Genomic DNA, 52,021 nt, shown 5'->3' with positions numbered 1-52,021 from the left:
GGTCGGCGGGATGACACGGACACCGGACCCACAACCCAACGAAAGATCCAGGCGGGGTTGTCCATCCTGCTGATCTGCCCGTCCGGCGAGGACGCAGTTGATCTCTGGAACCCGCCACAACGCGAAGCGCCGGCGGACCGCACAACGTGGTCCACCGGCGCGAGCACCCCGCAAGGGGTTCAGTCGTCCAGAGCGGTCAGCACCCACGGACCGTCGTCCGTGATGGCCACCGAGTGCTCCCAGTGCGCGGCCCGCGACCCGTCGGTCGTCACGACCGTCCAGTCGTCGTCCAGCTCGGCCGTGTGCTTGGTCCCGAGGGTGAGCATGGGCTCGATCGCGATCGCCATCCCGACCTTGAGGCGAGGGCCCTTCCCGGGCTTGCCCAGGTTCGGCAGGAACGGCTCCATGTGCATCTTCGTGCCGATGCCGTGGCCGCCGTACCCCTCCACGATCCCGTACTCGATGCCGTGCTCCTCACCGGCCCGGATGGTGGCGGACTGGATCGCGAACGAGATGTCGCCCAGCCGGCCGCCGGGCACGGCCGCCTCGATGCCGGCCAGCATGGACGCGCGCGTCGCCTCGGACAGCTTCAGCTCCGCGTCGGTGACCGACCCGACCGGCACGGTGATCGCCGAGTCGCCGTGCCACCCGTCCAGGATGGCGCCGCAGTCGATCGAGATCAGGTCGCCCTCGGCCAGGACCTGGGTCCGGCTCGGGATGCCGTGGACCACCTGCTCGTTCACGGACGCGCAGATCGACGCCGGGTAGCCGTGGTAGCCCTTGAACGACGGGATCGCGCCCGCGTCGCGGATGGTCTGCTCCGCCAGCTCGTCCAGCTCGCCGGTGCTGACCCCGGGCTTGGTGTGCGAGGCCAGCAGCGCCAGCGTGCGCGCGACGACCAGCCCGGCGGCCCTCATGGCCTCGAGCTGGCCGCGGCTCTTGATCTCGATCATGCGATCCCGACCGGGGACGAACCGACGCAGCGCATCGACGAGTCCACCGCTCACTTCAGGTCGCGCAGCGCGCGGAGGGCGCGCTCGCTGATCTCGTCGACCTCGCCGACGGCGTCGATGGGCACGACGATGCCGGCGTAGTAGTCGAGCAGCGGAGCGGTCTCGGTGCGGTAGACCTGCTGCCGGTGCCGGATCACGTCTTCCTTGTCGTCCGTGCGCCCCCGGGCGAGCAGGCGCTCGACCACGACGTCCTCGTCGATCCGGAACTCCAGCACCGCGTCCAGCTTCTGCCCCTCGGCGGCGAGCATCCCGCCCAGGACGTCCGCCTGGGCGGTGTTGCGCGGGAAGCCGTCGAGCAGGAAGCCGTTGGCGGCGTCCGGCTCGGCGAGCCGGACGCGCACCATCTCGTTGGTGACCTCGTCCGGCACCAACTCACCCGAGTCCAGGTACTCCTGGACCTCCTTGCCCAGATCGGTCTGCTCGCTGATGTGGGCGCGGAACAGGTCCCCGGTGGAGATGTGCGGCACCCCGAGCTCGCGGCTGAGCGTTTTGGCCTGGGTGCCCTTGCCCGCACCGGGCGGGCCGACGAGAACGAGTCGCACTAGCGGAGGAACCCTTCGTAGTTGCGCTGCATGAGCTGGCTCTCGATCTGCTTCACGGTGTCGAGACCGACACCGACCATGATCAGCACCGCCGTGCCGCCGAACGGGAAGTTCTGGTTCTGGCCCTGACCGGTGAGGTCGAGGAACAGGTTCGGCAGGATGGCGACGATGCCCAGGTAGAGCGAGCCCGGCAGCGTGATCCGCCCCAAGACGAAGCGGAGGTACTCGGCGGTGGGTCGACCCGGTCGGATACCCGGGATGAACCCACCGAACTTCTTCATCTCGTCGGCGCGCTCGTCCGGGTTGAACGTGATGCCGACGTAGAAGTACGTGAAGAAGACGATGAGCAGGAAGTAGAGCGAGATGTGGATCGGGCTCGACTGGCTCACCAGGTGCGTCTGGACGAAGGTCTGCCACCAGCCCGGCGCGGAGCCGTCGTTGGAGGCGGTCAGCCTGGAGATCAGGTCCGGCAGGTAGAGCAGCGACGAGGCGAAGATGACCGGGATGACACCGGCCTGGTTCACCTTCAGCGGCAGGTAGGTCGAGGTGCCGCCGTACATCCGGCGACCGATCATGCGCTTCGCGTACTGGACCGGGATGCGGCGCTGGGCCTGCTCCACGTAGATGACGCTCGCGATGATCAGCAGGGCCGCGCAGCAGACCAGGAAGAAGGTCAGGCCGCCGCGGTCGAAGATGATCTTGCCTTCGATCGGGATGCGGGCCGCGATGCCGGTGAAGATCAGCAGCGACATGCCGTTGCCGATCCCCTTCTCGGTGATGATCTCACCGAGCCACATGATCACGCTGGTGCCGGCGGTCATCACGACCACGAGGACGACCAGGTTGAAGATGCTCTCGTCGGGGATGACGGGCACGGAGCAGTTCTGGAACAGCTGGTCGCGCACGGCCAGGGCGATGATGCCCGTGGACTGCAGGACGGCGAGCGCGATGGTCAGGTAGCGGGTGTACTGGGTCAGCTTGCCCTGACCCGCCTGCCCTTCCTTCTTCAGCTGCTCGAACCGCGGGATGACCACGGTGAGCAGCTGGATGATGATGCTCGCCGTGATGTACGGCATGATGCCGAGCGCGAAGATCGACAAGTTCAGCAGGGCGCCACCGCTGAACAGGTTGATCAGCGAGTAGATCCCCTGCTGGTCCACCTGCTCGACGCATTGTTTGACGTTCTTGAAGGAGACGCCCGGCGCGGGCATGGTGGCGCCCAACCGGTACACCACGACGATCCCCAGGGTGAAGAGGATCTTCTTGCGTAGGTCCGGCGTCGCGAGAGCCGAGCGGAATGCGCCGAGCACGCGAACCTCCATCAGCGTTGCCGCCCCGCGGGGGTCGGCATCCTGCGGTGCCGACTTTGTGCCGGCACAGTCTTGCGGACATGCCGTCGACCATCGCCGACGGTGGCGGAAGCGACGGGTAGCCGCGACCGACCCGGAGGGCATCCGGGTTCAGCCCGCGACTTTAACAGTCGCGTGGCCGATTGCCGTAGCCAGTCGTCCCTCACACTTCGTACCCGATCGACTACGGCCGCCGGCAAGCCCCCGAATGGATCAAGTTCGACCGGTGGCCAGCACGCCCGCCATCCCGAGCAGGACGACCGCCGTGCCCTTGTCCAGGCGCTGCTTCGCGCGCCGGGTCAGCCCCGCCTTCCGGATGCCCGCGCCGAGCGCCACGTAGGCCGTGCCGGCCAACGCCTCCGCCGCCAGGTACACCGCGCCGAGCAGGGCGAGCTGCGCCGGGATCGGGCCGCGGGCGGGGTCGACGAACTGCGGCACGAACGCCGTGAAGATCAGCAACGCCTTGGGGTTGGTGATCGCCACCAGGAACTCCTTGCGCAGCGGGGTGCCCTTCCTGGCAGGCGTTTCGGCGCCGTCCTTGGTCATCAGGATGCGCACGGCGAGGTAGACGAGGTAGGCCGCGCCGGCCCACTTGACGACCGTGAGGGCGACCTGGCTCGCGGCCAGGACCGGCCCGAGCCCGACGACCACCGCGCCGACCATCAGGGAGAAGGCCGCAAGGCGGCCCAGGAGCGCCGTGGCGGCCCGCAACGGGCCGTGGTGCACCCCGTGGTGCATCCCGAGGAGGTTGTTGGCGCCCGGGGTCAGTGCGACCAGGACCGAGGCGCCGAAGAAGACCGCGAGCCACATGCGGGCACGCTAACCCGGCCCGCCAACCGGTTTTACGCCCTGCGCGAACGACCGTCTCATCGGCCCGCCCTGCCGGCGGGACACCCCCGGCAGCGCCGGCAACCGTCAAAAACCGATCGGCCGAAAAAGTATCGGCCGCCGGCAGGGACCGGACAAAAACGACGGACCTCGCGCCGCCCGCCGGACGGGCGTCACCGCCGCGCACGCGAACGGCCCCGGAGCGGGAGGCTCCGGGGCCGTTCGGCAGTGCTGCGGCGCGGACGTGCCGCGCGTCAGAGCACGGTGGTGGTGCCACCGGCGGCGGCGATCTTCTCGACCGCGCTGCCGGAGAACTTGTTCGCCACGACGTCGAGCTTGACGCCGTCCAGGTCACCGTCGCCGAGGACCTTGACGAGCTGGTTCTTGCGCACCAGGCCCACGTGGACGAGCGCGTCCACGTCCACCCGACCGCCGTCCGGGAACAACCGGGCGAGGTCGCCCACGTTCACGACCTGGTACTCGGTCCGGAACGGGTTGCGGAAGCCCTTCAGCTTCGGCAGGCGCATGTGCAGCGGCATCTGGCCACCCTCGAAGCGCGGCGAGACGTTCTTCCGCGCTCCGGTGCCCTTCGTGCCGCGACCGGCGGTCTTGCCCTTGGAGCCCTCACCGCGACCGACACGGGTCTTCGCGGTCTTGGCGCCGGGGGCCGGGCGCAGGTCATGGATCTTGATGGTCACGACTGGACCTCCTCGACGACCACCAGGTGGCGCACGGCGTGGATGAGCCCGCGCACCTGCGGCGTGTCCTCGCGGACCACCGACTGGCGGATCTTGCGCAACCCCAGGGTCCGGAGGGACTCACGGTGGTTGTGCTTGGTACCGATGCTGCTCTTGACCTGGGTCACCTTGAGCTGTGCCATGGTCACACCGCCCCTGCACGGGCACGGAGCATGCCGGCGGGGGCCACGTCCTCCAGGGGCAGACCGCGGCGGGCGGCCACCTCCTCCGGACGCTGCAGGCCCTTCAGCGCCGCCACGGTGGCGTGCACGATGTTGATGGCGTTGTCGGAGCCCAGCGACTTGCTCAGCACGTCGTGGACGCCGGCGCACTCCAGCACCGCGCGGACCGCGCCACCGGCGATGACACCGGTACCGGCCGACGCCGGGCGCAGCAGCACGACACCGGCCGCCTTCTCGCCCTGCACCGGGTGAGGGATCGTGCCCGCGATGCGGGGGACGCGGAAGAAGTTCTTCTTCGCCTCCTCCACACCCTTGGCGATCGCCGCCGGAACTTCCTTGGCCTTGCCGTAGCCGACACCGACCATGCCGTCACCGTCGCCGACCACGACCAGCGCGGTGAAGCTGAAGCGACGACCACCCTTCACGACCTTGGAGACGCGGTTGATCGCAACCACGCGCTCCAGGTGCGGGGTCTTCTCCTGGGCCGCGCCGCCGCGGCCGCCGTCACGACGGTCGCGACGCTCTCCGCGCTCGCCCCCGCCGCCTTCGCGACGCGTGCGTCCTGGCATCAGGCGTCCCTCTCAATCCGGTTCATGTACATGTCAGAACTCCAGCCCCGCCTCACGGGCGGCATCGGCCAGAGCGGCGATGCGACCGTGGTAGGCGTTGCCGCCGCGGTCGAAGACCACCTTCGTGATCCCGGCGTCCTTCGCGCGGGCGGCGGCCAGCTGGCCGACCTTCGCCGCACGGGCCTTCTTGTCGCCGTCGATCGCCCGGACGTCCGCCTCCACCGAGGAGGCCGCCGCCAGGGTGTGGCCGGCGAGGTCGTCGATGATCTGCACGGTGATGTGCTTCGACGACCGGTGCACCACCAGGCGGGGGCGCTCCGCCGTGCCGCTGACCTTCTTGCGGAGGCGGAAGTGACGGCGGGTCTTGGCGATGCGGCGAGTGGTCGAGATGTCCTTGCCCACCGGCTTCCGCCCCGAAGAAACGGACTTCGTTGCAGTCTCGCTCATGTCACTTACCCGTCTTTCCGACCTTGCGGCGGATCTTCTCGCCCGCGTACCGCACGCCCTTGCCCTTGTACGGGTCGGGCTTGCGGAGCTTGCGGATGTTGGCGGCGACCTCGCCCACGAGCTGCTTGTCGATGCCGGCCACGGAGAACCGGGTCGGGGTCTCCACCGCGAAGGTGATGCCCTCGGGGGCCTCGACCTTCACCGGGTGGCTGTAGCCCAGCGCGAACTCCAGGTCGGAGCCCTTGAGCGCCACGCGGTAACCGACGCCGTGGATCTCCATCTTCTTCTCGTAGCCCTGCGTGACGCCGACGACCATGTTCTGCACCAGGGTGCGCGACAGGCCGTGCAGCGAGCGGCTGCGGCGCTCGTCGTTCGGGCGCTTCACCTCGAGCGTGCCGTCCTCGGCCTTCTCGATGATGATCGGCTCGGCGATGGTCAGCGACAGGGTGCCCTTCGGGCCCTTCACGCTCACAGCCCGGCCGTCGATGTTCACGTCGACCCCGGCGGGGACGGTGATCGGCAGCTTTCCGATGCGCGACATTGCCTAGTCCCCCTTCCTCACCAGACGTAGGCGAGGACTTCTCCGCCCACGCCCGACTTGTTGGCCTGGCGGTCGGTCATCAGACCGCCAGAGGTCGAAATGATCGCGACGCCCAGACCGCCCAGCACCTTCGGCAGGTTGGTCGACTTGGCGTACACGCGCAGACCGGGCTTCGACACGCGGCGGAGGCCGGCGATGCTGCGCTCCCGGTTCGGGCCGTACTTCAGCTCGATAACCAGGTTCTTGGCCACGTCGCCCTGCTCGTCGCGGTAGCTCGCGATGTAGCCCTCGCGCTTGAGGATCTCGGCGATGTTGGCCTTCAACTTCGAGTGCGGCATCACGACCTTGTCGTGGTAAGCCGAGTTCGCGTTCCGCAGACGCGTCAACATGTCTGCGATCGGGTCGGTCATCGTCATGGTGACCTGGTCAACCTTTCTCGCTGCGGTTCCCCAGCCAGGGTCCGAGCCGGCCGTGCGGCCGGCTGGTCGTGGACGGGCCTACAGCGAAGTGATGGGTCTAGAAAAACCTGCCGCCGAGCCGGGCTTACCAGCTGGACTTGTTCACACCGGGCAGCTCGCCCCGGTGCGCCATCTCGCGGAGGCAGATCCGGCACAGGCCGAACTTGCGGAACACCGAGTGCGGGCGACCGCAACGCTGGCAGCGGGTGTAGCCCCGCACCTTGAACTTCGGCTTGGCCGCGGCCTTGTTGATCAGCGCCTTCTTGGCCATGATCAGTTCTCCTTGTTGCAACGCTCGGCGGCGGACACCAGGCTCACTGCTCCCGGAACGGGAAGCCCAGGAGCTTCAGCAGCGCCCGACCCTCTTCGTCGTTGGTCGCGGTGGTGACCACGGTGATGTCCATGCCGCGAGGACGGTCGATCGCGTCCGGGTCGATCTCGTGGAACATCGACTGCTCGTTGAGGCCGAACGTGTAGTTCCCGTTGCCGTCGAACTGCTTGCCGGAGAGGCCGCGGAAGTCGCGGATGCGCGGCAGCGCGATCGTCAACAGGCGGTCCAGGAACTCCCACATGCGGTCGCCGCGCAGCGTGACCCGCGCGCCGATCGGCATGCCCTCGCGCAGCTTGAACTGCGCGATGGACTTGCGCGCCCGCCGCACCTCGGGCCGCTGGCCCGTGATGACCGACAGGTCCTTCACCGCACCCTCGATCAGCTTGCCGTCGCGGGCGGCGTCGCCGACGCCCATGTTCACGACGACCTTCACCACGCCCGGGATCTGCATGACGTTGGCGTACTCGAACTGCTCGCGCAGCGAGGGGACGATCTCCTCGCGGTAGCGGGCCTTCAGCCGCGGAACGGTCTTCTCAACGGTGGTCATCAGATGTCCTTCCCGTTACGACGGGAAATGCGGACCCGCTTGCCCTCGTCGTTCGTCCGGTAGCCCACGCGGGTCGGCTTGCCGTCGGAGTCGACCACCATCACGTTGGACACGTGGATGGGGGCTTCCTGCGTCACGATGCCGCCCGACTGCGCGCCGCGCTCGGTCTGCGAGATCCGGGTGTGCTTCTTGATGCGGTTGACGCCCTCGACCAGGACGCGGTTCTCGGCGGGGTAGGCCATGATGACCTTGCCGCGAGCGCCCTTGTCCTTGCCGGCGATAACCACGACGGTGTCGCCCTTCTTCACCTTCATGGTCAGAGCACCTCCGGCGCCAACGAGATGATCTTCATGAACTTCTTGTCGCGCAGCTCACGACCGACCGGGCCGAAGATGCGGGTGCCCCGCGGCTCGTTGTCGTTCTTGATGAGCACCGCGGCGTTCTCGTCGAACCGGATGTACGAGCCGTCCGGACGGCGCTTCTCCTTGACGGTGCGGACGATGACCGCCTTGACGACGTCGCCCTTCTTCACGCCGGCGCCCGGGATGGCCTGCTTCACCGTTGCGACGATGATGTCCCCGATGCCCGCGTAGCGGCGGCCCGAGCCACCGAGAACACGGATGCAGAGGATTTCCTTCGCACCGGTGTTGTCGGCGACGCGCAGCCGCGACTCCTGCTGGATCACTTACCTGCTCCTTGACCATTCCTGGCCCGCCAGATTTCCGACCTGACGGGCTCGGTCGAACGCGCTGTGCCCGTTCTCCGTGGGCTTACTTGGCCTTCTCGAGGATCTCGACGAGGCGCCAGCGCTTGGTGGCCGACAGCGGCCGCGTCTCCATGAGCAGCACACGGTCGCCGATGCCGGCGGTGTTCTGCTCGTCGTGCGCCTTCACCTTGGTGGTGGAGCGCATGACCTTCGAGTACCGGCGGTGCTTCTTGCGGTCCTCGACCGCCACCACGATCGTCTTGTCCATCTTGTCGGACACGACGTAGCCCTCGCGGACCTTGCGGTCGTTGCGACCCTCGGTAGTCACTTCGTTGTTCTCGCTCATGCCGCACCCTCACCAGTGGAAACCGCGTCGGGAGAGGCCGAGAGGCCCAGCTCCCGCTCCCGCATCACGGTGTAGATCCGGGCGATCTCGTGCCGGACCGTGCGCAGGCGGCGGTTGTTGTCGAGCTGCCCGGTGGCCATCTGGAAGCGGAGGTTGAACAGCTCCTCCTTCGCCTCCCTCAGGCGCAGCACGAGCTCTTCCTCGGTGAGCTCACGCAGCTCGGAAGCGGTGGTACCCGCTGCCATCAGAACTCACCACCCTCACGCGTAACGATGCGGCACTTCATCGGGAGCTTGTGGATCGCGCGGCGGAGCGCCTCGCGGGCCACGGCCTCGTTCGGGAAGCTCATCTCGAAGAGCACCCGACCCGGCTTGATGTTGGCCACCCACCACTCCGGCGAGCCCTTGCCGGAACCCATGCGGGTCTCGGCGGGCTTCTTGGTCAGCGGGCGGTCCGGGAAGATGTTGATCCACACCTTGCCACCGCGGCGGATGTGCCGCGTGATGGCGATACGAGCCGACTCGATCTGCCGGTTGGTCACGTAGGCGGGCTCCAGGGCCTGGATGCCGTACTCGCCGAAGGTGACCCTCGTGCCGCCCTTGGCAGCACCGGACCGTCCGGGGTGGTGCTGCTTGCGGTGCTTAACCCTGCGCGGGATGAGCACGACTCAGCCCTCCGTCTTCTCATCGGTCGCGGTCGGCGCGGCGGTCTGGTCGCCCGCGGCGGCCCGGCCGGCCTCGGTGCTCGTCGCGGTGGTGCCGCTCGCACCCGAGCGACGCGCCCGGTTCGGGCGGTCGGCGCGGTCGCGGCGCGGCGCGCGGTCGGCCGCCGGGGCGGCGTCGCGCTCGCGCTTGGCGCTGATGCCACCGACCACGTCGCCCTTGTAGATCCACACCTTCACGCCGATCCGGCCGAACGTGGTGCGGGCCTCGAAGAAGCCGTAGTCGATGTCGGCGCGCAGCGTGTGCAGCGGCACGCGGCCATCGCGGTAGTGCTCGGAGCGGGACATCTCGGCGCCGCCGAGACGGCCGCCGCACTGCACGCGGATGCCCTTGACCTGCGGCGAGCGCATGGCCGACTGGATGGCCTTGCGCATCGCGCGGCGGAAGGCGACGCGGTTGGACAGCTGCTCGGCCACGCCCTGCGCGACGAGCTGCGCGTCCGACTCGGGGCTCTTCACCTCGAGGATGTTGAGCTGCACCTGCTTCTTGGTGAGCTTCTCCAGCTCACCGCGGATGCGGTCGGCCTCGGCGCCGCGGCGGCCGATGACGATGCCCGGCCGGGCGGTGTGGATGTCGACGCGGACCCGGTCCCGGGTGCGCTCGATCTCCACCTTCGAGATGCCGGCCCGCTCCATGCCGCGCGAGAGCAGCTTGCGGATCTTGACGTCCTCGGCCACGTACTCGGCGTACTGCTTGTCGGCGTACCAGCGGGACTTCCAGTCCGTGGTGATACCAAGTCGGAAGCCGTGCGGGTTGATCTTCTGGCCCACTACCGAGCCCCCTTCCTGTCAGCGCCGGCCTTCGCGCTGGTCTGCTTCGGACGGCTCTCCACCTCGACGGTGATGTGGCTCGTCCGCTTGCGGATCCGGTAGGCGCGGCCCTGGGCGCGCGGGCGGAACCGCTTGAGGGTCGGACCCTCGTCCACGTAGACCTTCGACACCCACAGGGTGTCGGGGTCGAGGGACAGGTTGTTCTCGGCGTTGGCCACGGCGCTCTGCAGCACCTTCCGGACCGGCTCAGATGCAGCCTGCGGCGCGAACTGGAGCACGGCCAGGGCCTCGCTGGCGCTACGACCCCTGATGAGCTCGACGACGCGGCGCACCTTCATCGGCGTGTCGCGGACGTAGCGAGCCCGAGCCACGGCGCGCGGGAACTCCGGCGCTTCGGCTTCGTTACGGGCGTTCATCGCTGCTTCCCCTTGCTCTTCCTCTAGTTCGTCGCCTTAGCGGCGGCGCGACTTCCGGTCGTCCTTGATGTGACCCTTGAACGTGCGGGTCGGGGCGAACTCGCCGAGCTTGTGCCCGACCATCGCCTCCGTCACGAACACCGGCACGTGCTTGCGGCCGTCGTGCACCGCGATCGTGTGGCCCAGCATGTCGGGGATGATCGTCGACCGGCGGGACCAGGTCTTGATGACGGTCTTCTTGCCCGACTCGTTGAGGACGTCCACCTTCTTGAGCAGGTGGTCGTCCACGAAGGGGCCCTTCTTAAGGCTGCGAGGCATCCTTCACTCCCTCCCTGCTCAGCGCTTCTTACCGGTGCGACGACGCCGGACGATGAGCTTGTCGCTTGGCTTGCGGCGGCGGGTGCGACCCTCGGGCTTGCCCGCGGGGTTCACCGGGTGGCGACCACCGGAGGTCTTGCCCTCACCACCACCGTGCGGGTGGTCGACCGGGTTCATGGCGACACCGCGGACGGTGGGCTTCTTGCCCTTCCACCGCATGCGGCCGGCCTTGCCCCAGTTGATGTTCTGGTGCTCGGCGTTGCCGACCTCGCCGACCGTGGCGCGGCACCGGACGTCCACGTTGCGGATCTCGCCCGAGGGCATCCGCAGCTGGGCGTAGGGGCCGTCCTTGGCGACGAGCTGCACGCTGGCACCGGCCGAGCGGGCGATCTTCGCGCCGCCGCCGGGGCGGAGCTCGATCGCGTGGACCACCGTGCCGACGGGGATGTTGCGCAGCGGCAGGTTGTTGCCCGGCTTGATGTCGGCCTTGGGGCCGTTCTCCACGACGTCGCCCTGCTGGAGCTTCGACGGGGCGATGATGTAGCGCTTCTCGCCGTCGAAGTAGTGCAGCAGCGCGATGCGCGCGGTGCGGTTGGGGTCGTACTCGATGTGCGCGACCTTGGCCGGCACGCCGTCCTTGTCGGTGCGGCGGAAGTCGATCAGGCGGTAGGCCCGCTTGTGGCCGCCGCCCTTGTGCCGCGTCGTGATCTTGCCCGACGCGTTGCGGCCACCGCGGCCGTGCAGCGGGCGGATCAGCGACTTCTCCGGCGTCGTCCGAGTGATCTCGGCGAAGTCGGAGACGCTCGCACCGCGACGACCGGGGGTCGTCGGCTTGTACTTGCGAATGCCCATCTCTACGCAGTCCTCGTCGTCATCAGGCGGCCGGGCCGCCGAAGATCTCGATCGGCTTGCTCTCGGCGGACAGCGTCACGATGGCGCGCTTGGTGTCCTTGCGCTTGCCGTATCCCGTGCGGGTCCGCTTGCGCTTGCCCTGGCGGTTGATCGTGTTGACGCTGACGACCTTGACGCCGAAGACCTTCTCCACGGCAATCTTGATCTGGGTCTTGTTCGAGCCGGGAGCCACCACGAAGGTGTACTTGTTCTCCTCGAGCAGCCCGTAGGACTTCTCGGAGATGACCGGCGCGAGCAGGATGTCCCGGTGGTCGGGGATCACTTCGCGGCCTCCTCGTCGGCGTCGGACGACGTCGCGGTGGCCTCGGCGGAACCCTGCCCGTGCTGGGCCTTGCTCGCCAGGAACACGTCGAGGGCGTCCTTGGTGAACACCACGTCGTCGTTGACCAGCACGTCGTAGGTGTTCAGCTGGTCCGGCGCGATGATGTGCACGTGCGGCAGGTTGCGCAGGCTGACCCACGAAACCTCGTCGGTGCGCAGCAGCACGGCCAGCACGCGGCGGGCCTCGGTCACCGACTCCAGCACCTTGCGGGCCGACTTGGTCGACGGCGTGTCGCCCTCGACGAAGCCCGACACCACGTGGACCTGGCCGGCACGCGCCCGGTCGGAGAGGGCGCCACGCAGGGCGGCGGCCTTCATCTTCTTGGGGGTGCGCTGGCTGTAGTCGCGCGGCTGCGGGCCGTGGACCGTGCCACCGCCGGCGAACTGCGGCGCGCGGGTCGAGCCCTGGCGGGCGCGGCCGGTGCCCTTCTGCCGGTACGGCTTCTTGCCACCACCGCGGACGTCGCCGCGGGTCTTGGTCGCGTGCGTGCCCTGGCGGGCCGCGGCCTGCTGGGCCACGACGACCTGGTGCAGCAGGGCCACGTTCGCCTGCGCGTCGAAGATCGCGGCGGGCAGCTCGACGGAGCCGTCGGTCGCGCCGGCCGGGGTGCGGATCTCAACGGACGTCATGATCAGGCACCACCCTTCGCAGCGGTCTTGATGAACACGGTGCCGCCCTTGGGGCCGGGGACGGCGCCCTTGATGAGCAGCAGGCCGGACTCGGCGTCCACGCGGTGCACCTTGAGGTTCTGCGTGGTCACCCGCACGTTGCCCATGCGACCCGCCATGCGCAGGCCCTTGAACACGCGGCCGGGCGTGGCGCAGCCGCCGATGGAACCGGGCGAGCGGTGCTTGCGCTGCGTGCCGTGGCTCGCGCCGAGGCCGCGGAAGCCGTGGCGCTTCATGACACCCGCGGTGCCCTTGCCCTTGCTGGTGCCGACCACGTCGACCACCGCGCCGGCCTCGAAGACCTCGGCGGTGACTTCCTGGCCGACCGTGTACTCGGACGCGTCCGTGGTGCGCAGCTCCGCCAGGTGGCGGCGGGGCGTGACGCCCGCCTTGGCGTAGTGGCCCGCGACGGGCTTGTTGACCTTGCGCGGGTCGATCGCGCCGAAGGCCAGCTGCACGGCCGAGTAGCCGTCGTTCTCCTGGGTCCGAACCTGGGTGACCACGTTCGGCTCGGCCTTGACGACGGTCACCGGAACGATCCGGTTGTTCTCGTCGAAGACCTGAGTCATGCCGAGCTTGGTGCCCAGGAGGCCCTTAACCTGCCTGTCAGACATGGGTCTCGTTACTCTCCGCCCCAAATGGGATCAACACTGCCGCGTCCAACGCTTACTGGATGTTGACGTCGACGCTCGCCGGCAGGTCGATGCGCATGAGCGCGTCCACCGTCTTCGGCGTCGGGTCGAGGATGTCGATCAGACGCTTGTGCGTGCGCATCTCGAAGTGCTCGCGCGAGTCCTTGTACTTGTGCGGCGAGCGGATGACGCAGTAAACGTTCTTCTCAGTGGGCAGCGGCACAGGCCCGACGACCCGAGCGCCGGTGCGCGTCACGGTCTCGACGATCTTGCGCGCGGACGCGTCGATCGCCTCGTGGTCGTAGGCCTTGAGCCGGATGCGGATCTTCTGTCCCGCCATGATGGCTTGCCGTTCCTCTGCTTCTAGTACCGCTGCGGTGCGGGCACCTTGCACGAGGTCACGGGACCTCCGGCGCGCTCCGCCCCCTATTCAGGACTGACACCGAGCGGTGTCACGGTGCCCGGTCCACGCGGTCGGGCGTGTCGCGCCCCAACCGATAGACCGGTCCCACTGATCAAGCCTGTGGGATTGTGTTTCTCGATCACACCCCGCTCGTGGCGGGGCGGCCGAGTCCAGACTCGAACCGGCCGCCCCGACGAGCAACCCGTCAATGGTCGCACACGCCGGTGCGCAGACCAAATCGGGGGGTGGAACTTAGAGCCAGGTCACTTGATGATCTTGGTGACCGAACCCGCGCCGACGGTGCGGCCACCCTCGCGGATGGCGAACCGCAGACCCTCGTCCATGGCGATCGGCTGGATCAGCTTCACGGACATGGAGGTGGTGTCGCCCGGCATGACCATCTCGGTGCCCTCGGGGAGGGTCACGACGCCGGTCACGTCGGTGGTGCGGAAGTAGAACTGCGGGCGGTAGTTGTTGAAGAACGGCGTGTGGCGGCCGCCCTCGTCCTTGGACAGGATGTAGACCTGCGCCTCGAACTCGGTGTGCGGGGTGGTGGTGCCCGGCTTCACGATCACCATGCCGCGCTCCACCTCCTCGCGCTTGATGCCGCGCAGCAGCAGGGCGGCGTTGTCGCCCGCCTGGCCCTCGTCGAGGAACTTCTTGAACATCTCGATCGAGGTGACAGTCGTCTTGCGCGACTGCTCCTTGATGCCGACGATCTCGACTTCCTCGTTGACCTTGATGACACCGCGCTCGATGCGGCCGGTCACCACGGTGCCGCGACCGGTGATGGTGAACACGTCCTCGACCGGCATCAGGAACGGCCGGTCGACCTCGCGCTCGGGCTCCGGGATGTTCTCGTCCACGGCGTCCATCAGGCCGATGAGCTTCTCGCCCCACTCGGCGTCGCCCTCCAGCGCCTTCAGCGCGGAGACGCGGACGACCGGCAGGTCGTCACCGGGGAACTCGTACTCGGAGAGCAGCTCGCGGACCTCGAGCTCGACGAGCTCCAGGATCTCCTCGTCGTCCACCATGTCGGCCTTGTTCAGGGCCACCACGATGTAGGGCACACCGACCTGGCGGGCCAGGAGGACGTGCTCCTTGGTCTGCGGCATCGGGCCGTCGGTCGCCGCGACCACCAGGATGGCGCCGTCCATCTGCGCCGCACCGGTGATCATGTTCTTGATGTAGTCGGCGTGACCGGGGCAGTCGACGTGCGCGTAGTGGCGCTTGTCGGTCTGGTACTCGATGTGGGCGATCGAGATGGTGATGCCGCGCTGCTTCTCCTCCGGCGCCTTGTCGATCTGGTCGAACGGCGTGAAGGGGTTGAGGTCCGGGTACTTGTCGTGCAGGACCTTGGAGATCGCCGCGGTCAGCGTCGTCTTGCCGTGGTCGATGTGACCGATGGTGCCGATGTTGACGTGCGGCTTCGTCCGCTCGAACTTCGCCTTCGCCACTGGATTGTCCTCCTGGACTTCTGTTGCTGAGCCCGGCGGGCGGTTTGCTGCCCGCCGGGCGTCACGTCAGGGTCGGTTGTGCGGACCCCGGGGCATCCCCCCGGAGAGCCCGCGTGGTGCAGCGGTGCTCCGGTTGGGGTTACTCGCCCGTCGCCTTCGCGATGATCTCCTTCGCGACGTTCGCGGGAACCTCGGCGTAGGAGTCAAAGGTCATCGAGTAGTTCGCACGACCCTGGGTCTTGGACCGCAGGTCGCCGACATACCCGAACATCTCCGACAGCGGGACCAGCGCCTTGACGACGCGGGTGCCGCTGCGCTCCTCCATGGCCTGGATCTGGCCACGGCGGGAGTTCAAGTCGCCGATCACGTCGCCCATGTACTCCTCGGGCGTGGTGACCTCGACCGCCATCAACGGCTCGAGGATCGCCGGGCTGGCCTGCCGGGCGGCTTCCTTGAGCGCCATGGAGCCCGCGATCTTGAACGCCATCTCCGAGGAGTCGACCTCGTGGTAGGCGCCGTCGACCAGCGTCACCTTGACGCCCACCAGCGGGTAGCCCGCCAGCACGCCGTACTGCATCGCGTCCTGGGCGCCCGCGTCCACCGACGGGATGTACTCCCGGGGGATGCGACCACCGGTGACCGCGTTGACGAACTCGTAGAGAGCGCCGTCCTCGGTCTTCTCCAGCGGCTCCAGGTCGATGAGGACCTTCGCGAACTGGCCGGAGCCACCGGTCTGCTTCTTGTGGGTGTAGGAGTACTTCTCCACCTTGCGGCGGATGGTCTCCCGGTACGCCACCTGCGGCTTGCCGATGTTGGCCTCGACCTTGAACTCGCGGCGCATGCGGTCCACCAGGATGTCCAAGTGGAGCTCGCCCATGCCGGCGATGATGGTCTGGCCGGTCTCCTGGTCCAGGTTGACCCGGAACGTCGGGTCCTCCTCGGCCAGCTTCTGGATCGCGGTGCCCAGCTTCTCCTGGTCGGCCTTCGTCTTCGGCTCGATCGCCACCTGGATGACCGGCTCGGGGAAGGTCATGGACTCCAGCACGATGGGCGCCTGCGGGTCGCAGAGCGTCTCACCGGTGGTGGTGTCCTTCAGACCGATCACGGCGTAGATGTGACCGGCCACGGCCTCCTCGACCGGGTTCTCCTTGTTGGCGTGCATCTGGAAGATCTTCCCGATGCGCTCCTTGCGGTCCTTGGTCGAGTTGATGACCTGGGTGCCGGAGGCGACCTTGCCCGAGTAGACCCGGATGTAGGTCAGCTTGCCGAAGAACGGGTGCACGGCGATCTTGAAGGCCAGCGCGGAGAACGGCTCGGCGCTGTCGGCCTTGCGGAACGCCGGCGTCTCGCCGTCCTGGAGGGTGCCCTCGACCGGGGGCAGGTCCAGCGGGGACGGCAGGTAGTCGATCACCGCGTCGAGCATGGGCTGCACGCCCTTGTTCTTGAACGCGGAACCGCACAGCACCGGGTACGCGGAACCCTCGGACACGATCTTGCGGATGCCCGCCTTGATCTGCGCGACGGTCAGCTCCTCGCCGCCGAGGTACGCCTCCATGAGGGAGTCGTCGGTCTCGGCCACGGCCTCGATGAGCTGCTCGCGGTACTCCTGCGCCCGCTCGAGGAGGTCCGCGGGGATCTCCTCGACGGTGTAGTCCTCGCCCTTCTGGACCTCGCCGCGCCAGGTGAGCGCGCGCATCTCGACCAGGTCGACGACGCCGATGAAGTCGCTCTCGGCCCCGATCGGGATCTGGATCGGCAGCGGCTTCGCGCCCAGGCGCTCGGAGATGGTGCGGATGGTGAAGTAGAAGTCCGCGCCGAGCTTGTCCATCTTGTTGACGAAGCAGATGCGCGGGACGTCGTACTTGGTCGCCTGGCGCCAGACCTGCTCGGACTGGGGCTCGACGCCCTCCTTGCCGTCGAACACGGCAACGGCGCCGTCGAGGACGCGGAGGTTGCGCTCCACCTCGACGGTGAAGTCGACGTGGCCCGGCGTGTCGATCAGGTTGATCTGGTGGTTCTTCCAGAAGCAGGTCGTCGCGGCCGACGTGATCGTGATGCCGCGCTCCTGCTCCTGCTCCATCCAGTCCATGACCGCGGCGCCGTCGTGGACCTCGCCGATCTTGTAGCTGATCCCGGTGTAGAACAGGATCCGCTCGGTCGTCGTGGTCTTGCCCGCGTCGATGTGGGCCATGATCCCGATGTTGCGGACCTTGGCCAGGTCGGTGAGCACGTCCTGTGCCACGGGTGTCTTCCCCTGTCTTGAGCTAGCTGGTAGCAGGCTCACTAGGGCTGGGAGAGCCCCACCGGTCCTCGGGGAACCGGCGGGGCGTCACATCACCAGCGGTAGTGGGCGAAGGCCTTGTTCGACTCGGCCATCTTGTGCGTGTCCTCGCGGCGCTTGACGCTCGCGCCGAGGCCGTTGCTCGCGTCGAGCAGCTCGTTCATCAGGCGCTCGACCATGGTCTTCTCGCGGCGCTGCCGGGAGAAGGTGATCAGCCAGCGCAGCGCGAGCGTGGTCGAGCGGCCCGGCTTCACCTCGACCGGCACCTGGTAGGTGGCGCCACCGACGCGGCGGGACTTCACCTCGAGGGCGGGCTTGACGTTGTCCAGCGCGCGCTTGAGCGTGACGACCGGGTCCGTGCCGGTCTTCTCGCGGGCGCCTTCGAGGGCGCCGTACACGATCCGCTCGGCCACGGAGCGCTTGCCGTCGACCAGCACCTTGTTGATGAGCTGGGTCACCAGCGGAGAGCTGTAGACCGGGTCGGAGATCAGCGGCCGCTTCGGGGCCGGTCCCTTGCGGGGCATCAGCTCTTCTCCTTCTTCGCGCCGTACCGGCTGCGAGCCTGCTTGCGGTTCTTCACGCCCTGCGTGTCGAGGGAACCGCGGATGATCTTGTAGCGGACACCGGGGAGGTCCTTCACACGACCGCCGCGCACGAGCACCATCGAGTGCTCCTGGAGGTTGTGGCCCTCACCGGGGATGTAAGCCGTGACCTCGATGCCGCTCGTGAGCTTCACGCGGGCCACCTTGCGCAGCGCCGAGTTCGGCTTCTTGGGCGTGGTCGTGTAGACGCGGGTGCACACACCGCGCCGCTGCGGGCTGCCCTTGAGCGCCGCGGTCTTCTGCTTGGCGACCTTGTCCTGCCGGCCCTTGCGGACCAGCTGCTGGATCGTTGGCATACGCCGGCTGCTTCTTCCCTTTACGTGCCCGCCGCGTGGGCGACGAGCCCTGTTTACTTGGTCCCTCTCTGCACCCGAGGTCGGGCGTGTCGCGCCCTTCACTCCCAGGTCCGCAGGCAACATCCCAGGATGCCCCTACGCGTGGAGGTCACCGCGGCCGGCTTTCCAGCACCACTGGCGCGTAGGCACGCGGAGCGGCCCGACATGGGTCGGGCACGAGTACCAAAGATACCCCGGTCGGTTCCCAGGGGTCAAAACGGATGCCGCCCGCCCGGGGCGCCCGTCCACGGTCCAACGCCCCACCCCTCCCGCGCGTTCCCCGACCGGGTGGTGGCGGGCCGGACTCCGCGCAGGTCAGGGCCGGGGGACGGCCCGGTTCGGCATGCCGGCGCACCCGGCACACTGAACGGGTGAACTCCGACCTGGTCGCGGGCATGGCCGCGCTCGTGGACCCCGCCGCCGCGCCCGACGTGCTCGCGGTGCGCGGCGACGTGGTGGTGGTCCGGGTCGGCGACGTGGTGCTCAAGGCCCACGAGCGCGGGACGGACCCCGCCGGGCTGGCCGGGCGGCTGCGGCTGGCCGCCGACCCGCGGCTGGGCGGCCTCCTGCTGCCGCCGCTGCTGGGACCGGAGGTGGTGGCGGGTCGCCTGGTGACCGGGTGGCCGGTGGGGACGCCGGTGCCGCAGGGCGAGCCGGAGGACCTCCCGCTGGAGGCCGCCGGGCGGGCGCTGGCGGAGCTGCACCGGTTCACCGCCGCCGACTTCGCGCCGCCCGTGCCCGCGGCGGGCGCGTGGCCGCGGATGCGGCGCGCGGTGCGGGAACTGACCCTCGACACGCCGGCGGCCGACGTGGTGCGGCGGGCGTTCGCGACGCTGCCGGACCCGCCGGCGGGCTCGGTGCTGATCCACGGCGACTGGCACCTGGGCCAGCTCGTGCGGCGGGACGGCGGCTACCGGCTGATCGACGTGGACGACCTGGGCGCGGGCGACCCGGCGTGGGACCTGGCGCGCCCGGCCGCGCTGCACCTGGCGGGCGTGCTCGACCCGGTGGCGTGGGGCCGGCTGCTCGGGGCGTACCTCGACGCGGGCGGCACGGGCGTGCCGCGGGACGACCCGTGGTCGGCGCTGGAGGCGCCGGCGCGGGCGCTGGTGGTGCAGATGGCGGCACGTGCCCTGTCCGCTGCGGAGCGTGACGGCTCGGCGTTGGCGGACGCGCAGGAGGCGTTGTTGGACGCGTGTGCGCGCATCGTGGCCACCCACGCACCCATTCGACGTGGCTAATATCGGGCACATCGCGCAAAGAGCAGGAGGGCTCACACGATGCAGTGCCCCAAGTGTCACGGGAACATGCGCACGTTCGACCGGATGGGTGTGCACATCGAGCAGTGCGACGGCTGCCGCGGTGTCTTCCTCGACTACGGCGAGCTGGAGGCCATCACCCGGTTGGAGCAGCAGATGGCTCCCCCGCCCCCGCCGCCGGCCGCTCCCGCGCCGCAGGTGCACTACGTCCAGCAGCCGCCCCCGCCCGCCTGGGGCTACGGCGGCGGCCACTACGGCCACCGCAAGCACCGCGGTCTGGGCGGGCTGTTCTTCTCGTCCTGACCTCGCGCGGCGGCGGTCCCGGTGGTCCGGGGCCGCCGCCGCGGCCGTGAGCGGGTCAGCGGGCGGTCACGTAGCGCACCGGCGTGGGGATCGCCAGCCGACCGGTCGCCGGGTCGCGGTACCGCTCGGCCTCGGCCTCGATGTCGGCCGCCACCTCGGCCCGCCGCTCGGCGGGCACCCGCTCCCAGAACAGCCTCATGCCGTGCGTCCAGGTCCAGGCGACCAGCGCCCGCCCGGACGGCGCGGTGAGCGTCAGCGGCTCGTCCCGCACGTCGACCGACCGGAACCCGGCGGCCCTCAGGTCCGCCTCCACCCGCTCCGCGCCGCCGAACGCGTCGGACTGCGGGTAGACCCGGGTCCCCGACTCGTAGCGCCGCACCCACCGGGCGATGGACGCGAGGCCGAACACCCGCGGCTGCGGGACCAGCACCGTGGTCGGTGCGGACACGCACAGCCGACCGCCCGGCGCCAGCAGCTCGTGGAACCGGGCGAACGCCGCGCCGGTGTCGGGCAGCATGTGCACGCTCATGCTGCCGATCACCGCGTCGAAGGACCCGGGCGGGAAGTCCGGCTCCTGGCCGTCCATCCGCCGCACCTCCACCTGCCGCAGCCCGCGCGAGCGCGCCTCGTCCGCCGTGGCGGCGACCATGGCGCCGGACAGGTCGATGCCGACCGCCCGCCCCCGCTCGCCCACCGCCTCGGCCGCGGGGAACAGCGCGGCCCCGCGCCCGCACCCCACGTCGAGCACCCGCTCGCCCGCCCCGACGCCCGCCAGCTCCACCACGCGGCGGCCCACCGGGCGGAAGTAGTCGACCTCGGCCGGGTCGTAGGCCCCGGCGAGCGCGTCGAACGCGGCGCGCAGGACCGATCGCGCGTCGGACAAGTCCATCACCTCCGGGTGCCGGCGAGGGCGGGCACGAGGGCGGCCAGCGCGGCGACGCCCCGGTCGACGTCCTCGGGCGTGTTCACCACGCTGGGCGCGAAGCGGACCGCGCTGTCGCGGTAGGGGGTCTGCCCGGCCACCACGCGGGCGTCGAGGAGCCGTTCGACCACCTGGTCCGGCGGCGCCCCGGCCACGTCGAAGCAGACCATCCCCGCCGACAGCGCGGGGTCGGCCGGGGTGCGCACGGTCACGCCCGGCAGTTCCGACAGGCCGCGCAGGCAGCGGGCGGTCAGCTCGTGGGTCCGCGCGGCGACCGCGGCCCGGCCGATGCCGGCGTGGAACCCGAACGCCTCGGCCAGCGCCCACCGGTGCTCGAAGGCGGGGAACCCGCCGGGGGTGTGGAACCGGCCCGGCGGCGCCACGCCGTCCGGCGTCGAGCCCAGGTACCAGGGCCAGAACACCTCGACGTCGAACGAGGGGCTGATCGGGTCGACCGCGGCCCAGCCGCGCGGGCTGCCCCACAGCAGGCCCGTGCCGCGCGGGCCGAACAGCCACTTGTGGCAGCCGGCGGCGAAGAAGTCGCAGCCCAGGTCGCCGACCCGGAAGTCCTCGACGCCGAAGCCGTGCACCCCGTCCACGCAGACCAGCACCTCGCGGCCCGCCGCGCGGCCCCGGTTGACCTCGGCCACCACCTCGCCCAGCCGGGCCAGCGGCAGCTTCACCCCGGTGCCCGAGTGCACCCAGGTGAGCACCAGCAGGCGGGTCTCGTCGGAGATGCCGGCCCGCAGGTTGGCGACGACCTCCTCCTCGGTGACCCGCCGCGGGTCCCGGTAGAGCCGCAGCACCCGGTGGCGCGCCCCGGAGGCGGCCACCTTGAACCGGATCAGCTCCGAAGCCGCGTAGTGCTCGTGCGCGGTGCTGAGCACCTCCTCCCCCGGCCGGAGCCGGAAGCCGGTGAGCACGACGGCGAGGCCGGTGGTGGTGCTGTCGGTGAGCGCGATCGAGCCGGGGTCCGCGCCCACGTAGGCGCCCGCGCGGTCGAGCACCTCGCGCACCAGCTCGTCACGGCGGTGGAAGTACAGCGCCGGGTTGGCGTCCAGGCCCGCGCGGTGCCGCTCGATCGCCTCCCGCACCGGCCGCGGGTGCGAGGAGACCAACGACATCGACAGGTGCGCGTAGTCGGGGTCGAGCCGGAACTCGGCGCGCACCCCGTCCCAGGACGTCACGCCCGCTCACCGTCCACGCCCCACTTCAGGCGCTCCACCGGCGTCAGCTCGATCATCCGCGCGCCGCGCCGGATGGCGTCCTCGTCCAGCACCGCGACCGGGGCCGGGGTCGGGTCGGGCATCAGGCGGCGCTCGTGGGCCTCGGCGATCTGGTAGATGTCGAAGCCGTACTGGTTGCGCATGATCCGGTAGCCCAGCTCGTTCATCATGCAGTTGGTGCTGCACGACCCGGTGTTGCGCGGCACGGTCCAGCCCAGCGCCTCCAGGTCGGCGATCTTGCGCTCCAGTGGCGGCTTGGGCACGAACTCGTAGAACGGCACCATCACCGTGCGGGTGCGGAACGTGCGCAGCAGCCCGGCCGCCTCGGGCGCCTTGGCCTGGGCGTGGGCGCGCAGCAGGGAGACCATGTCCTCGACCGCGGCGTCCAGCGGCGGCAGCGCGCCGCCGGGCACGTAGGGCTTGCCGCGCATGTTGGTGCGGTTCTGGCCCTTCTGCGTGCCGATGAAGCACAGCGGGACGTCGTTCTCATGGCAGAACACCGAGGACTGCGCCACGATCGTGGAGAAGCAGGGCCAGCACGCCGGGCCGTACGACATCACCGCGCGCAGCAGGTGCGGGTCCTCCTCCTCGTGCACCGAGAAGCCGAGGCGGAACAGCGTGTTCATCGGGTTCTGCTCGGGGCGGGCGATGACCAGCTCCACCCCGAGCTTGTCGCACAGCGACTCGGCGTTGCGCACCGCCGCGGGCGACTGGTAGCCCTGGTCGAGCATCCAGGCCACCACGCGCAGGTCGTCGCGCCGGGCGAGCTGGGCGAGCATCCAGCTGGAGTCCTTGCCGCCGCTGAACAGCACGACCGCGTCGTGGCGGGACCCCGGTCGGCGCTGCGGCACGCTCTCCAGCAGCGCGGCGGGCGCGGCGTCCGCGGGCACGCCCAGCTCCCGGGTGACGGCCGCGGCGTCCCGGGGCCAGGCGGTGCTCTCCCGGTACACGCGCAGCAGCAGGTCGAGCTGGTCGGTGCGGTCCTCGTCCACCGCGCGGGCCGGCTCGGTCGAGGGCGCGGCGACCCCGGCGCAGTGCGCGCACAGCCGCGGGTCCGGCGAGACCGGGTCGCCCTCCACCTCCGCGACGTAGCGGTCGTAGGCCAGCGGCATCCCGCAGCGGCGGCACGTCGAGCTGTCGGGTTCGATCGGCATGGTGCTCTGCCTCCTTGTCACGTGGTGACGAATCGCGGTGCTTCCGCGGCGACGGTGGCCGGGTCGGCGGCCATCGGCCCGAAGACGTCGTCGTGCAGCCGGCGCAGCAGGACGGGGTCGCCCGGCGAGCGGCGGTCCACGAGGCCCTGCCGTTGCGCGTCGACCACGACGTCGCGGGTGGTGCGCAGCCCGTGGTGGTCGAGCACCGCGCGCACGGACGCGGGCAGGCGGTCGACGGGCAGCGGGCGGTCCGGGTCGGGGGCGGTGCGCGTGCGGCCGGTCGCGGCCAGCTCGCCGACGAGGTCGGCCAGGACCCCCATGGTGTGGTCGTAGGTCCCCCACGCGGGCAGCGCGATCTCCGGCCCGTCGGTCCGGTCCAGCACCTCCAGGCACTTCGCGGCCAGGTCGTCGGCGCGGACCCGCGCGAAGTCGTAGGGGCTGACGCCCGCCTCGACCGGCTCGACCTCGGCGAGCGCGCCGTTGTGCGACCCGATGAAGTAGGGGAAGCCGTCCCACCGGGGCACCACCACCGGCACCCCGCACGCCAGGGCCTCCAGCGGCGCCTTGCCGTAGGTCTCGAAGATGCTCGTGGCGCCGGACCAGTAGAGGTCGGCCGCGTTGTAGAGGTCGACGGTGGCGGCGCGGTCGAGGCGCTGGAACAGCACCGCGTCGGTCAGCCGGGGCGCGAGCCGGTTGTAGTAGGGCGGGTCGACGTGCGTCACGGACATCACGAGCAGCGCCTCCGGCCGCTCCCGGCGCACCAGGTGGTACGCCTCGATCAGCGCCCCGAGGCCCTTGTCATTCATGAAGCGGCCCGTGTAGAGCAGGACGCGCCGGTCCGCGGGCAGGCCGAGCGCGGCGCGGCTCGCCGCGCGGTCGCGCCGGCGGTAGACGTTCCGGATGCCGAACGTGCAGGTGTTGCGGGCCGGGATGCCGGTCAGCCGGCGGTAGGCGTTCGCGGCGTTGGTGGACCCGCAGATCACCAGGTCGCCGGGGTGCGGGTGCGCCGCGACGAGCAGGAAGTAGAACAGGATGTTCAGCGGGTAGGGGTTGGTGTGCGGGATCATCAGCGCCGGGCAGTGGTAGCCGTCCCGGCGCATGAAGTAGAGCAGCGGCAGGGAGTCGACGTACTCGGCGACCACCAGGTCGACCCGCGACAGGTCGCACTGCTCGGTGAGCGCCCGGTACTGCCGTTCGAAGAAGGCGAAGTCGTGCTGCTCGGTGGGCAGCTGCGCGATGCGGAACAGCAGGACCTTCTCGCCGTTCGCGCAGAACCTCTCCACGTCGTCCGGTGCGTCGGTCAGCGCCAGCACTGTGGTCACACGCGCTCCTGGTGGGTTGCGGTGGGGGTGCGGGGGTCGGCCGCGCCCCCCGGCGGCGCGGGCGCGGCCGGCGGGGTCAGACCCGGGGCAGGGTCTCGAAGTACCTCTGCTTGGAGCCGAGGTCGGGCCACCGCCGCCGGGCCTCCCGACCGGCCTCCACGACCCGCCGCACGCCCTCGCGGACGTCGATGCGGTGCTCGAAGCCCAGGACCTCGCGGGCCCTGGTGGTGTCGGCCAGCAGCCGCTCGGCGTAGATGGCGATGGGCACCGGCACGTACTCCGGCTCCAGCTCCACGCCCAGCTCCGCGCCGACCAGGGCCAGCGCCTCGGTGAAGGTCGTCTCGACCCCCGTGCCGACGTTGAACTCCTGGGTCTCCAGGTCCTTCTCCAGGGCGACCTGGAAGGCGTAGCCCGCGTCCTCGACGTAGATGAAGTCGCGGGTCTGGCTGCCGTCGCCCCACACCACCGGGCGCACGCCGTTGAGCGCGGCCCAGGCGAACAGCGAGATGACGTTGGCGTAGCCGCCCTTGCTGAACTCGTCGTGCCCGTACACGCTGAACGGCCGCAGGCCGATCGCCTTGATGCCGTACCGCTCCGAGTACTGGCGCGCGGCCTCCTCGTTCCACTTCTTCGACAGCGCCTTGAGGTCCGGCGGGTTGATCTCCATGCCCTCGACGTAGGGCACCGGGTTGCCCTCGTAGACGGCGCTGGTGCTGGCGTAGACCAGCTTCTCCACGTCGTTGCGGCGCACCGCCTCCAGGACGTTGAGGAAGCCGTGGGTGGTGACGTGGGCGCCGTCGACCGGGTCCTCCTCGTACATCAGGAACGACGACGGCGCGGCGAGGTGGATGACGGCGTCCTTGCCCTTGACCGCCTCGGCCACCAACCGGTAGTCGCGGGAGTCGCCCTCCAGCCAGTTCACCGATTGCTGGACGTCCGCCGGGAGAAAATCCTTGCCACCGATCTTGTAGTTGTCGAGCGAGGTGATCTCGTACCCGTCCTGCACCATCCTCCTGATCATGTTCCGACCGATGAAACCGGCGCCACCGGTAACCAGGACATGCTTCGCGGACATGATTCTCCCGTGTACGTGAGCGGAAACCGACAGGAACAGCTGGGACAAATTTCGGTCCGGCCGCCGATATTCAGGCGTAGGTGAGCAGCAGCACCCCGCCGGTCACCACGAGGGCGCCGACGAACCGGCGGACGAGTTCTTTCTCCTTCAAGAACAGCCAGGCGCCGAGCAGCGCCATGACGACGCTCAACTCCTTGGCCGGCGCGATCACGCTGACCGGCGCCAGCCGCAGGGCGAACAGCACGATCACGTAGGCGGTGGGCGCCAGGACGCCGACCAGCAGCACCTCACGCCGGTGGTGCGCCCACAGCCCGCGCAGCCGCGCCCGGTCGCGCAGCGCCACCGGCGCGAGCAGGAGCACCTCGAACACCGAAACGCCCCAGTAGAAGAGGAACGGCGAGATGTCCAGGTGGTCGACGGCCTGCTTGTCCCACAGCGTCGCCGCCGCGTTGGCCATGCCGATCAGGGCGCCGAACACGACGCCGTAGACCTTCGCCGTGCGCGTGGAGTCGCCGGTGGAGCGGTAGGCGCTGATGATCACCACGCCGGCCACCACCACCGCCACGCCGGCCAGGCCGAGCGGTCCGGGCCGCTCGCCCAGCAGCAGCACCGCCGCCGTCACCGAGAACAGCGGCGCCATCCCGCTGGACAGCGGGTAGATCACCGACAGGTCGGACTTGCCGTAGCCGAGCTGGAGCAGGACGTAGTAGGCGAGCTGGAAGAGCGCGCCGACCGCGGTCACCAGCAGCGCGCGCCCGAGGTCGACGCCGCCCTGCCCGGCCAGCGCCACCACGCCGATGGGCAGCACCAGCAGGCTGCCGACGACCTTGTAGAGCCACACGAAACCGGCGCCGCCGTCCGGGACGCGCTTCGCGCACACGTTCCAGCTCGCGTGCGCGACCGCCGCGACGGCCACCAGCAGAACCCCCAGGGGAACCAACGCAGTGCCTCCGGTTCTCGATCACCACCGGCGCGGACGACCCCGCGGCGGGGATGTGGCGCCGGGGCGGCGGGTGACCACCCCGGCGCAGCGGATCACCGGACGGCGACCAGCTCGTAGGCGCCCGCCGTCGCGCCGGCCCGCGGGGCCGGCCACTCCGTGCGGTCCGACATCCACTCGGTCCGGGCGGCCAGCCACTCGGTCCGGTCCGACATCCACTCCGTCCGGGTGGCCAACCACTCCGTCCGGTCCGACATCCACTCGGTGCGGACCGCGAGCCACTCGGTGCGGTCCGACAGCCAGGTCGTTTCCACTGTTCTCTCCTCGCGCTTCGACGTGAAACACCTGAAAAATGCGACGTGCCGAGGTGGAACACGCCCGGTGACACGTCGGCCGAAAATGCGGCGCAGTCGCGGATTGGAGCCGCTCCGGGCGCTGTGCGGCTCGACCGGCAGGCGGCCCGCAAAGTACGCCCTTTTGCTTTTTACCCCTCATCGCGGAGAGCCCTCAATAGTCCGACGGAGTGATTGCGGAACCGGGCTGATTCGTAATTCTACCAGCGCGGAAGAACCCCCGTACGGGCTATTGACCGACCCTGGGCCGCGCATCACCCGGGCGGCGGATTGCCGAGTGGCCACCGATTTCGCGTTAGATCGGGAAATACCGGCGGCGACCGCCGTGAATTCATCCGATTTCCCGTGCCGCCCTCGGAGAGGAGTCCGCGGTGCCCGACACCGTTCCCGGCCTCGACCTGGCCGACCAGCCCACGGGGTACGAGGCGCTCACGGCGTGGTGGGCGCACATGCGCGACCACGCGCCGGTGCGGCGTGACCGGGCGCTGGGCCACTGGCACGTGTTCCGCTACGCCGACGCCGTAACCGTGCTCACCGACCACGAGACCTGGTCTTCGGACCTGCGCTCCCTGGTGCGCCAGCCCGAGCAGTTCGCGATCGTGGCGCGCGGCGCGTTCAACGGCTTCGACCCTCCCGACCACCGCAGGCTGCGCGGCCTGGTGAGCAAGGCGTTCACCCCGAGGGTGGTGGCGGAACTGGAGCCGGTGGTCCGGCGCATCACCCGCGACCTGCTCGACGCGGCGCGCGGCGAACGGGAGGTCGAGCTGATCGACGCGCTGGCCTACCCCCTGCCGCTGGCCGTGATCGCGGAGCTGATGCGCGTGCCGCTGACCGACCGCGAGCGGTTCCGCCGGTGGGCGGACGCGTTGTTCTACCAGGGCCGCGGCGACGACCCGGTCATCGTGCCGACCGAGGAGATGCTGCTGTCGGTCGAGCCGCTGATCGGCGAGATGAACGCCTACTTCCTCGACGTGATCGCCGAACGGCGGCGTCGCCCCGGTGACGACCTGATCAGCGGGCTGGTGCTGGCCGAGGACGGGGGACAGCGCCTGGCCGACGAGGAGGTGCTGGGCGTCTGCGGCTTCCTGCTCGTCGCCGGGCACATCACCACCACGATGGTGCTGGGCAACGCCGTGCACCTGCTGGCCACGCGGCCCGACGCGGCCGCCGCGCTGCGCGCCGAGCCGGCCGCCATCCCGGCGGCCGTGGAGGAGGTGCTGCGCCTGCGCGGCCAACTGCCCGCCACCGCGCGCCGCGCCACCCGGGACGCCGAGCTGGGCGGGTTCCTGATCCCGGAGGGCGACGTGGTGCTGGTGTGGGTCGCCTCCGCCAACCTCGACGAACGCCGCTTCCCCGACGCCGACCGGTTCCGCCCGGACCGCAGCCCGAACCAGCACCTCGCCCTGGGCCGCGGCATCCACTTCTGCATCGGCGCGCCCCTGGCGCGGCTGGAGCAGCGGGTGGCGCTGGAGGAGCTGCTCGCCGCGTGGCGCGACTTCCGGCTCGGCGACGGCGTCGAGTTCGTCGACCCCCGCCAGGCGATCGGCCTGCGCCGCCTGCCGATCCGCCCGGTGTGGGCCGACCACCGACGGCCGCGCTGAGCGGCGGGCACGCGAGGGCCGGGCCGACCCGCGGGCGGGCTCAGCCAAGCCGACCGGTGGGCGGGCCGAGTCCGGCGCACCGACAGGCGGATCAGTCCGGCGCACCGACAGGCGGATGAACCGGCGCACCGACAGGTGGGCGAGCCCGGCGGGCGGCTGGGCGCGGCGACCGGCTATCCGGCAGGGCCGGGCGGCCGGCGGGCCGGCAGGGCCGGACTACCGGCGAGCCGGGCGGCCGGAAGACCGACAGGGCCGGCAGAGCCGGGCGGGTGGGCTCAGTCGGCGGTGAAGGCCAGCAGGTGCACGCCCTGCTCGGGCAGCAGCGGCACCGTGGTGGTCAGGCGGAGGCCGGCCGCCGCGCCCAGCGCCCGGAACTCCGCCTCGTCCCGCTCCCGCGCGCCCATCAGCAGCAGCATCGCCATGTCCCGCCGGCTGACCGCCGCCCGCGCGGCCCGGTCGCCCCCGCCGTCGATCACGCGCTCGGCCAGCAGCACCACGCCGCCCGGTCCCGCGGCCTCGGCGCAGCGCCGCAGGATGCGCTCGCCGTCGGCGTCGGCCCAGTCGTGGATGATGTTGGACAGCAGGTAGGCGTCCCCGCCCGGCGGCAGCGGGTCGAAGAAGCTGCCGCCCACCACCTCGGCCCGGTCGCCCACGCCCGAGGCGTCGAGCGCGGCCCGCGCCCGCGCGGCGGTGCCCGGCAGGTCCACCAGCACCCCGCGCAGGTGCGGGTGGTGGCGCAGCACCTCGGCGAGCACCAGGCCGGTGCCGCCGCCGACGTCGACCAGCCTCGTCACCCCCGACCAGTCCCACCGCCGCGCCACCGCCGGCCCGAAGACGGCCGCGTGCACGGCCATGACCTCGTCGAACGCCTTGGCGAACTCGGCGTCGGCGGCCAGGTCGTCCCAGAACGGGCGGCCGAACACCGACGGCCACGCGCTCGCGCCCGTGCGCACCGACTCCAGCAGGCCCGGCACGGCGCGGTCGGTCCGCTCGGCCCAGGGGTTCGCCTGGTCGAGGAACCGCGCCAGCTGGGCCGGGTGGTCCCCGCACAGCACGCGCCCGCGCGCGGTCAGCCCCACCCGGTCCGGCCCCTCCCGGGTGAACAGCCCCAGGTCCACCAGGTGCCGCAGCACGCGGCGCAGCGCGTCCGGGTCGGTGCCCGACCGCGCGGCCAGCTCGGCGACCCCGGCGCAGCCCCCGGCGACCAGATCCGGCAGCCGGTAGGTGACGGCCAACCGCACGACCCACGGCGTGAACAGCGTGGACATCGCCGCGACCTCGGCCACCGCCTCCGCGTCGTCGCTCATCCCGAGACCAACTCCCCCACCATCGCGGAACACCTCGCTCCCGAACGTAATCGCGGGCGAACGCCGATCGCCGCCACCGAACGAGGGACATCGCCCAGGCCGGAGATGAGCACACCTCTTTTACTCCGCGTAATGATCTGGTTACCTGGGGGTGCAGGGGGGTGGACGTCGTGGGGGAAGCCGGGGACAGGCGTGGGCGCACGCCGTTCGCCGCCGAGCTGGAACGGCACCTGGTCCGCCGGGGCCTGTCCTGGCGCAAGTTCGCGGACCTGGCCGGCTACACCCCCGGCTGGCTCAGCAAGATCAAGAACGGCACGCCGCCGTCGCCGGAGTTCGCCCGGCGCTGCGACGAGCTGCTGGAGGCCCACGGCACGCTGCTCGCCCTGGCCGGCAACAGCCGCCCCAGGCCCGCCGAGCTGCCGGCGGCCATCGCCGGGTTCATCGGCCGGGGCGAGCACCTGGCCGCGCTCGACGCGATGCTGACCAAGCCGCAGCTCCGCGGCGCGTCCCGGGTCGCGGTGATCGAGGGCGCGCCGGGGGTCGGCAAGACCGCGCTGGCCCTGCGCTGGGCGCACGACGTGTCGCCCCGGTTCCCCGACGGCCAGCTGTTCGTGGACCTGCGCGGCTTCTCCCCGCACCGCTCCCCGACCCCGCCCGAGGACGCGCTGGAGGAGCTGCTGCTCGCCCTCGGCTCGTCGTCGGCGGACGTGGCCGGGCTCGACCTCGACCGCCGCGCCGCGCTGCTGCGGTCGCTGCTCGCCGACCGGCAGGTGCTCCTGGTGCTCGACAACGCGGCCGACTCCGAACAGGTGCGGCCGCTGCTGCCCGGCTCCGGGTCGTGCTTCGCGGTGGTCACCAGCCGGCGCGCGCTGCCGGGACTGACGCTGCGCACCCACGGCGGCCGGCTGGACGTGGGCCGGCTGACCGACGCCGAGTCGGTGGACCTGCTGCGCGACGCGCTCGGGGAGGCGCGGCTGGCCGAGGACCAGGCCGCGCCGATGGAGCTGGTGCGGCGGTGCGGACACCTGCCGCTCGCGCTGCGCATCGCCGCCGAGCACCTGCTCACCAACCCGCTGCGGTCGGTGCGCGACCTGGTGGCCGACCTGACCGAGGAGAGCAGCAGGCTCGACATGCTCAGCCTGGACGACGAGGTGGCCGTGCGCACGGTGTTCTCGTGGTCCTACCGCCGCCTGTCCGCCGACGAGCGCCGGGCGCTGAGGCTGGTCGGCGCGCTGCCGCCCGAGGAGATCACCACCGCGGCGGTCGCGGTCGCGTCCGCGATGCCCTACGAGCGGACCCAGCAGTTGCTGAACTCCCTGGTCTCCGCGCACATGCTGGAGCACCTGGGCGGCGACCGGTTCCGCCTGCACGAGCTGCTGCGGCTGTTCGCGGTCGAGCGGGTGGCCGAGGAGGACGAGCACGCCCGCGTGGCCGCGGCGCTGGCCCGGCTCGACCGGTGGTCGGCCCTGGACCGGCTGCCCACCAGCTGCTGACCCCCGGCCGCAGGCGTTTACCGGAACAGTCAACCGGTCAACACTGCCCACGCGGCGCGGCGGTGAGCAGGGTTGTTCCCATGCGGCAAACGACCCATGTTCCCACCCCTCCCCGTGCGGTGATCCTCACCGCGGGGCGCAGCGCCGCGTTGGGACCGGCCACGGCGGACCGCCCGGTGAGCCTGGTCGAAGTCGGCGGCGACACCCTCATCCGCAGGCAGAAGGACGCGCTGCGCCGCGCGGGCGTGTGGCGGATCGCCGCCGTCGCCGGCTGGCGCACCGACGGCTTCCACGGCACCGACCTGACCCTGTTCGAGAACCCTCTCTGGGCGGACACCACGTCGCTCGACTCGCTGGCCGTGGCCGACGACTGGCTGCGCCGCGCGCCGGTCGTGGTGCACTTCGGCAACGTGGTGGTCTCACCCGAGACCATCCGCCGGCTGTGCGCGGCCCCCGGTCCCCTGGCCGTCGTCTACGCGCCCCTGCCGAGACCCGGCCGCACCGCCGACCCCGTCCGGCTGGACCTCGGCGGGCGGTACGTGACCTGGATGGGCCACACCGCCCACCCCGGCCGGGGCCGGTGGCTGAGGCTGGTGAAGACCACGCCCGCCGCGTGGGCGGTGCTGCGGCACCTGCGGGAGGCGGGCCGCGACCGGCGGCCGGGCGTGGGCGAGGCGCTGGCGGAACTCGTGCGGCAACGGCTGATGCCGGTCACCGCCGTGCGGTCCGCGGGCCCCTGGCACCCGTTCGACACGCCGACCGACCTGGTCGCGGGCGCCGCCGTGGTGGACCGGCTGGACCGCGCGCGAGCCCGCTGACCGGTCCGGGCGGCCTGCTCGCGGGGCGCGAGCCCGCTGACGGGTCCCGACAAGCCGGAAGGCCCCGGGAGCGGTGTGCTCCCGGGGCCTTCGCGGTGATCACGTGCTTCAGCGGTAGTCGCGGCCGAAGTCGTAGTCGTCCAGCGGGACCGCGGCGCCCGTGCCCGTGCCGAAGACGTCCGGCGTGTAGTAGCCGTCGTCGTAGCTCGGGATCGCGTACGCCGCCGCACGCGCCTCCTCGGTCGGCTGCACCTGGATGTTCCGGTACCGGTTGATGCCGGTGCCGGCCGGGATCAGCTTGCCGATGATCACGTTCTCCTTCAGGCCGATGAGCTTGTCCGACCGGCCGTTGATCGCGGCGTCGGTCAGGACCCTCGTCGTCTCCTGGAAGGAGGCCGCCGACAGCCACGAGTCCGTGGCCAGCGACGCCTTCGTGATGCCCATCAGCACCGGACGGCCGGCGGCGGGCTCGCCGCCCTCGGCCACCACGGCCCGGTTGCCCGACTCGAACTCCGCGCGCTCGACCAGCGAGCCCGGCAGGAACTCGGTCGCACCCGAGTCGATGATCGTCACCCGGCGCAGCATCTGCCGGACGATGACCTCGATGTGCTTGTCGTGGATCGCCACACCCTGGGCCCGGTAGACCTTCTGGACCTCCTGCACCAGGTGCAGCTGGGCCTCGCGGGGACCCATCACGCGCAGCACCTCGTGCGGGTCGGGCGTGCCCTCCAGCAGCTGCTGGCCCACGTGCACGTGGTCGCCGTCCTGCAGCGGACCGGTGGCCGTGTTCGCGAGCCGCTGCCGCTTGGACAGCTTCTCGAAGACGATCTCCTCCGACCCGTCGTCCGGGATGAGGGTGATCTTCCAGAACCGGTCGCCGTCCTCGATGCGCACCCGGCCGTCGACGTCCGCGATGGGCGCCTTGCCCTTCGGCACGCGGGCCTCGAACAGCTCCTGCACGCGGGGCAGACCCGTGGTGATGTCGTCACCGGCGACACCACCCTGGTGGAACGTGCGCATGGTCAGCTGCGTGCCCGGCTCACCGATGGACTGCGCGGCGACGATGCCGACGGCCTCGCCGACGTCGACCAGCTTGCCGGTCGCCATCGAACGGCCGTAGCAGGACGCGCACACGCCGACCGCCGACTCGCAGGTCAGCACCGAGCGCACCTTGACCCTGGTCACGCCCGCCTCGACGAGCGTCGCCAGCGCCGGGTCGCCCAGGTCGTCACCGCGGTTGAGCACGACGTTGCCGTCGGCGTCGGTGATGTCCTCGGCGATGGTCCGCGCGTACACGCTGGTCTGCGCGAACTCGTGCAGCACGACCTTGTCGCCCTGCCGCTCGCCGACCGTCATGTTCACGCCGCGGCTGGTGCCGCAGTCGACCTCGCGGATGATGACGTCCTGCGACACGTCCACCAGACGACGGGTCAGGTAACCCGAGTCGGCGGTCCGCAGCGCGGTGTCGGCCAGACCCTTGCGGGCGCCGTGCGTGGCGATGAAGTACTCCAGCACCGACAGGCCCTCGCGGAACGAGTTCTTGATCGGCCGCGGGATGTACTCGCCCTTCGGGTTGGTCACCAGGCCGCGCATGCCGGCCAGCGACCGGACCTGGGTCATGTTGCCCGCCGCCCCGGACTTCACGATCATGCGGATCGAGTTGTCCTCGGGGAAGTTGGCCTCCATGACCTCGGCGACCTCTTCGGTGGCCTTGGTCCACACCTTGACCAGCTCGTTGTTGCGCTCGGTGTAGGAGAGCTGACCGCGCTGGTAGCGCTTCTCCACCGCGTCGGCGAGCTTCTCGTACTCGTCCAGGATGCCCTGCTTGGCCTCCGGAACGAGCACGTCGGAGATCGCGACCGTGACGCCCGACCGGGTGGCCCAGTAGAAACCGGCGTCCTTCAGCTTGTCCAGCGTCCGGGCGACGGTGACCATCGGGTACCGCTCGGCGAGGTCGTTGATGACCGTGGCCTGCCGCTTCTTCGGCATGACCTCGTTCAGGTACGGGTAGTCCTGCGGCAGGATCTCGTTGAACAGCGCCCGGCCCAGGGTGGTCTCGGCCAGCCACGGCTGACCGGGCTCCCAGCCCTCCGGCTCCTGGCCCTTCGGCGGGTTCTTGTCCGAGATCCGGATCTTGACCAGCGCCTGCAGGCCCAGCACCTTCCGGTCGAAGGCCATCTGCGCCTCGGCCGGCGACGAGAACGCGTGGCCCTCGCCGAGGTCGCCCGGCTTGTGCCGGGTCAGGTGGTACAGGCCGGTCACCATGTCCAGGCGCGGCATGGCCAGCGGCTTGCCCGACGCGGGCGAGAGGATGTTGTTCGACGACAGCATCAGCACGCGCGCCTCGGCCTGCGCCTCGGCGGACAGCGGCAGGTGGACCGCCATCTGGTCACCGTCGAAGTCCGCGTTGAACGCCTCGCAGACCAGCGGGTGCAGCTGGATGGCCTTGCCCTCGACCAGCTGCGGCTCGAAGGCCTGGATGCCGAGGCGGTGCAGCGTGGGCGCGCGGTTGAGCAGCACCGGGTGCTCGGTGATGACCTCTTCCAGCACGTCCCACACGGCCGGGCGGGCGCGCTCGACCATGCGCTTGGCCGACTTGATGTTCTGCGCGTGGTTGAGGTCCACCAGCCGCTTCATCACGAACGGCTTGAACAGCTCCAGCGCCATCTGCTTGGGCAGGCCGCACTGGTGCAGCTTCAGCTGCGGGCCGACCACGATGACCGAACGGCCGGAGTAGTCGACGCGCTTGCCGAGCAGGTTCTGGCGGAACCGGCCCTGCTTGCCCTTGAGCAGGTCGGACAGCGACTTGAGCGGGCGGTTGCCCGGACCGGTCACCGGCCGGCCGCGGCGGCCGTTGTCGAACAGCGCGTCGACGGCCTCCTGCAGCATCCGCTTCTCGTTGTTGACGATGATCTCGGGCGCGCCGAGGTCGATCAGCCTCTTGAGGCGGTTGTTGCGGTTGATGACGCGGCGGTACAGGTCGTTCAGGTCGGAGGTCGCGAAGCGGCCACCGTCGAGCTGCACCATCGGGCGCAGGTCCGGCGGGATGACCGGCACGCAGTCCAGCACCATGCCCTGCGGGCTGTTGCGGGTCGCCTGGAAGGCGGCCACGACCTTCAGCCGCTTGAGGGCGCGCAGCTTCTTCTGGCCCTTGCCGCTGCGGATGGTCTCCCGCAGCACGTCGGCCTCGGCGTCCACGTCGTAGTCACCCAGCAGCTTCTGGATGGCCTCGGCGCCCATGGCGCCGGTGAAGTAGTCGCCGTAGCGGTCGTACAGCTCGCGGTAGAGCAGCTCGTCCGCGATGAGCTGGGCCTTCTCCAGCTTGGTGAAGGTGGACCAGATCTCGTCGAGGCGGTCCAGCTCGCGCTGGGCGCGGTCGCGGATCTGCCGCATCTCGCGCTCGCCGCCCTCCTTGACCTTGCGGCGGACGTCGGACTTGGCGCCCTCCGCCTCCAGCTCGGCCAGGTCGGCTTCCAGCTTCTGCGCCCGCGCCTCGACGTCGGCGTCGCGCTTGTTCTCCACGCGCTTGCGCTCGACCTGCATCTCGCTCTCGAGCGTCGGCAGGTCGTTGTGGCGCAGCTCGGTGTTCACGCCCACGATGACGTAGGCGGCGAAGTAGATGATCTTCTCGAGGTCCTTGGGGGCCAGGTCGAGCAGGTAGCCCAACCGGCTCGGGACGCCCTTGAAGTACCAGATGTGCGTGACCGGCGCGGCCAGTTCGATGTGGCCCATGCGCTCGCGCCGCACCTTGGCACGGGTCACCTCGACGCCGCAGCGCTCGCAGATGATGCCCTTGAAGCGCACCCGCTTGTACTTGCCGCAGTAGCACTCCCAGTCCCGGGTGGGACCGAAGATCTTCTCGCAGAACAAGCCGTCCTTCTCCGGCTTGAGCGTGCGGTAGTTGATGGTCTCGGGCTTCTTGACCTCGCCGTAGGACCACTGGCGGATGTCGTCCGCGGTCGCGAGACCGATGCGAAGCTCATCGAAGAAGTTGACGTCGAGCACGTCTACTCTCTTCCCCTTTTTGGTTCGGTGCTGCGTGGGGTGCTGGTGGCTGGGTCACCGGGGGCCGCCCGCGACGGGGCGCGCCCCCGGTGACCGGCGAGCGTCAGTTGACGACGTCGTCCACGGACGGCGACTCGGACCTCGACAGGTTGATGCCGAGGTTCGCGGCCGCGCGCTCGAGGTCTTCGTCGTCGCCGTCGCGCATCTCGATCGCGGCGCCGTCCGAGGACAGCACCTCGACGTTGAGGCACAGCGACTGCAACTCCTTGAGCAGCACCTTGAAGGACTCCGGGATGCCCGGTTCCGGGATGTTCTCGCCCTTGACGATGGCCTCGTAGACCTTCACGCGGCCCAACACGTCGTCCGACTTGATGGTCAGCAGCTCCTGCAGCGTGTACGCCGCGCCGTAGGCCTGCATCGCCCAGCACTCCATCTCACCGAAGCGCTGGCCGCCGAACTGCGCCTTACCGCCCAGCGGCTGCTGCGTGATCATCGAGTACGGGCCGGTGGAGCGGGCGTGGATCTTGTCGTCCACCAGGTGGCCGAGCTTGAGGATGTACATGTAGCCGACCGACACCGGGTACGGGAACGGCTCGCCGCTGCGGCCGTCGAGCAGGACGGCCTTGCCGTCCTCCTTGACCATCCGCTCGCCGTCCCGGTTGGGCCGGGTCGAGGCCAGCAGGCCCATCAGCTCGTCCTCGCGCGCGCCGTCGAAGACCGGGGTGGCGGTCTTCGTGCCCGGCTCCACGTCGTACAGCTCCGACGGCAGGTCCTTCGCCCAGTCCGCGTCGCCGTCGATGCTCCAGCCCTGCTTGGCGATCCACCCGAGGTGGGTCTCCAACACCTGGCCGATGTTCATGCGGCGCGGCACGCCGTGCGTGTTCAGCACGATGTCGACCGGGGTGCCGTCCTCCAGGAACGGCATGTCCTCGACCGGCAGGATCTTGCCGATGACGCCCTTGTTGCCGTGGCGGCCGGCGAGCTTGTCGCCGTCCTGGATCTTGCGCTTCTGGGCGACGTAGACGCGGACCAGCTCGTTCACGCCGGGGGGCAGCTCGTCGTCGTCCTCGCGGCTGAACACGCGGATGCCGATGACCTTGCCGTACTCGCCGTGCGGCACCTTCAGCGACGTGTCGCGCACCTCGCGGGCCTTCTCGCCGAAGATCGCGCGCAGCAGGCGCTCCTCCGGGGTCAGCTCGGTCTCGCCCTTCGGAGTGACCTTGCCGACCAGGATGTCGCCCGGCTGGACCTCGGCGCCGATGCGGATGATGCCGCGCTCGTCGAGGTCGGCCAGGACCTCCTCGGAGACGTTCGGGATGTCCCGGGTGATCTCCTCGGCGCCCAGCTTGGTGTCGCGCGCGTCGATCTCGTGCTCCTCGATGTGGATCGAGGTCAGGACGTCGTCCTGGACGATCCGCTGGGAGAGGATGATCGCGTCCTCGTAGTTGTGGCCCTCCCACGGCATGATCGCGACGAGCAGGTTCTTGCCCAGCGCCATCTCGCCGTTCTCGGTGCACGGGCCGTCGGCCAGGACCTGGCCCTCCTGCACCCGGTCGCCCTCGTTCACGATGGGCTTCTGGTTGATGCAGCTGCCCTGGTTGGACCGGCGGAACTTGTGCAGCGCGTAGGTCTGCCGCGAGCCGTCGTCGGCCATGACCGTGACGTAGTCGGCGGAGATCTCCTCGACCACACCGGTCTTCTTGGCCACGACCACGTCACCGGCGTCGACCGCGACGCGCAGCTCCATGCCGGTGCCCACCAGCGGCGACTCGCTGCGCAGCAGCGGCACCGCCTGGCGCTGCATGTTCGCGCCCATCAGGGCGCGGTTGGCGTCGTCGTGCTCCAGGAACGGGATGAGCGCGGTCGCCGCGGACACCATCTGGCGCGGGGAGACGTCCATGTAGTCGACGTCGCCCGGGTCGACGAACTCGACCTCGCCGCCCTTCTTGCGGACCAGGACGCGGTCCTCGAGGAAGTTGCCGTCGGCGTCGATCCTGGCGTTCGCCTGCGCCTTGACGTACCGGTCCTCCTCGTCCGCGGTCAGGTAGTCGACCTGGTCGGTGACCCGGCCGTCGACGACCTTGCGGTACGGCGTCTCGATGAAGCCGAACGGGTTGACCCGCGCGAACGAGGACAGCGAGCCGATCAGGCCGATGTTCGGGCCTTCCGGCGTCTCGATCGGGCACATGCGGCCGTAGTGCGACGGGTGGACGTCGCGGACCTCCATGCCGGCCCGCTCCCGGGACAGACCGCCGGGGCCCAGCGCCGACAGGCGGCGCTTGTGGGTCAGGCCCGCGAGCGGGTTGATCTGGTCCATGAACTGCGAGAGCTGGGAGGTGCCGAAGAACTCCTTGATCGCCGCCACCACCGGGCGGATGTTGATCAGGGTCTGCGGCGTGATGGCCTCGACGTCCTGGGTCGTCATGCGCTCGCGGACGACGCGCTCCATGCGGGACAGGCCGACCCGGATCTGGTTCTGGATCAGCTCGCCGACGGTGCGCAGGCGGCGGTTGCCGAAGTGGTCGATGTCGTCGACCTCGACGGGCACCTCGACGTCGCCGGGCTTCATCGTCGTCTCACCCGCGTGCAGGCGCACCAGGTACTCGATCGTGGTGACGATGTCTTCCTCGGTCAGCACGCCCGTGGTGATCGGGGTGTTGAGGCCCAGCTTCTTGTTGACCTTGTACCGGCCAACCTTCGCCAGGTCGTAGCGCTTGTCCTTGAAGAAGAGGTTCTCCAGCAGCGCCTGCGCGGACTCCTTCGTCGGCGGCTCGCCCGGACGCAGCTTGCGGTAGATGTCGAGCAACGCCTCGTCGGTGCCCGCGGTGTGGTCCTTCTCCAGCGTCGTCAGCAGCGTCTCGCTGAACGAGAAGCGCTCGCGGATCTGCTCGGTGGTCCAACCCAGGGCCTTCAGCAGCACGGTCACCGGCTGGCGGCGCTTGCGGTCGATGCGGACACCCACGGTGTCGCGCTTGTCGACGTCGAACTCCAGCCAGGCACCCCGGGACGGGATGATCTTGACGCTGAAGACGTCCTTGTCGGTCGTCTTGTCGATCGCGGTGTCGTAGTAGACACCCGGCGAGCGGACGAGCTGGGAGACCACGACCCGCTCGGTGCCGTTGATGATGAACGTGCCCTTGTCGGTCATCATCGGGAAGTCACCCATGAACACCGTCTGGCTCTTGATCTCGCCGGTGGTGTGGTTGGTGAACTCCGCCGTGACGAACAACGGGGCGGCGTACGTCATGTCCTTGTCCTTGCACTCCTCGGTCGAGGCTTTCACCTCGTCGAAGCGCGGGTCGGAGAAGGAGAGCGACATCGAGCCGGAGAAGTCCTCGATCGGGGAGATCTCGTTCAAGACCTCCTCGAGGCCGCCCGTCGGCGCCTCGTCACCTTCGTCGACGCGGCGCTGGAACCACGCCTCGTCGCCGGTGAGCCATTCGAACGACTGGATCTGCAGGTCGAGCAGGTTGGGCGTCTGAAGCGGTTCGTGGATCTTCGCGAAAGAGACTCGCTTCGGCGCTCCGGGAATCCCCGACGTGGAGTTGGTCGCAGCAGTGGCCTTGGTCGCGCGAGAGATCGCCAAGATGCGTCCTTCCAGGGACAGGTAGCTGGCTAGTCAGCGGAACTAGCACGGCTGTCAAGGGTGCGGCGATGCCCGGCAATCCAGCTCTCGGCGAAGGGCAAACGGAAAGAGGGCAGCGCAAAGGAGCAGTCTAGCCACGGACGCGGCAACTGTCGAGAGGCACCTGGAAGGACCTTTCTCGTGCTCACCGACAGAGTGACCCCGCTGACGCTCACAGTCAAGATGCCACGCGGCGATCACTCCACTGGCGCAAGGCGCGATGACGCGCTGTTACCGCTGCGACCTGCGAAAATACATGGACGTGAGCAAAGGTGAACCTTTGGCGGGTGTTCCGACCCCGAAGGGAGAGAGTGGCGATTCCGTTCGGTCACCGGCCTGAAAATGTGGTGCAGATCACGTTGTGCGGAGGTGTGGAATCGGGTTCGCGGTCCTGAGTGGACGCCCCGGGCGCGCCGGCGTCAGCACTTGGAGGTCTCGGCCGCCTGGTCGCCGGTCTGGCCGAACATCTCCATGTTGTCGACCTTCCACCGGCCGTCGACCTTCCGCGCGCCGACCCGCATCATGGCGATGCCGCCGCCGCTCTGGTTGTCGGTGGTGCGGGTGGTGACCTGGTCGAGGAACAGCAGCACCGTGGCGCGGTCGCCGTCGAGCGAGGTCACACCGCTGGACACGGCCTTCACCGTGACCACGAGCTTCTGCTCCGGCGCGAGCGCGCGGACCGGCCCGAAGATCGCGTTGTACTGGCACTGGGCCTTGCCGACCAGCAGCTCGTTGGCCGCCTTCTCGGTGGCGGCGACGTCGGCGAAGTTGTAGGAGAACGCCTTCTCGACCGCCTCCCGGGCCTGCCCGGCCACCTCGGTCGTGCCCGCGCTGTCCACCAGGGCCTGGTTGTAGGCGACCTCGCCCGCCTGCCGCTGGAACCACCAGCCGAGGCCGGCCAGGAGCGCGGCCACCACGACCAGGGCGACGGGCAGGGCCAGGCCGGAGCGGGCGCGTGCCCGGCCCGCGTCGGACCCGGCCTCGTCGGACGGGGTGCGGTCCGGCTCGGGGTCGGTCGGCACGCTCGGCGCGACGGCCTCACCGGTGCGCTTGCGGCGGCCGGTCGGTCGGGGTCGCGGCGAGGGCTCGGCGGGCGCGACGGCCGCGTCGGCGTCCTCTCCGGGCTCGATCAGGCCGGTGACCTCGGTCGACCGCGGATCCGGAGCAGCCGGCGGCTCCTCGTCCGAAAGCCCGGCGCCCGGATCCGCCACGCCCGGTTCGACAACACCCGAACGGTCGGTGTGCGGACCTTCGGCGCCCGAACCACCGGCGGGCGGATCCTGGGTGGCCGAACCGGTGACCTCGTCCTCGACCCGCTTGGCGGGTGCGCCCTGGTCGGCACGTTTGCGCAGGCCGGCGACGCGCGGCCGGGCGGTCGGCGGGGTCGGGACGGGGCGGCGGCGGGACGGTGGCACTGACGTCATCTCCTCGGTTCACGCGCCGCCGGGCGCGACCGGCCCCAACGCGCTGAGCTTCCAACCGGCGTCGGTGCGGGTCAGGTCCGTCTGGTACCGGTTGACCTTCTTCACCGCCTGCCCGCCCTCCGGCGTCACCGTGGTCTCCACGACGGCGATCAGGTGCGCCTTCCCGGCCCGCGCGTCCAGCTCCGTCACGGCCGCGTCCAGCACCCGGCTCACGGTGACCGTCCTGGCGTCCTCGATCTGCTTGCGGCGGGTCTCCCGGCCGTCCTCGATCTCGGCGCGCAGGTCGCCGGTGGACGTGTCCAGCCACCGGTCGAGGTCCTCGTCGACCTTCTTGTAGTCGAGGGTGGTGAAGTTGGCGATCCCGACCTGCCCGACCCGCAGCACCTCGTCCCGCTCCCGCGAGAACGCCACCGAGTCGTTGGCGGACGCGCTCCACCACGACACCCCGGCCCACACCGCGTAGCCGAGCGCCACCACGGCGAGCACCGCCGCGACGGGCAGCGACCAGCGTCGAACGTCCATCGTCCCTCCTCAGCCCGGCAGACCGAGCAACTGCCCCAGGCTGGTCAGCAGCGGCGCCTCGGCGGCGGCCTCGCCCGGGGCCGGCTCGCGCCCCGGCTGCGACGTGGCGTCGCCGGTGGGTGTGGCGGCCGGGGTGCCACCGTAAGGCGCGTTCTGGGCGCCGCGCACGCCGGTCGCGCTGCCGCGGGCCAACGCGCAGTAGGCCCCGGTGTTCAACTCGGCCGGCGTGGTGTCGGTGCCCTGCCGGATCGTGGTGCCCTCGTAGCCGACGGTGCAGGTCGGCGGGTCGAACAGGTTCAGGGCCAGCCCGAAGTGCGCGCCCGTGCCGTCGCCCTTGGCCACGCTGAACCCGCCGCCGACGACGATCGGGTAGGTGACGGCGATCTGCTCCAGCCCGTCCAACCGGGTGACCAGGATGTTCCCGGTGGTCAGCAGGTTGGCCAGGACCACGCCGAGGTTGGGCCCGCTCTCCCGCAGCAGCGCCGAGACCTGCTCGGCGGCCTGCGGCGACACCCCGATGAGCCGCCGGAGGTCGGGGTCGGAGTCCTTCAGCCGCTCGGCCAGCGCCCGCAGGTCGGCGGCGAACGACCTGATCGCCCCGCCCTGCTCGGCCTGCGTGGTCAGCGCGGTCAGCCCGCTGTCGAGCAGCGCCTCGGTCTGCGGCAGGTGCTCGGTCGCGGCCCGGGTGAACGCCTGCGCGTTGTCCAGCAGCACCTGCAGGTCCGGCCCGGTGCCGTTGAACGCCAGGTCCAGCTCGTCCACCACGGTGCGCAGCGACTCGGCGGGCACCGACCTGGCGAACGCGTCGAGGTTGGTCAGCAGGCCGTCCACCGGCGGCGGGGTCCGGGTCGCCGAGCGCGGGATGACCGACCCGGCGGCCAGGAACGGCCCGTCCTCGCCGCGCGGGCGCAGGTCGACGTACTGCTCGCCCACCGCGGACCGGTTCGCGACCACGGCCTCCAGGTCGGCCGGGATGGCCGGCGCGTCCGGGGCGATGTCGAGGTCGGCCTCCAGCCCGTCGGCGGTCAGCCGCATCGGCCCGACCCGGCCCACGGCGACGCCGCGGTAGGTGACCTCGGCGTTGGTGAACAGGCCGCCGGAGTCGGCGAGCTGCACCGTCACCACGTACCCGGACGAGCCGAACACGCGGCCGAGCCCGACGTACCGCGCGCCGACGTAGCTCACGCCGACCAGGGCGATCAGCAGGAACGCGCCGATCTGCAGCTTGATCCGGCCCGGGATCACCGCCCACCCCCGAGCAGTCCGCCGAGCAGGTCGCCCAGCCCCGACGTGCCGGGCACGCCGGGCAGCGGCAGGTTCGGCAGGGGCAGCGGCAGGGACGGCGCGGTCGTGTTCCCGCCCGGCAGGCCGGGCAGGGTCGGCAGCGGGGACTGCCGGGAGCGGCCCAGGTTGTCCACCACCGTGCCCAGGTTCAGGTCGATGTCGGCGTACATGTTCGTGTAGTCGCCCTTGATGCCGTCCACCGCCGCGTCCGGGAACGGGTACGTCAGCAGCAGCTCGAACGCGTTGGGCAGGTTCGTGCCCGCCTCGGCCAGCTTCCGGAGCGTGGGCGTCAGCGCCTTGAGGTCGGCCACGATGTCGTCCTTGGACTTGGTGACGGTGTCCACCGCGACGTCGGACAGGGCGTCGAGCGACTGGAGCAGCGTGACGAGCTGGGTGCGCTGCTCGGTGAGCACCCTCAGGCCCGGCTCCAGCCCGTCGAGGACGCCGGTGATCTGCTCGCGCTGGGCGCTCAGCGTGCCGCCGAGCCGGTTGAGGCCGTCCAGCGCGCGGGTGATCTCGCCCTTGTGCGCGTCGAGGTCGCCGACCAGCGTGTTCAGGTTGGCCAGCAGCGACCGGACCTCCGGCTCGTTGCCCTCCAGGGCCGCGTTCAGCTCCCGGCTGATGTCCTGGAGCTGGGCGATGCCGCCGCCGTTGAGCAGCATGGACAGCGCGCCGAAGACCTCTTCGACCTCGGGGTTGCGGTTGGTCCGCTCGACCGGGATGACCGAGCCGTCGGTCAACGTGCCCTCCTCCCGGCCCTCCGCCGGGCGCGCCAGCTCCACGTACTTCTCGCCGAGCAGCGCGGACTGGCGCAGCCGGGCGACGGCGTTGCCGGGCAGCTCCACGTCGCCGTTGACCAGCACGGTCACCTCGGCGGTCCAGCCGTCCGCGCCCAGGTCGATCCGGTCGACCCGGCCGACGGGCACGTCGTTGACCTTCACGCCCGCCTGCGGCACGAGGTCCAGCACGTCCTTGAACCGCACCTTCACCGCGTACGGCCGGTCGCCGACGTCCGCGCCGCCGGGCAGCGGCAGGTTGTAGACGCCGTCGAAGCCGCCCGTGCCGCAGCCGGCCAGCACCGTCAACGCGCCCGTCACGAGCACCGCGCCCAGGACCCGCCTCACCGGGGCACCCCCGCGAGCGGCAGGGGCAGCGGCAGCTTGCCCTGGGACAGGTCGGTCAGCACTTCCGCGGGCGTCTTGAGCGGCACCGCGCCGGTGAGCAGCGGCTCCAGCTGCCGGCACGTCTCGGCGAGCACGCCCGGCACCCGGCCCGGCTCGATGCCCTGCACGAGCTTGCAGACCAGCACGATCGGCGGCTGGTTCAGCTCGTTGATGTTGGCCCGGGCGTCGAGCGTGCCGGACGCCGCGTTGTAGGCGTTCTGCAGGTTGCCCAGGGCCAGCGGCCCGACGTCGAGCGCCTCGGCCAGCGACGCGCGCTGGTCGACCAGCACCCGGGTGATGCCCGCGAGCTTGTCGACGTTGGACTTGAGCACGGCCCGGTTGTCCTGGATGAACCCCTGCACCTGGCCGAGCGCGGAAGCCAGCTCGTTCAGCGCGCCGGCCAGGTTCTCCCGCTCGTCGGCGAGGAACCCGGCGACCTCGGCGAGCTGCCGGTTGACGTCGCGCACCTGGCCGTCGTTCGCGGCCAGCATGCCGGTGAACTTCTGCAGGTTGTCCACGGTGCCGAACAGGTCGTCCTTCGAGCCGGACAGCGTGCGGGTCGCCTCGCCGAGCTGCTTGACGGTCTCGCCGAGCGCCTGCCCGTTGCCCTGGAGGGTGGCCGCGGCGGAGTCCAGCAGGTCCGACAGCGCGCCGTCCCGGTTGGCGCCGTTCGGGCCGAGCGCGGTGGTCAGCTCGTCGAGGCTCGCGTACAGCTCGTCCAGCTCGACCGGGGTGGCGGTGCGCTCGCGCGGGATGGTGGCGCCGTCGCCCAGCACGTCGCCGCCGGTGTAGGCGGGCGCGAGCTGCACGTACCGGTCGCTGACCACGCTGGGCGCGACCACGACCGCCCGCGCGGCGGCGGGCACCGGCACCGAGCGGTCGATCGACATCACGACCTTCACCACCTCGCCCTGCGGCGCGACGTCCTCGATCGTGCCGACCCGCACGCCGAGGACCCGCACGTCCGAGCCGGGGTAGACGCCGACGGCCGCGCCGAACCAGGCGGTCACCCGGCGGCTCTCCGCGCCGACGAACACCCACCACATCACGGCCGCGGCCACCAGCACGAGCACGCAGGCGATCGCCGCGACCCGGACCAGGTCGCGGCCGGCCTTCGTCACCGCCATCAGTTGCCTCCCCCGGAGGGTTGCCGCTGCACGCCCGGCGGGAGGCAGCCCTCTTCGTTGAAGCCGACCACGCCGAGGTTCACCGACGGCGGCAGCAGGCCGCAGATGTAGACGTCGAACCAGCGGCCGTTGCCCAGGGTGTTGGCGAACACCCGGAAGAACGGGCCCATCAGCGCCAGGCTGCGGTCGAGCGTGTCCTGGTTGCGCTGGAGCATCGTGGTGACCCGGTCGAGCTGCTCCAGCGCGGGCCGCAGCTGGGCCGTGTTGTCCGCGACCAGGCCGGTCAGCTCCCGGGACAGGGCACGGGTGCCGGTCAGCAGCGCCCCGATCGCGTCGCGCCGCTTGCGCAGCTCCGCCAGCAGCAGGTTGCCGTCCGCGAGCAGCTTCTCGAACTGCTCGTTGCGGTCGGCCAGGGTCTTGGTGATCTCGTTGGTGTTGGCCAGCAGCTTCGCCAGCTGGTCGTCGCGCGAGGAGATCGTCTTCGACAGCGCGGACAGCCCGTCCAACGCGCCGCGCACGCTCTCCGCCGAGCCCTGGAAGGTCTCCGACAGGACCTGGAAGCTGTCCGCGAGCTGCCGGGTGTCGATCTGGCCGACCGTGGTCGCCAGGCCGTTGAACGCCTCCTGCACGTCGTACGGCGACAGGGTGCGCTCGCGCGGGATCGGCTCGCCCGGGTCCAGCGGCTGCGACCCCTGCGGGTCCAGCGCCAGGAACTTCTGCCCGAGCAGGGTCTTGATCCGGATCACCGCGGTCGTGCGGTCGCCCACCCAGGCGTCCTTCACCCGGAACGACACCTTCACCCGGTCGCCCGCCAGCTCGACCTTGGTCACCTTGCCGACCTTCACGCCGGCCACGCGCACCTCGTTCGCCGGGACCAGGCCCGCGGCCTCGGTGAACTCCGCGGAGTACGTGGTGCCGCCGCCGATGATCGGCAGCTCGTCGGAGTTGAAGGCGGCGAGCAGCAGCAGGGCGATGACGGTGAGGCTCACCACGCCGACGGTCACCGGGTTGCGTTCGGTCTTCACCTGCGACACCTCGGCTGCGTGACCGGCAGGGCCGTGATCGGGATCGGGTCGTTGATGATCGGCGGCACGGCGACCTGCCCCGTGCCCTCGCACAGGAAGAAGTTGAACCACGAGCCGTAGGACGCGGTCCGCGACATCGCCTCGATCTTGGTGGGCAGGTTCCGGATGACGCCCTCCACGACCGCCTCGTTGTCCGCCAGCGTCTGCGACACCAGGCCCAGGTGGGCGATGTCGTCCTTCAACGGCTGCCGCGACTGGTTGAGCAGGTCGGCCGTCGTCGTGGTGAGGTCGCCCATCGCGCTGATCGCCTCACCGATCGGCTGCCGGTCGGCCGCGAGGCCCGTCGTCAGCTCCTGCACCGTCGTGACCAGCGCGGACACCTGCTCGCTGCGCGAGTTGACGGTGTCCAGCACGGTGTTGAGGTTGTCGATCACCTCGCCGATCACCCGGTCGCGGCTCGCCAGCGTGGACGTCAGCGACGCGGTGTGGCGCAGGAGGCTGTCGATCGTGCCGCCCTCGCCCTGCAGGACCTTGATGATCTCCTCGGACAGCCGGTTCACGTCCTCCGGGTTGAGCGCCTGGAACAGCGGCTTGAACCCGTTGAACAGCACGGTCAGGTCGAGCGCCGGCTTGGTGCGCTCCAGGGGGATCACGTCGCCGGGCCGGAGCGGGGACGCGTCGCCCACGCCGTGCTCCAGCGCGACGTACCGCTGGCCGACGAGGTTGCGGTACTTGATCGTGGCGGTGACCGAGGCGGGCAGCGTGCGGTCGCCCTCCAGCGAGAACTCCACCTCCGCCAACCGCCGGTCCACCACGCGGATGCGCTCCACCTGGCCGACCCGGACGCCCGCGATGCGGACGTCGTCGCCCTCGTTGAGCGCCGTCACGTCGGTGAACCGGGCGGTGTAGTCGGTGGCGCCGGTGAAGCCGGTGTTCGAGATCGTCACCGCCAGCAGCGCGGTCGCCAGGACGGTGACGGCGGCGAACACGGCCAGCTTGACCAGCGGCGCGGCCAGGGACCTCACGCGGTCACCTCCGCTCCCCGGTACAGGGGGCCGAGCAGCAGCGCGGTGAAGCTCGGCATCTCGTCCTCGTGGAGCCCGAACTGCGGCGCGAGCAGCGCGGCCAGGAAGTCCTGCTCGGCCGGCGAGTTGGCCAGCGACGGCACGCCCGTGAACGACGACGGGGCCGTGGTGCCGTCCCGGATCACGCCGGCGTCGGGCGGCAGCACGCCGTCGGCCGCGACGCGGGCGGGCGGCGGCGACGTCGAGCCGTCCTTCACCGGGCCGTCCGGCGGGTACTGCGGGAACGGGTCCGGCCGCGGCACGATGTCGTAGCAGCGCGGGCCGCGCTTGTCGGCGTATTCCGGGTCGTCCTTGCCGGGCTCGTACTTGCCGCGGTTGGCGGTGATCTCCAGGGTGATGTGCAGGCCGGGCTCGTCGGTGCCCTTGCCGAACACCTCGTCCATGATCGGCTTGAACTCGGTCAGGCCCTTGAGCAGGCACGGGTACTCGGGCGCGTACTTCGCCAGCAGCTCCAGCGTCGGCCGGCTCACGTCGGAGAGCTGGATCAGGTTGTTCTTGTTCACCGCGAGGAAGCTGTTCAGGTCCAGCGCGGTCGTGGTCAGCGTGCCGTAGAGGGCCAGCAGGTTCTCCCGCTGCTCGACCAGCGTGCGGCTCGTCGTGGTGGCGTCCGACAGCGCCCGCACCAGGTCGGGCGCGGCGTCGGCGTAGACGTCGGAGACGTCGGCGAGGCGGCTGATGCCCTCCTTGAGCTTCGGCAGCTGCGGGTTGAACTCGCCGAGGTAGGCGTCGAGCTGCACGAGCGTCTCGCCCAGCGGCTTGCCCCGGTTCTCCAGCGCCTGCGACATCGCGGTCAGCGTGGTGGCCAGCTTCTCCGGCTGCACGGCCTGGAGCACCGGCATCAGGTCGTCGAGGACGCGTTCCAGCTCGACGGCGCTGCTGGAGCGGTCCTGCTCGATGACCGCGCCCTCGCTCAGCGGCGCTGCCCGTTCCGCGGGCAGCACCAGGTTCACGTACCGCTCGCCGAACAGGGTCTTCGGCAGCAGGCGCGCCGAGACGTTGCCGGGGATGTGCCGCACCTGCTCGGGGTCGAGCGCCAGCTCCAGCTCCGCGCCGTCGCCGGAGGTGCGGATGCCCTCCACCCGGCCGACGACCATGCCGCGGACCTTGACGTCGGAGTCGACCAGCAGCTGGTTGCCCACCCGGTCGGTCTTCAGCGTCACCTTCACGACCTCGGTGAACGCGTCGTTGTACAGCGCCACCGTGAACGAGAGGAACAGGGCGATGACCGCGAGCAGCACGACGCCCAGGAGCCTGCGCCTCAGCATGTCACCGCCTCCGCGGAGAAGAACACGTCGGCAGCACCGATCGCCGCCTCCGCGGGAAAGAACACGTCGGCAGCACCAGTCGCCGCCTCCGCGGGGAAAAGCACGTCGGCAGCACCGGTCGCCGCCTCCGCGGGGAAGAACACGTCGGCAGCACCGGTCGCCGCCTCCGCGGGAAAGAGCACGTCGGCAGCACCGGTCGCCGCCTCCGCGGGAAAGAGCACGTCGGCGGTCATCCCGCGATCCTCACCGTCGTCGTGGTACCCCAGATGGCCAGGCTCAGGAAGAAGTCCAGCAGGGCCGTCGTCACGATCGCCGTGCGCACCGCGCGGCCCACCGCCACGCCGACCCCGGCGGGCCCGCCGCTGGCGCGGTAGCCGTAGTAGCAGTGCGTCAGGATGATCACGACGGCGAAGACGAGCACCTTGCCGAACGACCAGAGCACGTCGACCGGGGGTAGGAACAGGTTGAAGTAGTGGTCGTAGGTGCCCGCCGACTGCCCGTAGAACTCGACCGTGATGAACCGGGCCGCCAGGTACGACGTCAGCAGGCCGATCACGTACAGCGGGATGATCGCGACGAAGCCCGCGATGATCCGCGTGGTGACCAGGAACGGCAGGCTGGGGACGCCCATGACCTCCAGCGCGTCGATCTCCTCGGAGATCCGCATCGCGCCGAGCTGCGCGGTGAAGCCGGAGCCCACGGTGGCGCTGAGCGCGAGGCCCGCGACCAGGGGCGCGATCTCGCGGGTGTTGAAGTAGGCCGACACGAAGCCCGCGAACGCCGACGTGCCGATCTGGTTGAGCGCGGTGAAGCCCTGCAGGCCCACGACGGTGCCGGTGAACACCGACAGGCCGACCATCACGCCGATCGTGCCGCCGATGACGGCCAGCGCGCCCGACCCGAAGCTCACCTCGGCCAGCAGCCGCAGCGTCTCGCGCAGGTACCGGGTCAGCGTGCGCGGCGTCCAGCACAGCGCCCGCAGGTAGAACCACAGCTGGTCGCCGAGGGTGTCGAGCACGGACAGCGGCGCGTTGGCCGCCTTGCGGAACCGCTCGTTGATCGTGGCCATCTCAGCTCCCCTTCGCCGGGACGACCTGGAGGTAGATCGTGGTGAGCACGAAGTTCACGAAGAACAGCAGCAGGAACGTGATGACCACGGCCTGGTTCACCGCGTCGCCGACGCCCTTCGGCCCACCGGCCGGGTTCAGCCCGCGGTAGGCGGCCACGATGCCCGCGATGAACCCGAAGACCAGGGCCTTGATCTCGGAGATCCACAGGTCCGGCAGCTGCGCCAGGGCGCTGAAGCTCGCCAGGTACGCGCCCGGCGTGCCGTCCTGGAGGATCACGTTGAAGAAGTAGCCGCCCATCACGCCGACGACGCTGACCATGCCGTTGAGCAGCACGCTGACCAGCATCGCGGCCAGCACGCGCGGCACGACCAGGCGCTGGATCGGCGAGACGCCCAGCACCTCCATCGCGTCGATCTCCTCGCGGATCTTGCGCGAGCCGAGGTCCGCGCAGATCGCCGAGCCGCCCGCGCCCGCGATGAGCAGCGCCGTGACGATCGGGCTGGCCTGCTGGATGATCGCCAGCACGCTCGCCGCGCCCGTGAACGACTGCGCGCCGATCTGCCGGGTCAGCGAGCCGATCTGGAGCGCGATCACCGCGCCGAACGGGATCGACACCAGGGCCGTCGGCAGCACGGTCACGCTCACCACGAACCAGCACTGCTGGATGAACTCCCGCAGCTGGAACGGGCGGCGGAACGTGTTGCGGACGACGTCGATGCCCAGGGCGAACATCCGCCCGGTCTCGCGCAGCGCGCCCACGCCGGGGAACGCCGCCGGAGCGCTCACAGCACGCCCCCGCGCCGGGGCCACGGGGTCGGGGCCCCCGGGTTGGCGATGATCGGCCCGGTCCGCTCGCCCGCGTCGGCCATCGCGCGGTAGTGCAGGCGCTCCTCCGGCGTGAGGCTCGCGATGATGCCCTGCTGCGCCTCCGGCGGCAGGGTGTGCAGGATGCTCATCACCCGGTCCTTGCGCCGGCGGACCGCGCCGCGCGGCGGGAGGCCGGGCGTCGGTTCGAGCTGCGGCACGACGCCGCGCACGTCCTCGTCCGGCGAGCCGTCCGAGTGGCCCGCGTCGCGGTGCGCCAGCTCGGCGGCCATCGTGGCCTGGTCCTTCTCCTCCGACATGCCGATCGGCCCGATGCGGCGGCCGTTGAGGAACTGCTCGACCACCGGCTCGTCGCTGGTCAGCAGCACCTCGCGGGGGCCGAACATGACCAGCTCGCGGCGGAACAGCATGCCGAGGTTGTCCGGCACGGTGCGGGCCACGGTGATGTTGTGGGTGACGATCAGGATCGTGGCGTCGATCTGCGCGTTCAGGTCGATGAGCAGCTGGCTGAGGTAGGCCGTGCGGACCGGGTCCAGGCCGGAGTCCGGCTCGTCGCACAGGATGATCTCGGGGTCGAGCACCAGGGCGCGGGCGAGGCCCGCCCGCTTGCGCATGCCGCCGGAGATCTCGCCGGGGAGCTTCTTCTCCGCGCCGACGAGGCCGACCATCTCCATCTTCTCCAGCACGATCCGCCGGACCTCGGCCTCGGTCTTGCGGGTGTGCTCGCGCAGCGGGAAGGCGACGTTGTCGAAGAGGTTCATCGAGCCGAACAGCGCGCCGTCCTGGAACAGGACGCCGAACAGCTTCCGGATCTCGTAGAGCTTGCGCTCGGAGCAGCGGACCAGGTCGACGCCGTTGATGACGATCCGGCCCCGCTCCGGTTTCAGCAGCCCGACCAGGGATTTCAGGAAGACGGACTTGCCCGTGCCCGACGGGCCGAGCATCACGCTGACCTCGCCCGGGGGGAGGGTGAGCGTGACGTCCCGCCAGATGGTCTGCTTGCCGAAGGACTTGGTCAGGCCCTCGACGACCACCTCGACGCCCATCGCACCTCCCGGTCCCGGCCGACTTCGCCCGACGCCGGACAGGCCGGCGTCATACCGGTGCAACGAGGCCGCCTCGACGTGGTTACTCACCAGTTGGGTTAACCGTGGTCTCGGATGGGTAACGGTGTGCGCCCGCTCACCCCGCTACCCACCCCGCGATCACCGATGGTGGGCCGGCGCGCGCGGAGCGGTCAACATCACGGGCCGCAGACGGCAAGAAGGCGGGGCCCCCGGGCCGGGTGCCCGGGATCCGGGCGCCCACCCCCCGCGCGGGCTGACCCCCCGCGCGGCGGGGCGCGTCCCGCAGCTCGAACGTGCCGGTGAACACCCGGCCGCGGACCTTGACGG

56 protein-coding genes are annotated in these 52,021 nt (G+C 70.6%); 5 read left to right on the top strand and 51 right to left on the bottom strand.

The window, feature by feature from the left end; translation table 11 throughout:
• Positions 1–179: 179 nt before the first annotated feature.
• The 29 genes from map to rpsL form a co-directional block, all read right to left on the bottom strand.
• Positions 180–953 carry a type I methionyl aminopeptidase gene (map, locus tag ACFXGA_RS15900; protein ID WP_378088374.1) on the bottom strand — a complete coding sequence of 258 codons (774 nt, stop codon included), beginning with the start codon at positions 951–953 and terminating at the stop codon, positions 180–182.
• A gap of 50 nt (positions 954–1,003) precedes the next feature.
• Positions 1,004–1,555 carry an adenylate kinase gene (locus ACFXGA_RS15895; RefSeq protein ID WP_378088372.1) on the bottom strand — a complete coding sequence of 184 codons (552 nt, stop codon included), beginning with the start codon at positions 1,553–1,555 and terminating at the stop codon, positions 1,004–1,006.
• Positions 1,555–2,865 carry a preprotein translocase subunit SecY gene (secY, locus tag ACFXGA_RS15890; RefSeq protein ID WP_378088370.1) on the bottom strand — a complete coding sequence of 437 codons (1,311 nt, stop codon included), beginning with the start codon at positions 2,863–2,865 and terminating at the stop codon, positions 1,555–1,557. Before secY ends, ACFXGA_RS15895 begins: the two co-directional genes overlap by 1 nt.
• A 252-nt stretch (positions 2,866–3,117) precedes the next feature.
• Complete coding sequence (locus tag ACFXGA_RS15885) at positions 3,118–3,714, bottom strand: LysE family translocator (protein WP_378088368.1); 597 nt, start codon at positions 3,712–3,714, stop codon at positions 3,118–3,120.
• Positions 3,715–3,986: 272 nt separating this feature from the next.
• Positions 3,987–4,430, bottom strand: coding sequence for a 50S ribosomal protein L15 (gene rplO / locus ACFXGA_RS15880; protein ID WP_378088366.1), 444 nt, complete (start codon positions 4,428–4,430; stop codon positions 3,987–3,989).
• The gene (gene rpmD, locus ACFXGA_RS15875; protein WP_033428588.1) at positions 4,427–4,612 is read right to left on the bottom strand and encodes a 50S ribosomal protein L30; all 186 of its coding nucleotides are present in this window, start codon (positions 4,610–4,612) and stop codon (positions 4,427–4,429) included. Before rpmD ends, rplO begins: the two co-directional genes overlap by 4 nt.
• Before the next feature lie 2 nt (positions 4,613–4,614).
• Positions 4,615–5,220, bottom strand: coding sequence for a 30S ribosomal protein S5 (rpsE, locus tag ACFXGA_RS15870; protein ID WP_015105247.1), 606 nt, complete (start codon positions 5,218–5,220; stop codon positions 4,615–4,617).
• A 33-nt stretch (positions 5,221–5,253) separates the two neighbouring features.
• Positions 5,254–5,667 (bottom strand): 50S ribosomal protein L18, encoded by a 414-nt coding sequence (gene rplR, locus ACFXGA_RS15865; protein WP_378088363.1) that lies wholly within the window; start codon positions 5,665–5,667, stop codon positions 5,254–5,256.
• Position 5,668: 1 nt separating this feature from the next.
• A complete protein-coding gene (gene rplF, locus ACFXGA_RS15860) occupies positions 5,669–6,208 on the bottom strand; it encodes a 50S ribosomal protein L6 (protein ID WP_378088361.1) in 540 nt (179 codons plus the stop codon).
• A 17-nt stretch (positions 6,209–6,225) separates the two neighbouring features.
• Positions 6,226–6,624 carry a 30S ribosomal protein S8 gene (gene rpsH / locus ACFXGA_RS15855; RefSeq protein WP_033428586.1) on the bottom strand — a complete coding sequence of 133 codons (399 nt, stop codon included), beginning with the start codon at positions 6,622–6,624 and terminating at the stop codon, positions 6,226–6,228.
• 127 nt (positions 6,625–6,751) lie between these two features.
• Positions 6,752–6,937 (bottom strand): type Z 30S ribosomal protein S14, encoded by a 186-nt coding sequence (locus ACFXGA_RS15850; RefSeq protein ID WP_033436724.1) that lies wholly within the window; start codon positions 6,935–6,937, stop codon positions 6,752–6,754.
• A gap of 43 nt (positions 6,938–6,980) precedes the next feature.
• A complete protein-coding gene (rplE, locus tag ACFXGA_RS15845; protein WP_378088359.1) occupies positions 6,981–7,544 on the bottom strand; it encodes a 50S ribosomal protein L5 in 564 nt (187 codons plus the stop codon).
• A complete protein-coding gene (gene rplX, locus ACFXGA_RS15840; protein ID WP_360789828.1) occupies positions 7,544–7,858 on the bottom strand; it encodes a 50S ribosomal protein L24 in 315 nt (104 codons plus the stop codon). Before rplX ends, rplE begins: the two co-directional genes overlap by 1 nt.
• Before the next feature lie 2 nt (positions 7,859–7,860).
• The gene (gene rplN, locus ACFXGA_RS15835; RefSeq protein ID WP_033436721.1) at positions 7,861–8,229 is read right to left on the bottom strand and encodes a 50S ribosomal protein L14; all 369 of its coding nucleotides are present in this window, start codon (positions 8,227–8,229) and stop codon (positions 7,861–7,863) included.
• 85 nt (positions 8,230–8,314) lie between these two features.
• Positions 8,315–8,596 (bottom strand): 30S ribosomal protein S17, encoded by a 282-nt coding sequence (rpsQ, locus tag ACFXGA_RS15830; RefSeq protein ID WP_378088356.1) that lies wholly within the window; start codon positions 8,594–8,596, stop codon positions 8,315–8,317.
• Positions 8,593–8,841, bottom strand: coding sequence for a 50S ribosomal protein L29 (gene rpmC, locus ACFXGA_RS15825; protein ID WP_033428581.1), 249 nt, complete (start codon positions 8,839–8,841; stop codon positions 8,593–8,595). Before rpmC ends, rpsQ begins: the two co-directional genes overlap by 4 nt.
• A complete protein-coding gene (gene rplP / locus ACFXGA_RS15820) occupies positions 8,841–9,260 on the bottom strand; it encodes a 50S ribosomal protein L16 (protein WP_053715230.1) in 420 nt (139 codons plus the stop codon). Before rplP ends, rpmC begins: the two co-directional genes overlap by 1 nt.
• 3 nt (positions 9,261–9,263) lie before the next feature.
• Complete coding sequence (rpsC, locus tag ACFXGA_RS15815) at positions 9,264–10,088, bottom strand: 30S ribosomal protein S3 (RefSeq protein WP_378088354.1); 825 nt, start codon at positions 10,086–10,088, stop codon at positions 9,264–9,266.
• On the bottom strand, positions 10,088–10,504 hold the full coding sequence (gene rplV, locus ACFXGA_RS15810; protein ID WP_378088352.1) for a 50S ribosomal protein L22: 417 nt from the start codon (positions 10,502–10,504) through the stop codon (positions 10,088–10,090). The genes rpsC and rplV overlap by 1 nt, the downstream gene beginning before the upstream one ends.
• 36 nt (positions 10,505–10,540) lie before the next feature.
• Positions 10,541–10,822 carry a 30S ribosomal protein S19 gene (rpsS, locus tag ACFXGA_RS15805; protein ID WP_015105260.1) on the bottom strand — a complete coding sequence of 94 codons (282 nt, stop codon included), beginning with the start codon at positions 10,820–10,822 and terminating at the stop codon, positions 10,541–10,543.
• A gap of 18 nt (positions 10,823–10,840) precedes the next feature.
• On the bottom strand, positions 10,841–11,674 hold the full coding sequence (gene rplB, locus ACFXGA_RS15800) for a 50S ribosomal protein L2 (protein ID WP_141980304.1): 834 nt from the start codon (positions 11,672–11,674) through the stop codon (positions 10,841–10,843).
• A gap of 22 nt (positions 11,675–11,696) precedes the next feature.
• Positions 11,697–11,996, bottom strand: coding sequence for a 50S ribosomal protein L23 (rplW, locus tag ACFXGA_RS15795; RefSeq protein ID WP_073885918.1), 300 nt, complete (start codon positions 11,994–11,996; stop codon positions 11,697–11,699).
• Positions 11,993–12,685 (bottom strand): 50S ribosomal protein L4, encoded by a 693-nt coding sequence (rplD, locus tag ACFXGA_RS15790; RefSeq protein ID WP_378088349.1) that lies wholly within the window; start codon positions 12,683–12,685, stop codon positions 11,993–11,995. The genes rplW and rplD overlap by 4 nt, the downstream gene beginning before the upstream one ends.
• A 2-nt stretch (positions 12,686–12,687) precedes the next feature.
• Positions 12,688–13,338: a 50S ribosomal protein L3 gene (rplC, locus tag ACFXGA_RS15785; RefSeq protein WP_378088347.1), complete on the bottom strand. Its 651-nt coding sequence runs from the start codon at positions 13,336–13,338 to the stop codon at positions 12,688–12,690.
• A gap of 52 nt (positions 13,339–13,390) precedes the next feature.
• Positions 13,391–13,696: a 30S ribosomal protein S10 gene (rpsJ, locus tag ACFXGA_RS15780; protein ID WP_003938093.1), complete on the bottom strand. Its 306-nt coding sequence runs from the start codon at positions 13,694–13,696 to the stop codon at positions 13,391–13,393.
• Between the two features lie 326 nt (positions 13,697–14,022).
• Entirely contained in the window at positions 14,023–15,216 is a 1,194-nt protein-coding gene (gene tuf, locus ACFXGA_RS15775; RefSeq protein ID WP_378088345.1) for an elongation factor Tu, read from the bottom strand.
• Positions 15,217–15,355: 139 nt separating this feature from the next.
• Positions 15,356–17,458 carry an elongation factor G gene (gene fusA, locus ACFXGA_RS15770; protein ID WP_378088343.1) on the bottom strand — a complete coding sequence of 701 codons (2,103 nt, stop codon included), beginning with the start codon at positions 17,456–17,458 and terminating at the stop codon, positions 15,356–15,358.
• A 92-nt stretch (positions 17,459–17,550) separates the two neighbouring features.
• The gene (gene rpsG, locus ACFXGA_RS15765) at positions 17,551–18,021 is read right to left on the bottom strand and encodes a 30S ribosomal protein S7 (protein ID WP_189224137.1); all 471 of its coding nucleotides are present in this window, start codon (positions 18,019–18,021) and stop codon (positions 17,551–17,553) included.
• A complete protein-coding gene (gene rpsL, locus ACFXGA_RS15760; RefSeq protein WP_030473471.1) occupies positions 18,021–18,395 on the bottom strand; it encodes a 30S ribosomal protein S12 in 375 nt (124 codons plus the stop codon). The genes rpsG and rpsL overlap by 1 nt, the downstream gene beginning before the upstream one ends.
• A 410-nt stretch (positions 18,396–18,805) precedes the next feature.
• Between rpsL and ACFXGA_RS15755 the strand changes: the two genes are divergently transcribed.
• Both ACFXGA_RS15755 and ACFXGA_RS15750 read left to right on the top strand, forming a co-directional pair.
• Positions 18,806–19,675 (top strand): phosphotransferase family protein, encoded by an 870-nt coding sequence (locus ACFXGA_RS15755; RefSeq protein WP_378088340.1) that lies wholly within the window; start codon positions 18,806–18,808, stop codon positions 19,673–19,675.
• Positions 19,676–19,714: 39 nt separating this feature from the next.
• Complete coding sequence (locus tag ACFXGA_RS15750; RefSeq protein ID WP_378088338.1) at positions 19,715–19,996, top strand: zf-TFIIB domain-containing protein; 282 nt, start codon at positions 19,715–19,717, stop codon at positions 19,994–19,996.
• Positions 19,997–20,051: 55 nt separating this feature from the next.
• Here the strand turns inward: ACFXGA_RS15750 and ACFXGA_RS15745 are convergent, their stop codons facing one another.
• The 7 genes from ACFXGA_RS15745 to ACFXGA_RS15715 all read right to left on the bottom strand — a co-directional run bounded on the left by ACFXGA_RS15745 (position 20,052) and on the right by ACFXGA_RS15715 (position 26,949).
• Positions 20,052–20,879, bottom strand: coding sequence for a class I SAM-dependent methyltransferase (locus ACFXGA_RS15745; protein ID WP_378088336.1), 828 nt, complete (start codon positions 20,877–20,879; stop codon positions 20,052–20,054).
• Between the two features lie 5 nt (positions 20,880–20,884).
• Entirely contained in the window at positions 20,885–22,105 is a 1,221-nt protein-coding gene (locus ACFXGA_RS15740) for an aminotransferase class V-fold PLP-dependent enzyme (RefSeq protein WP_378088335.1), read from the bottom strand.
• Complete coding sequence (locus tag ACFXGA_RS15735) at positions 22,102–23,298, bottom strand: hypothetical protein (RefSeq protein WP_378088333.1); 1,197 nt, start codon at positions 23,296–23,298, stop codon at positions 22,102–22,104. The genes ACFXGA_RS15740 and ACFXGA_RS15735 overlap by 4 nt, the downstream gene beginning before the upstream one ends.
• Before the next feature lie 17 nt (positions 23,299–23,315).
• A complete protein-coding gene (locus ACFXGA_RS15730; RefSeq protein ID WP_378088331.1) occupies positions 23,316–24,620 on the bottom strand; it encodes a glycosyltransferase family 4 protein in 1,305 nt (434 codons plus the stop codon).
• A gap of 76 nt (positions 24,621–24,696) precedes the next feature.
• Positions 24,697–25,695, bottom strand: a complete 999-nt coding sequence (locus ACFXGA_RS15725; protein WP_378088329.1) for an NAD-dependent epimerase/dehydratase family protein — start codon at positions 25,693–25,695, stop codon at positions 24,697–24,699.
• Between the two features lie 70 nt (positions 25,696–25,765).
• A complete protein-coding gene (locus ACFXGA_RS15720) occupies positions 25,766–26,635 on the bottom strand; it encodes an EamA family transporter (RefSeq protein WP_378088327.1) in 870 nt (289 codons plus the stop codon).
• Between the two features lie 95 nt (positions 26,636–26,730).
• Positions 26,731–26,949 (bottom strand): hypothetical protein, encoded by a 219-nt coding sequence (locus ACFXGA_RS15715; RefSeq protein ID WP_378088325.1) that lies wholly within the window; start codon positions 26,947–26,949, stop codon positions 26,731–26,733.
• A gap of 410 nt (positions 26,950–27,359) precedes the next feature.
• On the opposite strand from ACFXGA_RS15715, the gene ACFXGA_RS15710 reads away from it, so the two are divergent.
• Complete coding sequence (locus ACFXGA_RS15710; protein ID WP_378088323.1) at positions 27,360–28,589, top strand: cytochrome P450; 1,230 nt, start codon at positions 27,360–27,362, stop codon at positions 28,587–28,589.
• Between the two features lie 275 nt (positions 28,590–28,864).
• Here ACFXGA_RS15710 and ACFXGA_RS15705 read toward each other — a convergent pair whose 3' ends face one another.
• Complete coding sequence (locus ACFXGA_RS15705) at positions 28,865–29,896, bottom strand: methyltransferase (RefSeq protein ID WP_378088321.1); 1,032 nt, start codon at positions 29,894–29,896, stop codon at positions 28,865–28,867.
• Between the two features lie 161 nt (positions 29,897–30,057).
• On the opposite strand from ACFXGA_RS15705, the gene ACFXGA_RS15700 reads away from it, so the two are divergent.
• Together ACFXGA_RS15700 and ACFXGA_RS15695 are read left to right on the top strand one after the other, a co-directional pair.
• On the top strand, positions 30,058–31,389 hold the full coding sequence (locus tag ACFXGA_RS15700; protein WP_378088319.1) for a helix-turn-helix domain-containing protein: 1,332 nt from the start codon (positions 30,058–30,060) through the stop codon (positions 31,387–31,389).
• Positions 31,390–31,469: 80 nt separating this feature from the next.
• The gene (locus ACFXGA_RS15695; RefSeq protein WP_378088317.1) at positions 31,470–32,207 is read left to right on the top strand and encodes an NTP transferase domain-containing protein; all 738 of its coding nucleotides are present in this window, start codon (positions 31,470–31,472) and stop codon (positions 32,205–32,207) included.
• A 108-nt stretch (positions 32,208–32,315) separates the two neighbouring features.
• Here the strand turns inward: ACFXGA_RS15695 and ACFXGA_RS15690 are convergent, their stop codons facing one another.
• From ACFXGA_RS15690 to ACFXGA_RS15625, 14 genes are all read right to left on the bottom strand, one after another.
• Entirely contained in the window at positions 32,316–36,212 is a 3,897-nt protein-coding gene (locus ACFXGA_RS15690) for a DNA-directed RNA polymerase subunit beta' (protein WP_378088315.1), read from the bottom strand.
• A 103-nt stretch (positions 36,213–36,315) separates the two neighbouring features.
• The gene (locus ACFXGA_RS15685; protein ID WP_378088313.1) at positions 36,316–39,798 is read right to left on the bottom strand and encodes a DNA-directed RNA polymerase subunit beta; all 3,483 of its coding nucleotides are present in this window, start codon (positions 39,796–39,798) and stop codon (positions 36,316–36,318) included.
• 458 nt (positions 39,799–40,256) lie between these two features.
• Complete coding sequence (locus ACFXGA_RS15680; RefSeq protein ID WP_378088311.1) at positions 40,257–41,261, bottom strand: hypothetical protein; 1,005 nt, start codon at positions 41,259–41,261, stop codon at positions 40,257–40,259.
• 9 nt (positions 41,262–41,270) lie between these two features.
• A complete protein-coding gene (locus tag ACFXGA_RS15675) occupies positions 41,271–41,783 on the bottom strand; it encodes a hypothetical protein (protein WP_378088309.1) in 513 nt (170 codons plus the stop codon).
• Positions 41,784–41,792: 9 nt separating this feature from the next.
• Complete coding sequence (locus tag ACFXGA_RS15670) at positions 41,793–43,028, bottom strand: MCE family protein (RefSeq protein WP_378088307.1); 1,236 nt, start codon at positions 43,026–43,028, stop codon at positions 41,793–41,795.
• Entirely contained in the window at positions 43,025–44,191 is a 1,167-nt protein-coding gene (locus ACFXGA_RS15665) for an MCE family protein (RefSeq protein ID WP_378088305.1), read from the bottom strand. The genes ACFXGA_RS15670 and ACFXGA_RS15665 overlap by 4 nt, the downstream gene beginning before the upstream one ends.
• On the bottom strand, positions 44,188–45,357 hold the full coding sequence (locus tag ACFXGA_RS15660) for an MCE family protein (protein WP_378088303.1): 1,170 nt from the start codon (positions 45,355–45,357) through the stop codon (positions 44,188–44,190). Before ACFXGA_RS15660 ends, ACFXGA_RS15665 begins: the two co-directional genes overlap by 4 nt.
• Positions 45,357–46,382 (bottom strand): MCE family protein, encoded by a 1,026-nt coding sequence (locus ACFXGA_RS15655; RefSeq protein WP_378088301.1) that lies wholly within the window; start codon positions 46,380–46,382, stop codon positions 45,357–45,359. The genes ACFXGA_RS15660 and ACFXGA_RS15655 overlap by 1 nt, the downstream gene beginning before the upstream one ends.
• Entirely contained in the window at positions 46,379–47,407 is a 1,029-nt protein-coding gene (locus ACFXGA_RS15650) for an MCE family protein (RefSeq protein WP_378088299.1), read from the bottom strand. The genes ACFXGA_RS15655 and ACFXGA_RS15650 overlap by 4 nt, the downstream gene beginning before the upstream one ends.
• Positions 47,404–48,732 (bottom strand): MCE family protein, encoded by a 1,329-nt coding sequence (locus tag ACFXGA_RS15645; RefSeq protein ID WP_378088297.1) that lies wholly within the window; start codon positions 48,730–48,732, stop codon positions 47,404–47,406. Before ACFXGA_RS15645 ends, ACFXGA_RS15650 begins: the two co-directional genes overlap by 4 nt.
• Complete coding sequence (locus ACFXGA_RS15640) at positions 48,726–48,965, bottom strand: hypothetical protein (protein WP_378088295.1); 240 nt, start codon at positions 48,963–48,965, stop codon at positions 48,726–48,728. The genes ACFXGA_RS15645 and ACFXGA_RS15640 overlap by 7 nt, the downstream gene beginning before the upstream one ends.
• Complete coding sequence (locus tag ACFXGA_RS15635) at positions 48,962–49,801, bottom strand: MlaE family ABC transporter permease (RefSeq protein ID WP_378088293.1); 840 nt, start codon at positions 49,799–49,801, stop codon at positions 48,962–48,964. The genes ACFXGA_RS15640 and ACFXGA_RS15635 overlap by 4 nt, the downstream gene beginning before the upstream one ends.
• A 1-nt stretch (position 49,802) precedes the next feature.
• Complete coding sequence (locus ACFXGA_RS15630; protein ID WP_378088376.1) at positions 49,803–50,534, bottom strand: MlaE family ABC transporter permease; 732 nt, start codon at positions 50,532–50,534, stop codon at positions 49,803–49,805.
• A 50-nt stretch (positions 50,535–50,584) separates the two neighbouring features.
• Positions 50,585–51,673, bottom strand: a complete 1,089-nt coding sequence (locus tag ACFXGA_RS15625) for an ABC transporter ATP-binding protein (RefSeq protein ID WP_378088291.1) — start codon at positions 51,671–51,673, stop codon at positions 50,585–50,587.
• Positions 51,674–52,021: the final 348 nt, after the last annotated feature.

Source organism: Actinosynnema sp. NPDC059335 (assembly GCF_042752395.1).
In the GTDB taxonomy this organism is placed as follows: Bacteria; Actinomycetota; Actinomycetes; order Mycobacteriales; family Pseudonocardiaceae; genus Actinosynnema.
Note: the sequence above shows the minus strand (reverse complement) of the source record. Positions and strands in the feature narration are given on the sequence as shown.

Excerpts from the sequence above, each read along its gene's own strand:
- map (WP_378088374.1), bottom strand. The coding sequence starts at position 953 with ATGATCGAGATCAAGAGCCGCGGCCAGCTCGAGGCCATGAGGGCCGCC.
- ACFXGA_RS15885 (WP_378088368.1), bottom strand. The coding sequence starts at position 3,714 with ATGTGGCTCGCGGTCTTCTTCGGCGCCTCGGTCCTGGTCGCACTGACC.
- rpmD (WP_033428588.1), bottom strand. The coding sequence starts at position 4,612 with ATGGCACAGCTCAAGGTGACCCAGGTCAAGAGCAGCATCGGTACCAAG.
- rpsE (WP_015105247.1), bottom strand. The coding sequence starts at position 5,220 with ATGCCAGGACGCACGCGTCGCGAAGGCGGCGGGGGCGAGCGCGGAGAG.
- rplR (WP_378088363.1), bottom strand. The coding sequence starts at position 5,667 with ATGAGCGAGACTGCAACGAAGTCCGTTTCTTCGGGGCGGAAGCCGGTG.
- rplF (WP_378088361.1), bottom strand. The coding sequence starts at position 6,208 with ATGTCGCGCATCGGAAAGCTGCCGATCACCGTCCCCGCCGGGGTCGAC.
- rpsH (WP_033428586.1), bottom strand. The coding sequence starts at position 6,624 with ATGACGATGACCGACCCGATCGCAGACATGTTGACGCGTCTGCGGAAC.
- ACFXGA_RS15850 (WP_033436724.1), bottom strand. The coding sequence starts at position 6,937 with ATGGCCAAGAAGGCGCTGATCAACAAGGCCGCGGCCAAGCCGAAGTTC.
- rplE (WP_378088359.1), bottom strand. The coding sequence starts at position 7,544 with ATGACCACCGTTGAGAAGACCGTTCCGCGGCTGAAGGCCCGCTACCGC.
- rplX (WP_360789828.1), bottom strand. The coding sequence starts at position 7,858 with ATGAAGGTGAAGAAGGGCGACACCGTCGTGGTTATCGCCGGCAAGGAC.
- rpsQ (WP_378088356.1), bottom strand. The coding sequence starts at position 8,596 with ATGAGCGAGAACAACGAAGTGACTACCGAGGGTCGCAACGACCGCAAG.
- rpmC (WP_033428581.1), bottom strand. The coding sequence starts at position 8,841 with ATGGCAGCGGGTACCACCGCTTCCGAGCTGCGTGAGCTCACCGAGGAA.
- rplV (WP_378088352.1), bottom strand. The coding sequence starts at position 10,504 with ATGAACGCCCGTAACGAAGCCGAAGCGCCGGAGTTCCCGCGCGCCGTG.
- rpsS (WP_015105260.1), bottom strand. The coding sequence starts at position 10,822 with ATGCCTCGCAGCCTTAAGAAGGGCCCCTTCGTGGACGACCACCTGCTC.
- rplB (WP_141980304.1), bottom strand. The coding sequence starts at position 11,674 with ATGGGCATTCGCAAGTACAAGCCGACGACCCCCGGTCGTCGCGGTGCG.
- rplD (WP_378088349.1), bottom strand. The coding sequence starts at position 12,685 with ATGACGTCCGTTGAGATCCGCACCCCGGCCGGCGCGACCGACGGCTCC.
- rplC (WP_378088347.1), bottom strand. The coding sequence starts at position 13,338 with ATGTCTGACAGGCAGGTTAAGGGCCTCCTGGGCACCAAGCTCGGCATG.
- rpsJ (WP_003938093.1), bottom strand. The coding sequence starts at position 13,696 with ATGGCGGGACAGAAGATCCGCATCCGGCTCAAGGCCTACGACCACGAG.
- rpsG (WP_189224137.1), bottom strand. The coding sequence starts at position 18,021 with ATGCCCCGCAAGGGACCGGCCCCGAAGCGGCCGCTGATCTCCGACCCG.
- rpsL (WP_030473471.1), bottom strand. The coding sequence starts at position 18,395 with ATGCCAACGATCCAGCAGCTGGTCCGCAAGGGCCGGCAGGACAAGGTC.
- ACFXGA_RS15750 (WP_378088338.1), top strand. The coding sequence starts at position 19,715 with ATGCAGTGCCCCAAGTGTCACGGGAACATGCGCACGTTCGACCGGATG.
- ACFXGA_RS15735 (WP_378088333.1), bottom strand. The coding sequence starts at position 23,298 with ATGCCGATCGAACCCGACAGCTCGACGTGCCGCCGCTGCGGGATGCCG.
- ACFXGA_RS15725 (WP_378088329.1), bottom strand. The coding sequence starts at position 25,695 with ATGTCCGCGAAGCATGTCCTGGTTACCGGTGGCGCCGGTTTCATCGGT.
- ACFXGA_RS15705 (WP_378088321.1), bottom strand. The coding sequence starts at position 29,896 with ATGAGCGACGACGCGGAGGCGGTGGCCGAGGTCGCGGCGATGTCCACG.
- ACFXGA_RS15695 (WP_378088317.1), top strand. The coding sequence starts at position 31,470 with ATGCGGCAAACGACCCATGTTCCCACCCCTCCCCGTGCGGTGATCCTC.
- ACFXGA_RS15680 (WP_378088311.1), bottom strand. The coding sequence starts at position 41,261 with ATGACGTCAGTGCCACCGTCCCGCCGCCGCCCCGTCCCGACCCCGCCG.
- ACFXGA_RS15675 (WP_378088309.1), bottom strand. The coding sequence starts at position 41,783 with ATGGACGTTCGACGCTGGTCGCTGCCCGTCGCGGCGGTGCTCGCCGTG.
- ACFXGA_RS15660 (WP_378088303.1), bottom strand. The coding sequence starts at position 45,357 with ATGGCGGTGACGAAGGCCGGCCGCGACCTGGTCCGGGTCGCGGCGATC.
- ACFXGA_RS15645 (WP_378088297.1), bottom strand. The coding sequence starts at position 48,732 with ATGCTGAGGCGCAGGCTCCTGGGCGTCGTGCTGCTCGCGGTCATCGCC.
- ACFXGA_RS15640 (WP_378088295.1), bottom strand. The coding sequence starts at position 48,965 with ATGACCGCCGACGTGCTCTTTCCCGCGGAGGCGGCGACCGGTGCTGCC.
- ACFXGA_RS15635 (WP_378088293.1), bottom strand. The coding sequence starts at position 49,801 with ATGGCCACGATCAACGAGCGGTTCCGCAAGGCGGCCAACGCGCCGCTG.
- ACFXGA_RS15630 (WP_378088376.1), bottom strand. The coding sequence starts at position 50,534 with ATGTTCGCCCTGGGCATCGACGTCGTCCGCAACACGTTCCGCCGCCCG.
- ACFXGA_RS15625 (WP_378088291.1), bottom strand. The coding sequence starts at position 51,673 with ATGGGCGTCGAGGTGGTCGTCGAGGGCCTGACCAAGTCCTTCGGCAAG.